Annotated in this window: 54 protein-coding genes (2 of these 54 only partly in view); 28 read left to right on the forward strand and 26 right to left on the reverse strand. The window is 62.9% G+C overall.

Features of this window, described 5'->3' with window-relative positions:
- Window positions 1-1,116, reverse strand: partial view of an NAD(P) transhydrogenase subunit alpha gene (locus GOX01_RS01445; RefSeq protein ID WP_062269819.1) — the 5' portion only. Its footprint begins 111 nt before the window's first position; 1,116 of the gene's 1,227 nt are visible here — the first part of the coding sequence; its start codon is at window positions 1,114-1,116; its stop codon lies beyond the left edge, outside the window.
- Between the two features lie 343 nt (window positions 1,117-1,459).
- Between GOX01_RS01445 and dnaG the strand changes: the two genes are divergently transcribed.
- The 7 genes from dnaG (at window position 1,460) to GOX01_RS01480 (ending at window position 8,928) form a co-directional block, all read left to right on the forward strand.
- Window positions 1,460-3,307 carry a DNA primase gene (dnaG, locus tag GOX01_RS01450; protein WP_011251895.1) on the forward strand — a complete coding sequence of 616 codons (1,848 nt, stop codon included), beginning with the start codon at window positions 1,460-1,462 and terminating at the stop codon, window positions 3,305-3,307.
- 165 nt (window positions 3,308-3,472) lie between these two features.
- Entirely contained in the window at window positions 3,473-5,431 is a 1,959-nt protein-coding gene (rpoD, locus tag GOX01_RS01455) for an RNA polymerase sigma factor RpoD (protein ID WP_011251894.1), read from the forward strand.
- 23 nt (window positions 5,432-5,454) lie between these two features.
- On the forward strand, window positions 5,455-6,030 hold the full coding sequence (locus GOX01_RS01460; RefSeq protein WP_011251893.1) for a GNAT family N-acetyltransferase: 576 nt from the start codon (window positions 5,455-5,457) through the stop codon (window positions 6,028-6,030).
- A gap of 159 nt (window positions 6,031-6,189) precedes the next feature.
- Window positions 6,190-6,672, forward strand: a complete 483-nt coding sequence (gene rpsF, locus GOX01_RS01465; RefSeq protein WP_011251892.1) for a 30S ribosomal protein S6 — start codon at window positions 6,190-6,192, stop codon at window positions 6,670-6,672.
- A gap of 5 nt (window positions 6,673-6,677) precedes the next feature.
- On the forward strand, window positions 6,678-6,968 hold the full coding sequence (rpsR, locus tag GOX01_RS01470) for a 30S ribosomal protein S18 (protein ID WP_011251891.1): 291 nt from the start codon (window positions 6,678-6,680) through the stop codon (window positions 6,966-6,968).
- 10 nt (window positions 6,969-6,978) lie between these two features.
- On the forward strand, window positions 6,979-7,569 hold the full coding sequence (rplI, locus tag GOX01_RS01475; protein ID WP_062269821.1) for a 50S ribosomal protein L9: 591 nt from the start codon (window positions 6,979-6,981) through the stop codon (window positions 7,567-7,569).
- 138 nt (window positions 7,570-7,707) lie between these two features.
- Window positions 7,708-8,928 carry an SAM-dependent methyltransferase gene (locus tag GOX01_RS01480; protein WP_011251889.1) on the forward strand — a complete coding sequence of 407 codons (1,221 nt, stop codon included), beginning with the start codon at window positions 7,708-7,710 and terminating at the stop codon, window positions 8,926-8,928.
- A gap of 6 nt (window positions 8,929-8,934) precedes the next feature.
- Here the strand turns inward: GOX01_RS01480 and rsmA are convergent, their stop codons facing one another.
- The 9 genes from rsmA to GOX01_RS01525 are packed head-to-tail and all read right to left on the reverse strand — an operon-like array spanning window position 8,935 to window position 18,844.
- On the reverse strand, window positions 8,935-9,753 hold the full coding sequence (gene rsmA, locus GOX01_RS01485; RefSeq protein WP_024717225.1) for a 16S rRNA (adenine(1518)-N(6)/adenine(1519)-N(6))-dimethyltransferase RsmA: 819 nt from the start codon (window positions 9,751-9,753) through the stop codon (window positions 8,935-8,937).
- 1 nt (window position 9,754) lies between these two features.
- Window positions 9,755-11,128 carry a peptidylprolyl isomerase gene (locus GOX01_RS01490; RefSeq protein WP_024717224.1) on the reverse strand — a complete coding sequence of 458 codons (1,374 nt, stop codon included), beginning with the start codon at window positions 11,126-11,128 and terminating at the stop codon, window positions 9,755-9,757.
- A gap of 2 nt (window positions 11,129-11,130) precedes the next feature.
- Window positions 11,131-13,455, reverse strand: a complete 2,325-nt coding sequence (locus tag GOX01_RS01495; protein ID WP_024717223.1) for an LPS-assembly protein LptD — start codon at window positions 13,453-13,455, stop codon at window positions 11,131-11,133.
- Window positions 13,455-14,645: an LPS export ABC transporter permease LptG gene (gene lptG / locus GOX01_RS01500; protein WP_011251885.1), complete on the reverse strand. Its 1,191-nt coding sequence runs from the start codon at window positions 14,643-14,645 to the stop codon at window positions 13,455-13,457. Before lptG ends, GOX01_RS01495 begins: the two co-directional genes overlap by 1 nt.
- A complete protein-coding gene (gene lptF / locus GOX01_RS01505; protein WP_011251884.1) occupies window positions 14,642-15,814 on the reverse strand; it encodes an LPS export ABC transporter permease LptF in 1,173 nt (390 codons plus the stop codon). The genes lptG and lptF overlap by 4 nt, the downstream gene beginning before the upstream one ends.
- A 57-nt stretch (window positions 15,815-15,871) precedes the next feature.
- On the reverse strand, window positions 15,872-16,354 hold the full coding sequence (locus tag GOX01_RS01510) for a hypothetical protein (RefSeq protein ID WP_011251883.1): 483 nt from the start codon (window positions 16,352-16,354) through the stop codon (window positions 15,872-15,874).
- A 2-nt stretch (window positions 16,355-16,356) separates the two neighbouring features.
- A complete protein-coding gene (locus tag GOX01_RS01515) occupies window positions 16,357-17,370 on the reverse strand; it encodes an L-threonylcarbamoyladenylate synthase (protein WP_011251882.1) in 1,014 nt (337 codons plus the stop codon).
- The gene (locus tag GOX01_RS01520; protein WP_011251881.1) at window positions 17,367-18,164 is read right to left on the reverse strand and encodes a 3'(2'),5'-bisphosphate nucleotidase CysQ family protein; all 798 of its coding nucleotides are present in this window, start codon (window positions 18,162-18,164) and stop codon (window positions 17,367-17,369) included. The genes GOX01_RS01515 and GOX01_RS01520 overlap by 4 nt, the downstream gene beginning before the upstream one ends.
- 50 nt (window positions 18,165-18,214) lie before the next feature.
- Entirely contained in the window at window positions 18,215-18,844 is a 630-nt protein-coding gene (locus GOX01_RS01525) for a hypothetical protein (protein ID WP_024717222.1), read from the reverse strand.
- A 103-nt stretch (window positions 18,845-18,947) separates the two neighbouring features.
- Here GOX01_RS01525 and GOX01_RS01530 point away from each other — a divergent pair, with 103 nt between their 5' ends.
- The 11 genes from GOX01_RS01530 (at window position 18,948) to GOX01_RS01580 (ending at window position 29,815) form a co-directional block, all read left to right on the forward strand.
- Complete coding sequence (locus GOX01_RS01530) at window positions 18,948-20,420, forward strand: leucyl aminopeptidase (protein ID WP_011251879.1); 1,473 nt, start codon at window positions 18,948-18,950, stop codon at window positions 20,418-20,420.
- Between the two features lie 16 nt (window positions 20,421-20,436).
- Complete coding sequence (locus GOX01_RS01535; RefSeq protein WP_011251878.1) at window positions 20,437-20,880, forward strand: DNA polymerase III subunit chi; 444 nt, start codon at window positions 20,437-20,439, stop codon at window positions 20,878-20,880.
- 84 nt (window positions 20,881-20,964) lie between these two features.
- Window positions 20,965-22,089 (forward strand): aromatic ring-hydroxylating oxygenase subunit alpha, encoded by a 1,125-nt coding sequence (locus tag GOX01_RS01540; RefSeq protein WP_011251877.1) that lies wholly within the window; start codon window positions 20,965-20,967, stop codon window positions 22,087-22,089.
- Window positions 22,090-22,110: 21 nt separating this feature from the next.
- A complete protein-coding gene (locus GOX01_RS01545) occupies window positions 22,111-22,956 on the forward strand; it encodes an aldo/keto reductase (protein WP_011251876.1) in 846 nt (281 codons plus the stop codon).
- 159 nt (window positions 22,957-23,115) lie between these two features.
- Window positions 23,116-24,321 (forward strand): hypothetical protein, encoded by a 1,206-nt coding sequence (locus tag GOX01_RS01550; RefSeq protein ID WP_231139141.1) that lies wholly within the window; start codon window positions 23,116-23,118, stop codon window positions 24,319-24,321.
- Window positions 24,321-25,190 carry a hypothetical protein gene (locus GOX01_RS01555; protein WP_011251874.1) on the forward strand — a complete coding sequence of 290 codons (870 nt, stop codon included), beginning with the start codon at window positions 24,321-24,323 and terminating at the stop codon, window positions 25,188-25,190. The genes GOX01_RS01550 and GOX01_RS01555 overlap by 1 nt, the downstream gene beginning before the upstream one ends.
- Window positions 25,187-25,708, forward strand: a complete 522-nt coding sequence (locus tag GOX01_RS01560; RefSeq protein WP_024717219.1) for a hypothetical protein — start codon at window positions 25,187-25,189, stop codon at window positions 25,706-25,708. Before GOX01_RS01555 ends, GOX01_RS01560 begins: the two co-directional genes overlap by 4 nt.
- The gene (locus GOX01_RS01565) at window positions 25,708-26,796 is read left to right on the forward strand and encodes a hypothetical protein (protein WP_024717218.1); all 1,089 of its coding nucleotides are present in this window, start codon (window positions 25,708-25,710) and stop codon (window positions 26,794-26,796) included. Before GOX01_RS01560 ends, GOX01_RS01565 begins: the two co-directional genes overlap by 1 nt.
- Window positions 26,793-28,232 (forward strand): NADH-quinone oxidoreductase subunit D-related protein, encoded by a 1,440-nt coding sequence (locus tag GOX01_RS01570; protein WP_011251872.1) that lies wholly within the window; start codon window positions 26,793-26,795, stop codon window positions 28,230-28,232. The genes GOX01_RS01565 and GOX01_RS01570 overlap by 4 nt, the downstream gene beginning before the upstream one ends.
- On the forward strand, window positions 28,229-28,714 hold the full coding sequence (locus tag GOX01_RS01575; RefSeq protein WP_011251871.1) for an NADH-quinone oxidoreductase subunit B family protein: 486 nt from the start codon (window positions 28,229-28,231) through the stop codon (window positions 28,712-28,714). The genes GOX01_RS01570 and GOX01_RS01575 overlap by 4 nt, the downstream gene beginning before the upstream one ends.
- A gap of 165 nt (window positions 28,715-28,879) precedes the next feature.
- Window positions 28,880-29,815, forward strand: a complete 936-nt coding sequence (locus GOX01_RS01580) for an ROK family protein (protein ID WP_011251870.1) — start codon at window positions 28,880-28,882, stop codon at window positions 29,813-29,815.
- A 72-nt stretch (window positions 29,816-29,887) separates the two neighbouring features.
- On the opposite strand, the gene GOX01_RS01585 is transcribed toward GOX01_RS01580, so the two are convergent.
- From GOX01_RS01585 to GOX01_RS01595, 3 genes are all read right to left on the reverse strand, one after another.
- On the reverse strand, window positions 29,888-30,769 hold the full coding sequence (locus tag GOX01_RS01585; RefSeq protein ID WP_011251869.1) for a CDP-alcohol phosphatidyltransferase family protein: 882 nt from the start codon (window positions 30,767-30,769) through the stop codon (window positions 29,888-29,890).
- A 14-nt stretch (window positions 30,770-30,783) separates the two neighbouring features.
- A complete protein-coding gene (locus GOX01_RS01590) occupies window positions 30,784-31,461 on the reverse strand; it encodes a phosphatidylserine decarboxylase (RefSeq protein ID WP_011251868.1) in 678 nt (225 codons plus the stop codon).
- An 89-nt stretch (window positions 31,462-31,550) separates the two neighbouring features.
- Window positions 31,551-32,282, reverse strand: coding sequence for a methyltransferase (locus GOX01_RS01595; RefSeq protein WP_011251867.1), 732 nt, complete (start codon window positions 32,280-32,282; stop codon window positions 31,551-31,553).
- 40 nt (window positions 32,283-32,322) lie between these two features.
- Here GOX01_RS01595 and gloB point away from each other — a divergent pair, with 40 nt between their 5' ends.
- Window positions 32,323-33,039: a hydroxyacylglutathione hydrolase gene (gene gloB / locus GOX01_RS01600; RefSeq protein ID WP_062269823.1), complete on the forward strand. Its 717-nt coding sequence runs from the start codon at window positions 32,323-32,325 to the stop codon at window positions 33,037-33,039.
- Between the two features lie 60 nt (window positions 33,040-33,099).
- Here gloB and GOX01_RS01605 read toward each other — a convergent pair whose 3' ends face one another.
- The 8 genes from GOX01_RS01605 to GOX01_RS01640 form a co-directional block, all read right to left on the reverse strand.
- Entirely contained in the window at window positions 33,100-33,249 is a 150-nt protein-coding gene (locus GOX01_RS01605) for a DUF2474 domain-containing protein (protein ID WP_098049509.1), read from the reverse strand.
- Window positions 33,250-33,267: 18 nt separating this feature from the next.
- On the reverse strand, window positions 33,268-34,293 hold the full coding sequence (gene cydB / locus GOX01_RS01610) for a cytochrome d ubiquinol oxidase subunit II (protein WP_011251865.1): 1,026 nt from the start codon (window positions 34,291-34,293) through the stop codon (window positions 33,268-33,270).
- 5 nt (window positions 34,294-34,298) lie between these two features.
- Complete coding sequence (locus GOX01_RS01615) at window positions 34,299-35,726, reverse strand: cytochrome ubiquinol oxidase subunit I (protein ID WP_011251864.1); 1,428 nt, start codon at window positions 35,724-35,726, stop codon at window positions 34,299-34,301.
- A gap of 219 nt (window positions 35,727-35,945) precedes the next feature.
- Window positions 35,946-37,010: a DUF2125 domain-containing protein gene (locus GOX01_RS01620; protein ID WP_011251863.1), complete on the reverse strand. Its 1,065-nt coding sequence runs from the start codon at window positions 37,008-37,010 to the stop codon at window positions 35,946-35,948.
- A 249-nt stretch (window positions 37,011-37,259) separates the two neighbouring features.
- On the reverse strand, window positions 37,260-38,009 hold the full coding sequence (locus GOX01_RS01625) for a lysophospholipid acyltransferase family protein (RefSeq protein WP_024717215.1): 750 nt from the start codon (window positions 38,007-38,009) through the stop codon (window positions 37,260-37,262).
- Between the two features lie 45 nt (window positions 38,010-38,054).
- Window positions 38,055-38,648: a YdcF family protein gene (locus tag GOX01_RS01630; RefSeq protein WP_024717214.1), complete on the reverse strand. Its 594-nt coding sequence runs from the start codon at window positions 38,646-38,648 to the stop codon at window positions 38,055-38,057.
- The gene (locus GOX01_RS01635) at window positions 38,645-39,553 is read right to left on the reverse strand and encodes a cell division protein FtsX (protein ID WP_024717213.1); all 909 of its coding nucleotides are present in this window, start codon (window positions 39,551-39,553) and stop codon (window positions 38,645-38,647) included. Before GOX01_RS01635 ends, GOX01_RS01630 begins: the two co-directional genes overlap by 4 nt.
- Window positions 39,550-40,251: a cell division ATP-binding protein FtsE gene (locus GOX01_RS01640; protein ID WP_011251859.1), complete on the reverse strand. Its 702-nt coding sequence runs from the start codon at window positions 40,249-40,251 to the stop codon at window positions 39,550-39,552. The genes GOX01_RS01635 and GOX01_RS01640 overlap by 4 nt, the downstream gene beginning before the upstream one ends.
- 123 nt (window positions 40,252-40,374) lie before the next feature.
- Between GOX01_RS01640 and GOX01_RS01645 the strand changes: the two genes are divergently transcribed.
- Window positions 40,375-40,863 carry a zinc-ribbon domain-containing protein gene (locus tag GOX01_RS01645; RefSeq protein WP_011251858.1) on the forward strand — a complete coding sequence of 163 codons (489 nt, stop codon included), beginning with the start codon at window positions 40,375-40,377 and terminating at the stop codon, window positions 40,861-40,863.
- Between the two features lie 12 nt (window positions 40,864-40,875).
- Here GOX01_RS01645 and GOX01_RS01650 read toward each other — a convergent pair whose 3' ends face one another.
- Window positions 40,876-41,286, reverse strand: a complete 411-nt coding sequence (locus GOX01_RS01650; protein WP_011251857.1) for a hypothetical protein — start codon at window positions 41,284-41,286, stop codon at window positions 40,876-40,878.
- Between the two features lie 158 nt (window positions 41,287-41,444).
- On the opposite strand from GOX01_RS01650, the gene GOX01_RS01655 reads away from it, so the two are divergent.
- Genes GOX01_RS01655 through GOX01_RS01665 form a run of 3 tightly spaced genes read left to right on the forward strand, consistent with a single transcriptional unit; the run spans window position 41,445 to window position 45,649 of the window.
- Entirely contained in the window at window positions 41,445-43,223 is a 1,779-nt protein-coding gene (locus tag GOX01_RS01655; RefSeq protein WP_011251856.1) for an ATP-binding protein, read from the forward strand.
- Window positions 43,220-45,157 (forward strand): response regulator, encoded by a 1,938-nt coding sequence (locus GOX01_RS01660; protein WP_062269825.1) that lies wholly within the window; start codon window positions 43,220-43,222, stop codon window positions 45,155-45,157. The genes GOX01_RS01655 and GOX01_RS01660 overlap by 4 nt, the downstream gene beginning before the upstream one ends.
- A 57-nt stretch (window positions 45,158-45,214) precedes the next feature.
- Window positions 45,215-45,649: a SufE family protein gene (locus GOX01_RS01665; RefSeq protein ID WP_011251854.1), complete on the forward strand. Its 435-nt coding sequence runs from the start codon at window positions 45,215-45,217 to the stop codon at window positions 45,647-45,649.
- Window positions 45,650-45,710: 61 nt separating this feature from the next.
- Here the strand turns inward: GOX01_RS01665 and GOX01_RS01670 are convergent, their stop codons facing one another.
- The 3 genes from GOX01_RS01670 to GOX01_RS01680 all read right to left on the reverse strand — a co-directional run bounded on the left by GOX01_RS01670 (window position 45,711) and on the right by GOX01_RS01680 (window position 49,263).
- Window positions 45,711-45,941, reverse strand: coding sequence for a hypothetical protein (locus GOX01_RS01670; protein ID WP_011251853.1), 231 nt, complete (start codon window positions 45,939-45,941; stop codon window positions 45,711-45,713).
- Window positions 45,942-46,048: 107 nt separating this feature from the next.
- Window positions 46,049-46,702: an energy transducer TonB gene (locus GOX01_RS01675; RefSeq protein ID WP_034954556.1), complete on the reverse strand. Its 654-nt coding sequence runs from the start codon at window positions 46,700-46,702 to the stop codon at window positions 46,049-46,051.
- A 134-nt stretch (window positions 46,703-46,836) separates the two neighbouring features.
- Window positions 46,837-49,263: a glucose/quinate/shikimate family membrane-bound PQQ-dependent dehydrogenase gene (locus GOX01_RS01680; protein WP_011251851.1), complete on the reverse strand. Its 2,427-nt coding sequence runs from the start codon at window positions 49,261-49,263 to the stop codon at window positions 46,837-46,839.
- Window positions 49,264-49,573: 310 nt separating this feature from the next.
- Here GOX01_RS01680 and rpmI point away from each other — a divergent pair, with 310 nt between their 5' ends.
- The 5 genes from rpmI (at window position 49,574) to lpxB (ending at window position 55,029) form a co-directional block, all read left to right on the forward strand.
- Window positions 49,574-49,777: a 50S ribosomal protein L35 gene (gene rpmI, locus GOX01_RS01685; protein ID WP_011251850.1), complete on the forward strand. Its 204-nt coding sequence runs from the start codon at window positions 49,574-49,576 to the stop codon at window positions 49,775-49,777.
- A 13-nt stretch (window positions 49,778-49,790) separates the two neighbouring features.
- Window positions 49,791-50,147 carry a 50S ribosomal protein L20 gene (rplT, locus tag GOX01_RS01690; RefSeq protein ID WP_011251849.1) on the forward strand — a complete coding sequence of 119 codons (357 nt, stop codon included), beginning with the start codon at window positions 49,791-49,793 and terminating at the stop codon, window positions 50,145-50,147.
- Window positions 50,148-50,244: 97 nt separating this feature from the next.
- The gene (gene pheS / locus GOX01_RS01695) at window positions 50,245-51,315 is read left to right on the forward strand and encodes a phenylalanine--tRNA ligase subunit alpha (protein ID WP_011251848.1); all 1,071 of its coding nucleotides are present in this window, start codon (window positions 50,245-50,247) and stop codon (window positions 51,313-51,315) included.
- A 1-nt stretch (window position 51,316) separates the two neighbouring features.
- The gene (pheT, locus tag GOX01_RS01700; RefSeq protein ID WP_011251847.1) at window positions 51,317-53,785 is read left to right on the forward strand and encodes a phenylalanine--tRNA ligase subunit beta; all 2,469 of its coding nucleotides are present in this window, start codon (window positions 51,317-51,319) and stop codon (window positions 53,783-53,785) included.
- On the forward strand, window positions 53,782-55,029 hold the full coding sequence (gene lpxB, locus GOX01_RS01705; protein ID WP_011251846.1) for a lipid-A-disaccharide synthase: 1,248 nt from the start codon (window positions 53,782-53,784) through the stop codon (window positions 55,027-55,029). Before pheT ends, lpxB begins: the two co-directional genes overlap by 4 nt.
- Before the next feature lie 4 nt (window positions 55,030-55,033).
- On the opposite strand, the gene trpS is transcribed toward lpxB, so the two are convergent.
- On the reverse strand, window positions 55,034-55,817 hold the 3' portion of the coding sequence (trpS, locus tag GOX01_RS01710) for a tryptophan--tRNA ligase (RefSeq protein ID WP_024717209.1). Its footprint extends 206 nt past the window's final position; only the last 784 of its 990 coding nucleotides appear in the window; its start codon lies beyond the right edge, outside the window; it ends in the stop codon at window positions 55,034-55,036.

The raw sequence follows: 55,817 nt of genomic DNA on the forward strand, positions 1-55,817 counted from the left end.
GGTGCTGATGCCGTCATTCGTGATGTAGCCGTCATGCGTGAGCGCGGTGCCGGAGATGACTTCGTCCGTGAAGTCCGGCGCCAGACCCTTGTCCTTGGTGATGATCTGCTGGAGCAGATGCATGATGTTCTTGGAGTAGAGTTCGCTGGCCTGTTCGGCGAGCATGGACGGGACGTTGACGGGGCCGACGATGGTCGTGGGGCCGACCTGAACGGTCTGTCCGGCCTGTGTGCCTTCGCAGTTGCCGCCGCCTTCGGCGCCAAGGTCGATGATGACGGCGCCGGGCTTCATGGCCTTGATCTGCTCGGCGTCGATCAGGCGGGGTGCGCGCTTGCCGGGGACGGCGGCCGTTGTGACGATCAGATCGGAGCGGGCAATATGGTCGCTCAGCGCCTTGCGGACCTTCTGTTTTTCGTCATCCGTCAGTTCGCGGGCATAGCCGCCCTGACCGGTGGCATCGACGCCGGTATCGACGAATTTCGCACCCAGCGATTGCGCCTCTTCCTTGGTCTCGGGGCGGACGTCATAGCCTTCGGTGATGGCACCGAGGCGCTTGGCGGTGGCCAGGGACTGAAGACCGGCCACGCCGAGGCCCATGACCAGAACCTGTGCGGCGCGCAGGGAGCCGACGGCGGTGGTCATCATGGGCAGGATCTTGGGCATGTGCACCGCGCCCATCAGGACGGCGTAATATCCTGCCAGCGTGGCCTGACTGGACAGGGCGTCCATGGCCTGTGCACGGGAAATGCGGGGCACCAGTTCCATGGCGAAACAGGTGATCTTCCCGTCCCGCAGGGCCTTCACCAGATCCGGATTGTTGCGGCCGTAGATGAAGGCAATGAGGATGGCACCGGGCTTCATGGCCTTCACCGTTTCCAGCGTCGGCGGCTGGACGGCGAGGACGATGTCGGCATCGGCGACAAGGGCGTTGCGGTCCGGCGAGAAGGTGACGTCCTTGTAGGCGCTGTCGGGGTAGGACGATGCAACGCCTGCGCCCGTTTCCATGGCGAAGGTGATCCCCAGCGGGGTCAGTTTCTCGGCGACCTGAGGAATGAGGGCGACGCGGCGTTCCCCGCCTTCGTCGCGTTCTTTCAGGACTGAAATCTTGACAGTCATTGGCTGCGATCCTGTGTCTGTCGTCGGGCGCGGGCTGTCGCCGAAGCGCAGGCTGAGCAAAGAGAACCCGCGCCCCGTTCAGCGCCACCATGACGCTTCTTCGGGGTGGAAACCATTGATGGATATCAAAAGGGAGAAATTATATCTGCATGGAAATTATTCGAAATGACCGATCGGTCATTATGATTCTGTGACAGCACTGACCGATCGGTCAGTTTTCTGCGCTCTGTCGGGAAGGGGCGCATGGTGGATTTCGGGAAAAAGTTTCCTTTAAACAGAAGGGCTGGCGCTGTATGCGCTCGTGGACCTTCTTTCCAACCCGCATGAAAGGCTCTTCCTGCCCATGGCAATTGATGCTGCTTTTCTCGACGAACTGCGGAACCGGACGCCGCTGCCGTCGCTGATCGGGCGGCGTAACAAGCTGGTGAGGTCCGGTCGGAACTGGAAAACCTGCTGTCCGTTCCATGGCGAGAAAACGCCGTCCTTCTACATTTACGACGACCATTTCCATTGCTTCGGCTGCGGCGTGCATGGCGATGCCATCAGCTATGTGATGCAGAGCGAGGGGCGCAGCTTCCCTGAAGCCGTCGAACAGCTTGCGTCTGAGGCGGGACTCGAGGTTCCGAAAGCCGACCCGCGGACGCAAGCCCGTGCCCGGGAAGCACAGTCGCTCGGTGACGTGCTTAATCTCGTGCAGGAGAGCTATCGCCGCCGGTTGTACCGCCCGGAGGGACGCGAGGGGCTGGCCTATCTGCGGGGACGGGGGCTGACGGAAGAGACGATCGAGCGGTTCGGTCTGGGTTGGTCCGGCGACGGGCGGCAACTGCTGGACGAATTGCGGCCGCATGGAGTGACGGTCGAGATGCTGATCCGGGCCGGCGTCATGCGCGTGGATGAGCAGGGCGCTCCGAAAGGGGAGCTGTTCTTCAATCGCGTGACGTTCCCTATCCGGGACCGGCGGGGGCGCATGATGTCCTTCGGTGCCCGGACGCTCGGGGACGGGCAGCCCAAATATCTCAATGGCCCGGAGACGGCCCTGTTCTCCAAGCGGCGGACGCTCTTCAATCTCGACCTGGCGCGGGAGGCCGTGCATCGCGGGGCGGATCTCGTGGTGGTCGAGGGGTATATGGACGTCATCGCCATGGATCAGGCGGGGTTCGGCGGGGCCGTGGCGCCTCTGGGCACGGCGATGGGCGAGGAGCAGCTTGAACTGCTGTGGCGCATGTCGCCGTCACCGATCCTGTGTCTCGATGGTGATGCGGCGGGTGCGCGGGCGGCGCTGCGGGTGTGTGAGGTTTCGCTGCCGCTTCTGTCGCCCGAGAGGACGATCCGGTTCTGCCGGCTGGACCCGAAAGATGATCCGGACAGCCTGATCCGCAGCCGGGGACCGCGGGCCATGCAGGAGGCACTCTCCGGCGCGACGTCGATGGCGGAGGAACTGTTCGGGCTGCTGACGGCGGGGCTGGTGGATCCGGGGCCGGACCAGCGGGCGGCTTTGCGCGAAAAGCTGGTGGCGCTGTCGCGGCTTATTCCGGACAAGGCTCTGGCATCGGAATATCGCAGCACGCTGCTGGATATGTTCTTTGCGCGCTTCCGGCGGAAGAAAACCTTCCAGCGCAAGGGGGGCGAGAGTCTGCCGCTCTCCACGCAGGCGCCCGGGGCAATGCGCGATGTGGAGTCGGGAAATCTGGAGCGGCTGAACATCATGACGGCGATGCTGCTTCACCATCCCGATATCCTTCCGGAGGTGGAACAGGCGTATAGTGGTCTGCATCTGCCGTCTGAACTGGATCGTCTGCGCTCGGCGCTGCTGGACTGGTCCTGTCAGGAAGAGGAGCGGGATGGCCTGACGGAAGAGAGCTGCATGTCCTGGCTTGAGGAGCATGGGCTGGCGGATCTGGCGGGAAGGGTGAAAGGTGGCCCGTTGCCGCGCAGTGTGGGCGACGGGAAGGTCAAGGATGAGATCCTGAAAGTGGATGTCATTGAAAGCTGGTGGCATTTTTATGCCCTGGTCAATTTCCAGACCTTCGAGCGCACCTTGGAAGAGGACGTGACCCGGGCCGTGATTGAAGGGGATATGGAGCCTTTCGTGGATGAGAACGGGCAGAGCGGGCTTCGCTTTCCCAATGCACTCATGACCCGGCTGCGGGTTCGCGATGCCCTGAAAAGCGGAGAGAGGGTCGGCGAGTAAGGGGCGGCGGAGATTGCTCCGCCACAGCGGAAGAAATGCTTCCGGAACGAATTTTATTCCCGAAAGGTTGCATTCTTTGGGGTGCCAATCTTGACTTCGGGCGCAGGATCGACCACCTGCACGCTGCCGGATTGCTAACTCGCGGCGGAGTTGACGGAGAGACGAATGGCGACGAAAACAGCCTCTGGAACGGATCGGAACGCGCAGGAACAGGAGGGGGATACCACTCTCCTCGATACGCAGTCCGCTGCCGTCAAGCGGCTGATCGCCAAAGGGCGTGAACGCGGACACATCACCTTTGACGAGCTGAACGCTGTCCTGCCGCAGGACCAGATGTCTTCGGAGCAGATCGAGGACGTCATGGCGGCGCTGTCCGAAATGGGCATCCAGGTCATCGAGAACGAAGACCAGGACGAAGCCGAGGCTCCGGCGGAAAAGGAAGCCGAGGGCGACGGCGAGGAAGCTGAGGGCCCGCAGGGCGGTAACGTCGATGCCGAGGCCGCCAGCCGTACGGATGATCCGGTCCGCATGTATCTTCGCGAGATGGGCTCGGTCGAGCTGCTGTCGCGTGAGGGCGAGATTGCGATCGCCAAGCGGATCGAGGCCGGCCGCGACGAGATGATCGGCGGCCTGTGCGAGAGCCCGCTGACGATTCGCGCCATCATCTCCTGGCATGAGCGCCTCAAGGACGGCGAGATGCTCCTGCGTGACATCGTGGATCTCGAGGCCAGCCAGGGCGGTGGCCCCGATCCCGAGGCAGTCGAGGGTGAGGAAGGCGACGAGGCGTCCGAAGAGGACGATACGGCCGAAGACGAGAACGAAGAGGGCGAAGGCGACCAGCAGGAAGGCAGTGGCCTGTCCCTGTCCGCTCTGGAAGAGAAGCTGAAGCCGGAAATCCTGGCGCGCTTCGAAGCCATCGAGCCGCTGTATCACAAGCTGCGCAAGCTCCAGATCAAGCGCATCGAGGCCCTGACGGGTGGTGAGGACCATTCGGACAAGTCCGAACAGACCTACGAGAAGCTGCGCCATGAACTGGTCAGCCTCGTCGAGCAGGTGCATCTGCACAACAACCGGATCGAAGAGCTGGTTGCGCAGATCAAGATGCAGGTTCAGAAGCTGAACAATGTCGAAGGCCGGATGATGCGTCTGGCTGAGAGCTGCAAGATCTCGCGTGATGACTTCCTCATCAAGTATCGCAGCCGCGAACTTGACCCGACCTGGCTGGACAGCATTTCCGCGCTGCCGGGCAAGGGCTGGAAGAACCTGACGACCAAGCACATGGACCAGCTGCGCAACCTGCGTGGCGAGATTGCGGCCCTGTCGCATGAGACGGGTCTGCCGGTCGGTGAATTCCGCCGGGTCTATGCCACCATTTCCCGCGGCGAGCGTGATTCCACGCGCGCCAAGAAGGAAATGATCGAGGCGAACCTGCGCCTGGTGATTTCGATCGCCAAGAAGTACACGAACCGTGGTCTGCAGTTCCTGGATTTGATTCAGGAAGGCAATATCGGTCTGATGAAGGCCGTGGACAAGTTCGAGTACCGTCGCGGTTACAAGTTCTCGACCTATGCGACCTGGTGGATCCGTCAGGCGATCACACGTTCCATCGCGGATCAGGCCAAGACGATCCGTATTCCGGTCCACATGATCGAGACGATCAACAAGCTCGTCCGGACGTCGCGCCAGATGCTGCATGAGATCGGGCGTGAGCCGGCTCCGGAAGAGCTGGCTGAGAAGCTCGGCATGCCGCTGGAGAAGGTCCGCAAGGTCCTGAAGATCGCCAAGGAGCCGATCTCTCTCGAAACGCCGATCGGTGACGAGGAAGACAGCCATCTCGGTGACTTCATCGAGGACAAGACGGCCGTCATTCCGCTGGATGCCGCGATCCAGACGAACCTGCGTGAAGCCACGACGCGCGTTCTGGCGTCTCTGACGCCGCGTGAAGAGCGCGTGCTGCGGATGCGCTTTGGCATCGGCATGAACACGGACCACACCCTTGAGGAAGTGGGCCAGCAGTTCAACGTCACGCGTGAGCGTATCCGTCAGATCGAGGCGAAGGCGCTGCGCAAGCTCAAGCACCCGAGCCGCTCGCGCAAGCTGCGCTCCTTCCTCGACGACAACTGATCGTCGGGCGCGGGACCGGGGCGATGCTGCCGGACTGGCTTAAGCCGAAAGGGGCATCCACCCGTCTTGCGGTGGATGTCATCTTTCTGGAGACACGCTCTCCCCGTCCGTTTCCTGTTCTGCCGGAAGGATATTCCCTGTCCCGTGTGACGGGGGACGAGGCCGTGCCGCTTTATCGCGTCCTGTATGCGGGGGTGGGGCAGGACTACTGCTGGTGGATGCGCCGGTCGATGCCGGATGCGGAACTGGCGGGGATTCTTCATGATCCTGCCGTTCATTTCATGGTCCTGCGTGATGGCTCCGGTGAGCCGCTCGGGTTCTACGAACTGGATCTGAGGCAGGGCGGGGATGCCAATCTGGCCTATTTCGGCCTTCTGTCGCGGGGGATGGGGCGCGGTCTGGGGCGTGCGCTTCTGGATCATGCGGTGGCCCGGGCCTTCGGGGCCGGAAGCTGGCGTCTGCGGGTCAATACCTGCACGCTGGATCATCCCCATGCGCTGCCGAATTACCGGCGGGCAGGCTTTGAACTCCGGTACGTCGTGCCGGAAAGCTGGGATGTTCCCGACGAATATGTGCCGCAAAGGCTGAAGCGACTCTGAGGCAGGACTTGCCTTGAGGCGCATGGTGTGATTAATGCCGCCTTTCCCTGCCGGGCGATGTGGCATCGCACCGGCTATACCCGTGCCCTGAAACATGGGCCCTGTTTCCGGCATGGGCCGGAGCCAGTCGCGGGTTGACCTCATCCGAAGGGAGTATTCATGCCATTGTATGAAAGCGTGCTCATTGCACGTAATGATGTGTCGCAGGCTCAGGTGGAAACCCTGGTCGAGACCATCGAAACCCTGCTCAAGGACAACGGCGGTTCCATCCAGAAGCGCGAGTTCTGGGGCCTGCGTTCGCTCGCATACCGCATCAAGAAGAACCGCAAGGGCCATTACGTCCTGCTGGGCCTTGACTGCACCCCCGACACGCTGCGCGAGCTGGAGCGTCAGCTGGGCCTGAACGAAGACGTGCTGCGCGTTCTGACGCTGCGCGTTGACGAGATCGACGAGAACCCGTCTTCGGTTCTGGCTCGCAAGAGCGACGACCGTGGCGATCGCGGCAACTTCCGTGGCGGCTCCAAGCCGGCCGGTCGTTTCGAGAGCGGCCGTGGCGGTCCCCGTCGCAGCAGCGAAGACCGTGAGGAATATCGTGCACGTGGCGAGCAGGACGATGCTCGTGAGACGGCCGGAGCGGAGTAAGAAACATGTCCGAGACCATCACTCCCGACGTCCACGAAGTGAACCCGGCTGCCCGTCGCACGGCAGTTGGCGCACGTCGTCCGTTCTACCGTCGTCGCAAGTCCTGCCCGTTCTCCGGCCCCAACGCGCCGAAGATCGACTACAAGGACGTGCGTCTGCTGAGCCGCTTCCTTTCGGAGCGCGGCAAGATCGTGCCGAGCCGCATCACGGCCGTTTCGGCCAAGAAGCAGCGTGAGCTGGCACAGGCGATCAAGCGCGCCCGTTTCCTCGCCCTGCTCCCCTACGTCGTGAACTGAGGAGAGCATCATGTCCCAGACCGCACTGATCCTGCTGCAGCGGGTCGAGCATCTCGGCCAGATGGGCGACCTGGTGCACGTGAAGCCGGGTTATGCCCGTAACTTCCTGCTGCCCCAGGCCAAGGCCATGCGCGCCACGGCTGCCAACAAGAAGCGTTTCGAGACCGAGCGCGCACAGCTTGAGGCCCAGAACCTCAAGAAGCGTGAAGAGGCCGAGCGTCTTGCCGAGCGCATGCACGAGCTGTCCGTCGTCATCATCCGTCAGGCTGGTGACAGCGGAAGCCTGTACGGCTCCGTCAGCACCCGCGACATCGCGGCTGCCGCTACGGAAGCCGGTCTGACGATTTCGCGTCAGCAGGTTATCCTGGCACACCCGATCAAGCAGCTTGGCCTGACGGAAGCACGCATCGTGCTGCATCCGGAAGTGTCCATCCCGCTGACGGTCAACGTTGCCCGTTCCGCTGAAGAAGCAGAGCGTCAGGCTCGTGGCGAAGCCATCGGCGTGCAGGACGAGGATGAGAACATCCTTGGCGAACTGCAGGCTGAGAATGCCGCCGAAGAGGCTGCTGCCGAAGCTGCCGAGGCATCGGAAGAAGCCTGAGGCTTTTACCGAGGACCTTGTCCTGAAAAACCCGGCCGGGATTATCCCCGGCCGGGTTTTTTTGTGTCTGTTCTTCCGGAGGAGTACAACTCCAGACCTGTTCGGGCTTTTTCCCGGTATTGGAAACAGGAGATCGGAATGAAACGGATTCTGGATTTTGTCTTGAGGAAGTTCATCCAGACAGGAAGCCTGAGGGTCACGTTCAGTGATGGGACTGTCCGCACCTATCGGGGCCGCAAGCCGGGACTGGAAGCCGGACTTCAACTGCTCAACAAACAGGCGGAGCGGGCCCTGATCATCAATTCCGGTCTGGCGTTCGGCGAGGAATACATGGCGGGCAGCATCGTGCCCGACGGCTGTACGCTCGAGACGCTGCTGACGGTTCTGATGGAGAACATCAACGGGCATGGGCATGTCTTCGAAGAGATCGAGGATCGTCTGCGCTATGTGACGCGGGCGTGGAAGACACTCAATTCCCTCAAGAAATCCCGCAGCAATGTCGCCCATCACTATGATCTGAACGGCACGCTGTACGATCTGTTCCTGGACAAGGACCGGCAGTATTCCTGCGCTTATTTCGCGCGCGAGGACATGACGCTGGAAGAGGCGCAGATCGCCAAGAAGCGGCATATTGCGTCCAAGCTCAATCTGGATCGTCCGGGGTTTGAGGTACTCGATATTGGCTGTGGATGGGGTGGCATGGCCCTGACGCTGGCGAAGGATTATGGCGCGAAGGTCCTTGGTATCACGCTGTCACGCGAGCAGCTCGAAGTGGCGCGGAAGCGGGCGAAGGAGGAGGGGCTTGAAGGCCAGGTGCGCTTCGAACTGATCGACTACCGCAACCTCCATCAGCAGTTCGACCGGATCGTCTCGGTGGGCATGTTCGAGCATGTGGGCCCGCCACAGTTCGAGGCATTTTTCAAGCAGCTGAAAGCCTGCCTCAAGCCTGATGGCGTGGCGCTGATTCATTCCATCGGACGGATGGACGGGCCGGGGACGACCAATCCCTGGATCCAGAAATATATTTTCCCGGGTGGATACTCGCCTGCGCTGAGCGAGACGCTGGCAGCAATTGAGCGGTCTGGGCTGTGGATGACGGACTGCGAAGTGCTGCGCCTTCATTATGCACGCACGCTGGCGGAATGGCGCAAGCGTTTCGATGCCAATCGCGACAAGATCCGGGCGCTTTATGACGAGCGGTTTGTCCGGATGTTCGAGTTCTATCTTGTGGGGGCCGAGCTGGCGTTCCGCGTGCAGGGGCACATGAACTTCCAGCTTCAGCTGACCCGGTCGATTGATGCTGTGCCGTTCACGCGGGACTACATGTTCGAGCGTGAACGGGAAAGCGCGACGTCGTAAGAGGTCTCAGCGGCTGGCGAGATTCAGTTCCGCCAGCCGCGCGAATTCGGCGACTGACAGCGTTTCAGCCCGGCGGGTTGGTTCGATTTCGGCCTGTTCCAGCAGACGCTCGCCGCCGATGGATTTCAGCGAGGAGCGCAGCATCTTGCGGCGTTGGCCGAAGGCGGCCGCCGTGACCTGCTCCATGGCGCGGAACAGCTGCGGAGAAGGCTGTTCGGCATGGGGGATGATGACGGCCACTGCGGAATGGACCTTGGGTGGCGGTGAGAACGCGGCCGGCGGGATGCGCAGGGCAACCGAGCACGAGGCGCACCATTGCGAGAGCACCGCAAGGCGTCCGTAAGCCGAGCTTCCCGGTGCCGCGCAGATGCGTTCCGCGACTTCAAGCTGGAACATCAGCGACAGCCGTTCCCACTGCGATGCCTGACGCAGCCAGCCCACGAGCAGGGGGGTGGCGACGTTATAGGGCAGGTTCGCAATGATCTGGCGTGGGGCAGGAGCCAGAGTGGCCGCGTCCAGTTTCAGGGCGTCCTGACGGACGACGTGCAGGCGGTCCGGGTAGTAAGTGGCTAGTTCGTCCAGCAGGGGCCAGGCACGTTCGTCGATTTCCACGACATCGACGCGGCTGGCAGGGGTGTCCAGCAGGGCGCGCGTCAGGCCGCCAGGGCCGGGACCGATTTCGACGACGCTGCGTCCTGTCAGATCGCCGCCAAGGGCTGCGATCCGGGCGCAGATGCCCGGATCGAGAAGGAAGTGCTGGCCGAGAGATTTCTTCGCATCCAGACCATGGGCCTGGATGGTGTCACGCAGTGAGGGAAGGGACACGTCAGTTGAAGGCCGTCTTGGCGGCGGGACGCATTTCGATGATCGCGCGGCGCTGAAGGTCGCGCTGAAGCTGGCGGGAGGCCTGCTCGACACGCTCGTTCATAAGCTGATCGGCGATTTCGCTCGGGCTCTGCTGGGCCAGGTTTTTCTGCTGGCGGTTGCAGACCATGAGCAGGGCAATACCGTCCATCGAGACCAGCGGACGGCTGACCTTGTTGGGGGGTAGTGCTTCGAGAACTGCCTTCATCTGGGGCATCAGGCGCTCGAGGATCTGCGAGCCCGGATTGCTGGGACGCTTTTCCCCAAGGGATTTGTTGAGCGCTTCCATGGCGTCACAGCTATGGACCGTCTGCACGGCCGTCGTTGCCTTCTGCAGGGCGGCACGCTGCTGTTCGGTCGGGTTCTGCGGGTTCAGGGGCGCATCGAACGGGAAGAAGGCCTGTCGCAGGTCAAGCAGAGTGCCCATCTGCTTGCCGACCACGCGCTTTGACTGAACGGTGGCGATCACGAAGCCGCCTGCAACCTGGATCGGGTTGGAAATGGCGCCGATCGGCATCTGGCGGACGATGTTGACGACCTGCGGATCGAGGTTGTCTTCCTGCACCCAGCCCATGGAACCGCCATCGAGGGCCGACTGGGCCTGCGAGAACTGGGCGGCCACGATCGGGAAGGGCGCGCCTTCGCGGAGCTGGGAAATGATCGTCTTGGTGAAGGCAAGTTCGTTTTCGTCATGACGCGGGTCGGCCACGGGGACGAAGATCTCGCTCATGAAATACTGGGGGCGACCCTGCTCGGCCTGAAGGGCCTGCTCGCGCTGGCTGATCTGGGTGGCGGTGACCCGGCCTTCTTCACCCAGCTTCTCACGCAGGACCTGCATCCAGCCGATCTGCACGCGGATCTGGTCGATCAGCGTCGTCAGTGACACGCCATCCGAGGCCAGACGGTCCCGCAGGGCGTTCTTGGGCATGCCGTTGCGCTGTTCGATATTCGAGATGGCGCCGGCGATCTGGTCCGGCTCCACGTTGATGTGGAGCTTCAGGATTTCCTGCGTTTTCAGGCGCTCGTCGATCAGCTGGTGGATGATCTGGCCGCGCATGCGGTTCATGATTTCCGGGCTGATGGGCAGGCCGGTCGAGAGCACGAAGAGCTTTGCGCGGTTGTCCACGTCACGCTGCGTGAGGACCTGTCCGTTGATGACAGCCAGGATCTGGTCCTCGGGCGGCTTGGCCGGAGGAGCGTCCTGCTTGGTCGCCGCAGTTTTCGAAGCCGCTTTCGGGTCCGCCTTGTGATGCGGGGCGGCCGTGGCGGGGAGGGCTGCCGAGAAGGCGAGAAGGGCAGCCAGGGCCGTAGAGGCGATGCAGTGGGTCTTGGACATGCTCAACCGTTGATTCCGAAGGTGCCGATCGTCTTGAACGTGAAGTTGAACAGGACGGTCTCGTTACGCTGTTCGCCGCCGATACGGGTGTATTGCTTGATATACATGATATCCAGCCCGAAACAGTCATTGGAATAGCCGATCGTGCCACCGTTTGCGACGAACTGTTTCCTGGACAGGCTGCGACGGAAGAAGCCGGACGCATGGTAATTGCGCCAGTGGGCTGAAAATCCGCCTGTCACTTCGCTGGTCTTGACCAGATACGGCGCGTTGGGGCCGGATTCGCGGAAGTTCGTCGCATAGTAATAATACGGTGTCACGGGCGCGTAGATGTAGCCACCGGTCAGGCGGAACATGGGGACGCCGGTGCTGATGAGGCCTTCGCCGTAATCGAACTGATGGGTCCACGGGTTGAAGCGGCCGCGCGCCGTGACATCCACATACTGGTTCGGGCTGACGCGCAGACGGCCCACCGGGTCCGACAGGTGATGGTCGAGGCCGGAATAGGGCAGGCGGTTGTGGTCGATATGTTCCTGGAAGCTTTCGCCGACGAGCATGTCGATGGCGTGGCCGTTCCAGGACCAGTTCTGATGGATGCCTACATTCGCACGAAGGCCGCCATCGAGACGGTCCGTGCCGAGATAGCGGTTGAGGGAAAACAGCGTGGTGTCAGTGAACTCGTAGGACAGGCTGTCTTCGTTGGGGATGTTGCGGTTCTGCGAGTTACCGGTGTTGGGAGCAGCAATGATCTGGGCGATCGGCTCCAGGATCTGCGAGCCATGTCCTTTGGCGAAGCTGCGCAGGAACGGCCAGTTCATCTTCAGGGCGATGGTGGGCTGGACCTGCCCGACGAGATGGTTGCCGCCGGCGTTCGTGTAGTAGGTCGGCTGCTGGTAGGCCTGGGTGGCGTGATAGACCATGGAATCAAGCCGGGCCGTCAGCAGGAACTGCTGGCCAAGCTTGTTGTGGAACGGGCGGTCCCACTGGATGGCCGCTTCGCCGCGCTGATCGTTGATGCCGTTCTTGCGGTACAGGTTGAAGTCCGTTGTCTGGACGCTGAGACGGCCGCCGAACATGTCGGGCTGTCCCTGGAAGGCATAGGTCAGCCGCGGAAGCGCCCAGGGCAGGTCCGAGTTGCGGATGGTGCCCTGGTTCAGGCCCTGATAGGCCTGTCCGTCGAGACGCATATAGGAGCCAATGCCGTATCCTTCGAGGAACAGGTTGGAATTCAGCATTTCCTGACCGTAGCCGGGGACGCGGTAGTCACGCATGTAGTTGGCGGAACTGGCGACGTTGATGTTGGCGCCAAGCTGCCAGTTGCGGTCCAGGGCGAAATTGGCGCGGCCGAACACATAGCCCTGCACACCATATTCGCTGGACGAGCCGACATTGTTGCCGAAGGTGTTGGTGTACTCGCTTTCGTTATGGGTGTCGTAGGCCACGCCGCCCGTGACATCGACGGCGCCGAAGTTCATGCGGTTGCGGTACTGCGCCGTCAGTTCGGGGCCGGTCTTGGTGGAGACGAGGCCGCGGACCGTCAGATCCTGCTGCTCGTCAATGGCCCAGAAATAGGGAAGCGTGAAATAGGTGCCGAGATAGCGGTCATGCGGGCTGATGCCCGGCATCAGGAAGCCGCTCTGCCGTTTGACGGACGGGTCGGTCATGGAGAAAAACGGGAAATAGAAGACGGGCAGGCCGAGCATTTTCAGCCAGGCATGATCGAATTCGAGGCGCTTGTGCTGCACGTCCTGCGTCGCATCGAAGGCCTGGAACTGCCAGAAGGGGGGCAGGTCCGGGTTTTTCTCGCAGATCTTGCAGGCCGTATAGACGGCGTGCGTCAGGTCGTTGAGCATTCCGTTCGTGCGGCGCATGCCGTTGCCGGCGAGCTTGGCGTTGTCTTCCATGCGGATGTAGATGCCGCTGCCGATGCCGTCATGCATGCCATGGCTGAACTCGACGTAATCGGCATAGGTCGTGCTGCCATCGGGTTCCACGACCGCGACATGGCCCTTGGCGGACAGGATGCCAGTGCTGCGGTCATAGGTTACGCGGTCGGCGCGCATGGCGTGATCGCCCTGCCAGACGCGGACATTGCCTTCCCATGTGATCAGGCCGTTCTTGGCATAGCTTTCGCTATCCGCAAGATAGGTCAGGGGATCGGTCTGGGATGTTGGCTTTCCGATGACGATGACGTGGGAATTGTCGCGCTGCATCGTGTTGGCAGACATCTTCTGCGGCGCCACGAGCGCGGTTCCAGCCATCAGCGTGGCACCGACGAACGAAGCGCGTCTGCGGGCGCGTGTTGGGAGCCACAGGGGCACCGTCATCAACCATCCTCCATGTGCAGCAAAAGGGCCACCGCGAGGCAGAGCCCCGCACCTGTCGGCGCCCATGCGGCAAGAACCGGCGGCAGGGCGCCGGATTCACCAAACTGTTCGGCCACTTTCGAGATGGTGAACAGCGCAAAGCCTGCGGCGATTCCCGATCCCAGCATCCGGGCTACGCCGCCGCGCCGTGTCGGGCGCATCGAGAAGCCTGCGGATACCAATGCCATGGTCCCGGCCAGAATGGGAAGGGCCAGTAGCGACTGGAAATGAAGTCTGTGCCGGATCGAGGGGAATCCCGAGCGCTCCAGAAGGCTGATGAAGCCCGGAAGAGCGAAGACGGACAGCGTATCCGGCGATGCGAAACTTTCCTGCACACGGCCGACCGTCAGATCGGACGGCAGGGTCATGTCCCCGATCTGCTGCGGCAGGTGGTCGGGGTGGAGCACCGAGGTTCCGTGCAGGATCCACTGGTGATCGCCCAGCGCGCCCTGGGGGGCTTCGACGCGGACGATCAGGCGGTCCCGGTCATCGAGGCGGAAGATCGAGACGCCCGAAACTTTCAGCGCGCCGTCAATGAGATGCACGTCCTGGGCATGCAGGATCGCAACACCGTGCGGAACCAGACCGTCATCGGACTGTCTGAGCCACAGGGCGCCTCCATTGAGCGTCAGGGGGCCGCCGCCGGTGCGCAGATAGGTCTGGTCGAGCATTTCGGCGCTGCGGAACATGGTCGAGGACAGGGCCGAGATGCCGGTTGTCGTCAGAAGTCCGGTCAGCAGGGCGCAGGCCAGCGGGCTGGCGAGGAACTGCCAGGCGGAAATGCCGGCAGCGCGCGCCACGATGAGTTCGGAGGAGCGTGTCAGGCGGGAGAAGCATACGATCCCGCCCAGCAGGATGCCGAAGGGCAGGACGTAGATGATGTAATAGGGAACATGCAGGGCCGCGATCTTGACGATGAGGCTGGCTGGGACGTTAGGCCGTGTTGCCGCACGGCGCAGCAGATCGATGAAGTCGAACAGGGAGACCAGCCCGGTCAGGGCCAGCACCATGGACAGGGTACTGAGCATGAACTGCCGCGCGATGTAGATCGCCAGGGTCGTGGAGAACCCGGCATGTTCGTCGCGGGTGCTGATCGCCTGAAAAAGGGATGTCAGCCAGGGGCCCAGGCGGGGGGACGGGATGGCTCTCATCGGGCCCCCCCCGGGGACGGCAGGGACGCCGGGGCGGTCTGACGTACGGTGCCGGTCCATTGTTCGAGGAACAGCATGGCCGCGCAGACGACGGCCGGGAGAATGGCCTCAAGCCAGATGAGGGGCACCAGGGCGAGGTGCCGTCCGGCGAGGTTCTGGAGCATGAGGGAGATGGCCAGCAGTCCGACGACCGTAAGGATGGCGATCAGGGGGCGTGTGATGTTGCCGTGACGGGAGAAGGCCCCCCGGAGCACGGTGACCAGACCGATCATCGCAAAGGACAGGGCCGTCAGCGGCGAGGTGAGCCGGCGCCATCCCACCACGATGTTCTTGCCGCGGTCGCGCTCTGAGACTTCGTGGGGATCGGGATGGAACAGCTCGCGCAGGGACATTTCGTCCGGGTCCCGGTCTTCGTGGTTGTGCTGGCGCGAGGAGGTGAGATCGATCGTGTTGCGTCCGAATGTCAGGACATTCAACCGTCCTGTATGGCGGTCGATTTCCTCGCGTGAACCATCATACAGCACGACGCGTGGCTGGTCGTTGACCACGACCATGGTGCCGCGTTCCGCCAGGATGGTGGTGTGGGAATCGGGGTCGCGGTCGTCTTCGACCAGCACGCCGTGCAACTGGCCGTCACTGGTGCGGCCGCGCACATAGACCGTCATGTCATTGGACAGGCTGGTGAACACGCCGTCCTGAAGCAGGAAGGCCGCCATGCGGTTGCGGATCTGGAACTCGTAGCGATGGAACGCATGATACGAAACGGGCGCGAGCCACAGGGTCAGGACGTAGCACAGGACCACCGAGAAGAACGCGCAGAGCAGCCCTGGCCTCGCCAGTTCCAGCGGGGAGCGGCCGGCTGCGCGCATGACCGTGAGTTCCCGGTCGCCGACCATCCGCTGATAGGTGAAAAGTACCACAAGAAACGTCGTGATCGGCAGGATCACGGCGATGAAGGATGGCAGCATCAGCGAGGTGAGCTGGATGAAAACCCGCAGGGACAGGCCGTGCTGGACCACCATCGAGACGAAGTGCAGCGACTGGGTCAGCCAGATCAGTGCCGTCGCCCCTCCCGTCAGCGCCAGCAGGGCGATGAGAAGCTGGCGGAGAATGTAGCGGTCGAGCAGAGGCAGGATCTGCCGCCCGGAGGTTCCGGAGGATGAGGCCATGGCCCTTCATCTATCCCTAGCACGTGGCGGGAGGAAGGCGAAAAAACGAAACAGTTTCTATCGCAGATAGGAGGCCCGGTCGATGGGCGCCCTTGTGACGGACAGGCTGTGATAGAATTGTGTTCCGGCAATGCCGACCAGAAGACCCGCGCCGGCGGCGAAGACGATGGCGATGTAGCGCCAGGGTCTCTGCATGCGCAGGGTTGCCAGTTCCAGCTGGATCAGCCCCAGATCTGTCTGGCAACGTCCCAGCCGCGTCTGTGCCGTGCGGGTGTCGGACTCGCTTTGACCCAAGCGGCGCTCCAGGCCGGAGATCTGCTCCCGGAGACGTTTTTCGCGCTCGGTTTCGTCTTTGCCGGATATAGTTCCGATGCGGGTGGTGAACAGGTTTTTCAGCGCGCCACCCGTAACGCCGTCGCGCCGGGCCATCTGGCGGATCCGTTCCAGAGCGGTCGCCGCATGCCCCGGCTGTTCATCCAGCACCAGCGCCAGAATGTCCGACAGGATCTTGATTTCCCTGGGGTCCGGGGCGCGGGCCATGCTCAGGTCAGGGTCGCGGCATGGGTGCGCGGTTCGGCGGCGCGGCGAAGACGGTCCCGGATGGCGAGGCCGAGCCCGTGGCGGGGGATCGGCTGGGCGGCGATGGTTTTCAGTCCGCGACGGGTGCCTTCCGCATCCAGAAAGCGCAGTCCGGCGAAGAGACGGGCTGCCGCTTCTTCAAGATTACCGCTTTCGCTCAGGTTCCATGTCAGGCCGGCGCCGGGCAGGGGCGTGCCGAAGGCAAGCTGGGCTTCGTCGGGCGCGATGGAGGTCGCGTCCAGCCTGACAGGTAGGCTCGGGGCGTAATGCGAGGCCAGTCGACCGGGAGAGGCCGGGGCAATTTCGGAAAAATCGTCCGGATGGCGGATCGGGCCGCAAAGCGCGGTCAATTCTTCGAGTGTCACGCCGCCTGGGCGCAGGAGGACGGGCACCTCGCGGGTCAGGTCAAGCACGGTGCTTTCCACGCCGATCGAGCAGGGGCCGGAATCCAGAACCGCGTCGATCCGTCCATCCAGCGAGCGCAGGACGTGGAACGCATCTGACGGGCTGACCGTGCCGGAAACATTCGCAGACGGCGCGGCGACGGGAGCGCCGACTTCGCGGAGCAGGGCCAGGGCCGTTTTGCCGCGCGGAACACGCAGCGCCAGCGTGGACAGGCCGGCCGCCGCGAGGTCGGAGACGGTTGAATTCGGGGAGCGGGGCAGCACCATTGTCAGCGGGCCGGGCCAGAAACGCTCGGCCAGTGCGTGCGCGATCTCTTCCATCCTGCCGCTCAGCGAGGCCTGTGCGAAGGCGCTTTCAGCGTCGGGGAGATGGCTGATGAGCGGGTTGAAGCGCGGGCGCCCCTTGGCGGCGAAGATCTTTGCAACAGCCGTATCGGACGAGGCGATGGCCCCAAGGCCGTAGACAGTCTCGGTTCCGAATGCCACCAGCTTTCCGGCCTTGAGGAGTTCGGCGGCGCGGCGGATGCCTTCGGGGGTGGCTGTCAGACGCTCGGTGTGAAGCGTGTCGCTCAAGATGCGCCTCCGGTGCAGTAGAATGAGCCGTTCAGCCGGTCCGGCTTGCCATAGCGCAGGGGCGCGCCGGTCTCGTCGAGCAGGGCTCCACCTGCGGCTTCCAGAATGGCCTGGGGAGCGGCCGTGTCCCATTCCATCGTGGGTCCGAAACGGGGATAGAAATCCGCAGCACCTTCGGCCACACGCATGAACTTGACCGAGGATGACAGCTTCTCGACGGAGGCGACCTGTCGTCCGGCGAGCCAGCGTTCCAGAAGTTCGGGATTGCCGTGATGGCTCGAAGCCAGAACGCGCAGGCCTTCTGCAGGCGGTGTGGCGGTATGGATCGGCGTGCTGTTTGTGCCGTCCGAGCGGTGGGCGCCGAGGCCCTGTCCGCCGCTGTAGATCAGGCCGTAACCCGGCAGGGCAACCACGCCCAGAACCGGACGGTCATGGCGGACCAGGCCGATATTGACGGTGAAGTCTTTTCCGCCCGAGGCAAAGCCACGTGTCCCGTCGAGGGGATCGACCAGCCAGTAGGCGTCTTCCGCGTTCACCCGGATCCCGGCCGACATTTCTTCCTCGCCGATGGCGGGAATGGACGGGCAGGCCGCGCGCAGGCCCGACAGGATGTGATGTTCGGAGGCGTGGTCCGCTTCCGTGACGGGGGAGGCATCGTCCTTGATGTCCGTCCGGAAGCCGCGTTCGCGGATGGCGTTGATGATGTCCGAGGCTTCGGACGCGAGCCGGAACGCCAGGGCCAGAAGGGCGCGGTCATCGTCCGCAGGGACGGTGATGGGTGAGGCAGAAGTCATTCGCCCAGACTACTCCAAGATGGCTTTTGCGTCATGTGCTGATGCGCCCGTTATTGCGGGGAGGTCGGGACAGGCTCCTGATCTGCGTTCCACCGGGCAAACGGGATCTTTGTCGCAGCGCTCAGGGCGATGTCCGCGTGGCAGGTCGTGACCGGAGATGTAAGCGTGGTGCGAAGCGCGAAATAAAACGGTGTGCTGCCCGGTTCTCCGTCCCCTTGGGTTAACTGGTACACGCGGATATGTGCCGGGCCCGGCTGCGGAACGGGATTGGTGCCGGTGTCGCGTGTGGTCACGAACAGCAGAAGAGCCGGGGTTCCATTCATACGGGCGGATGCGAAATGGATGGTCTGGACCGCGTCTTCGCCAGTGTGGGGACTGTCCTGCAGCATATCGAGAAGCTGGCCGGCATGGTCCGGGTTTTCCGTATCGACGAGGCTTGTGCGGTCGGGTTGCTCTGTGTCGCGGGTGGTGACGGCATAAAGATGATGGCTCCATGCGTTTCCGTTTTCGCGCCACAGAGGGGTGATGGTTACGTCCGGGAAGCCCGATGGATGAAGCGTGACGGGGCTGTTGCCGAGCGGGATGGGCTTGATGTCGGTGAGCCGTGAGGTGGTCTGTGCGTGCAGGGCAGTGCAGGCGAGGCCTGAGCACAGCAGAAGCGTCAGGAGAGGACGGCGCATCGGGCGGTCTTTCTTCATGCCGGATGAGGGGAGGACTTGCCGGGGCGGTCGGTGTTCCCGATAACGGAGGCAACGACTTCATGTTCCAGACGGCAGGACCATCATGCTTTCAGTGATTTTCGATTCCTTTCCAGCCTTTTCTGCGGATGCGCCCAGGGCTGTTGTCCTGCTGTGCGATGCGGCGTCCGGCGAGACATTTGCCGCGCTGGACAAGGCTTCCGCCGGGGCCGTTTCGCGCGCCGTTGCACTGAAAGGCTTCAAGGGTGAGGCCGGGCAGAGCGTGGTACTCCCGGCACCGGCCGAAGGGCTGTCGCAGGTCGTGCTTGCCGGTGTGAAACCCAAGGGTGGGGCTGCTGTTGATGCCGTGGCCATCGAGAACGCGGCAGGTCGTGCCGTTCGTCTGCTGGAGGGTGTTGAGAGCGCGGTTCTGGCGCTTTCCGAAGGGCTGGAGCAGTTTGCTCCGGACGCGGCTCTGGGTGCGCGTCTGGCGTCTTATGATTTCGATGTGTACCGCACGAAGAAATCCGAGAGCCGTCCGGTTCTGAAAACGCTGCATGTTGCGGTTTCCGATGTTGCGGCAGCGCAGACGCGGTGGGCGGCTCTGGATGCGGTCTCGCAGGGTGTGATCCTGACGCGGAACCTCGTGAGTGAGCCGCCGAATGTGCTTTATCCTCAGACCTTTACGCAGCGCATTGAAGAGCTGCGTGAGCTTGGCCTGACGGTTGAGGTTCTTGATGAAAAGGCCATGACAGAGCTGGGCTTTGGCGCGCTTCTGGGCGTGGCCCAAGGCAGTGTGCACAAGCCGCGCACGGTGATCGTCCGTCATAACGGTGGTGGCAGCGAGGCTCCTCTGGCTTTCATCGGCAAGGGCGTGACCTTCGACAGCGGTGGCATTTCCATCAAGCCTGCGGCTGGCATGGACGAGATGAAGACCGATATGGGTGGTGCTGCGACCGTGATCGGCCTGATGAGCGCGCTGGCCCGTCGCAAGGCACTGGTCAATGCGATCGGTGTGGTCGGTCTTGTCGAGAACATGGTGTCCGGCGGGGCGCAGCGTCCGGGTGATATCGTGCGGGCCTATGACGGTCAGACGATCGAGGTGCTGAACACCGACGCAGAGGGACGCCTCGTTCTGGCAGATGTGCTGTCCTATACGCGCAAGCGCTTCAGTCCGAAGCTGATGGTCAATCTGGCGACGCTGACGGGTGCGATCGTGGTCAGCCTTGGTTATGAGAACGCGGGTCTGTTCAGCAACAGCGATGCGCTGGCCAAGGGACTGTCGGAGGCTGGGGCGCAGGTTGGCGAAGGTCTGTGGCGGATGCCGATGGGCGAGGCCTATAACCGTGAACTCAATTCCGATATTGCCGACATGAAGAACATCGGTGGTCGTCCGGGCAGTGCGATCCTGGCGGCGGAGTTCCTCAAGCGCTTCGTGGGCGACACGGACTGGGCGCATCTGGATATTGCAGGAACGGCCTGGAAGACCAAGGCATCCGCTATCGCGCCGAAGGGTGCGACGGGCTTTGGTGTGCGTCTGCTGGATTGCTTCGTGAAGGCGCACGAAGCCAGCGCCTGAGGAGCGGAATTACGCCGTGGATATCGGGTTCTATCATCTGACGCGCACGCCGCTTGAGGAAGCGCTTCCCGCCCTGCTGGGTCGGACGCTGGATGCGGGGGAGCGTGCTGTTGTGCGCTGCCCGGATGCGGCTGCGGTCATGGCGCTGGATGCGGCGCTGTGGGCGTGCCGGGACCCGGTCTGGCTGCCGCATGGCACTGCAAAGAGTGGCCATGCAGTCCGGCAGCCGATCTGGCTGACTGAGGGCGAGGACGTGCCGAACGAGGCGCGGTTCCTGTTCCGCGTGGATGGCGCGGGAAGCGATGAGTTCGCGCCCTTTACGCGGATTTTCGATCTGTTCGATGGCGGAAATCCGCAATCCGTTCAGCGGGCAAGACAACGCTGGGTGGCCATGAAATCTTTCGGTCACAATCTCGTGTACTGGAAACAGGAAGAGCGGGGCTGGAAAAAGGCGGGGTAAGGTTTCAAATTGTGTCTGAGACCCTTGATGGAAGACGCTCCGTAACCGGGGTGCCGTTCATTCCACTGGAGAGGACGCCTGACTGTGCCAGAGCCCACGAATTCTTCCCCCGCGCCTTTGAAAACTGATCTTCGTCGCGTCGATATCAATCCCGACTTCTGGTATCCGCTGGCCTGGTCGAAGGATCTCAAGCGCGGCAAGACGATCGGGCGACGGTTCGGACGCTTTCCCATTGCTCTGGTGCGGCCTGAAGAAGGAAGTGTCTTTGCGCTTGAAGATCGCTGTGCGCACCGTCAGGTTCCGCTCAGTCTGGGGAAGGTCAGCGGTGAGGCGGTCCAGTGCTGCTATCACGGCTGGGCCTATGGCCGGTCCGGGCGGTGCATTGATGTGCCGTATCTGGGCAAGCGCAAGCTACCGAATGGTGTGAAGACGTATCCCTGTCGTGAGGCTGGCGGGATGATCTTCATTTTCCCCGGTGATGCGGAAAAAGCGGAGAGCGTTCCGCTGCCGTCTCTGGCCCAGGTGGACAATCCGGCGTTCAAGACGCGGCGCTTCAGCCCGGTCGTGAAGTGCCACTACACGTTCATGCATGAGAACCTGATGGATATGAACCATCAGTTCCTGCACCGCCGCCAGATGGGGCAGATCAGGGCGCGTTTTCTGGGGCAGGACGCGGGTGAGAATTTCATCGAGGCGCGCTACAGCTTTGCGCGAACGGGAAACCAGCAGCCGCTGGCGGAACGTCTGATTTTCGGCAAGCATCACGATGATCCGAACCGGGAGCAGCCGGTCGAGGAAATCGTCAGCATCCGCACGACCTATCCGTATCAGAGCCTGAAAATCCATGACAAGGACGGCGATCTGATCATGGAACTGTTCAGCGTCTATGTTCCGAACACGGCGGACGGGATGAGCACGCAGTGTTTCGGGTTGCTGTCGGTGCTGCGGCCCAAGACGCCGTTCCTGATTGATATGATCTGGCCTGCGCTGGGTATCTTTACGCACCGGATATTTGAAGAAGACCGCGAAATCATGGAACTGGAGCAGAACGCCTGGCGCGAACTGGGCGGTGATCATAACGTCGAGGTCTTCCCGATCGTGCGGAAACTGCGGGATCTTCTGGCGCAGAACGGTGTCGCGCCGGGGACGGATACGGTGGCGCAGCCTGAAGTTTCGAGGGAACAGCCGGCTGATCCTGTCGTTGTCTGAAGACACAGACAGGAAACGGTCATGAAAACAGTCACACTCAGGAATGGTGTCACGGTTCCCGCGCTGGGCATGGGAACCTGGAATATCGGCGACAGTGCCGCGCGGCGTTCTGACGAGATCGAGAGCCTGCGTCAGGGACTGGAGGCCGGACTGCGGGTGGTTGATACCGCCGAGATGTATGGCAACGGCCGGTCGGAAGAACTGGTGGGGGAAGCCATCGCGGATGTGCGCGATGACGTTTATCTTGTCAGCAAGGTCGTGCCGTCCAATGCGCCGTATGACGGGGTGCGCAAGGCGTGCCGGCGTTCACTGAAGCATCTCGATACGGACTGGCTTGATCTGTACCTGCTGCACTGGCGCGGGGGAACGCCGCTTGAAGAGACGATCCGCGCGTTCGAGGATCTGAAGGATGACGGGCTGATCCGGGGCTGGGGTGTTTCGAACTTCGATGTCGATGACATGGAAGAAATTGAAAGCCTGTCCGGAAACTGTCTGGTCAATCAGGTTCTGTACAATCTTGAGCATCGCGGGACGGAATTCGATCTTCTGGATCATGATCTGAGCACCGATACGGTCACGATGGCGTATTCGCCGCTCGGGCAGGGCGGGGAGCTTCTGGAGCACCCAGCCCTGAAAGACGTAGCGTCGCGGCATGAGACGTCGCAGGGGCCTGCCGATCCGGCGCAGATCGCGTTGGCCTGGGTGCTGCGCCGGCCGAATGTGATGGCCATTCCGAAGGCCGGGTCTCCGAAGCATGTGGCCGGAAATCTGGCCAGTCTGGAGATCAGTCTGACGGATGCGGATCTCAAAACGCTGGACAGTGCTTTCCCTCCGCCGAAACGCAAGGTATCTCTCGCCATGATCTGACGGTCGTGATGATTGCGGTCCGTTTCCACCTCTTGTCCGGACCGCGCCCTGCATATTTTCGCCTCCCTTTTCCACGTTGATCCGGTTTCTCTCTGCCTGGCGTTTCTGGCCGTTCCTGCCTGTGTGCAGGCGATGCAGCCGGGGCGGGCTGGGAGAGCCGTGGTTCTCTGTGTGGCGGCGCTGGCTGCGGTTCTGGGTCTGTCGCCAGCCGTTCAGGCTGTCGCGCTGGGCGTGATTGCGGCGCAGGACCGGGAGGCCTGTCCGGCAGTCTGGAGCGTTCCGGCTCTGCTGTTGTCCGTGCTGTTCCCTGCCCAGACAGTCGTGGTGCTGGCAGTGCTGCCGGTCCTGTTCTGGTCCGCGCTGGTGCGCCGGCCTGACGGGGGGCAGGAGGGCGGGGCATTTCCCGCCGTGATGGGTGTTCTCGGCGTATCGCTGGTCTGGCATGCGCCGGCGGCGGTTTCGGCAGAACTCGTTGCGGGGCTTGGGGCCGCTGTCATCGGGTTGCTGGGCCGGTCTGTGCTTGGGGCCTGCCGTCCGGGAGATCTGGGGCTTTTGCGGCCTGTTCTTCTGATGGTTCTGGTCGTGGCGGCGCAGGCGGAAGGCCTTGCGGTCTGTGCCCGCATTGCACTGGAAGCCACACTTCTCGATCTGTCACTGCTGGTTCTGACGGCCGCACTGGGACGCGTGTTTCCGGTGCTGTCGGTGTTGCGGCTGCCGTTTCCGCCTTTGCCGGGACTGGTTGTCCTGTGGCTCGGGATTCATGCCGCGCTTGGTATGGCGGCGGGCGTCGAGGGGTGGAGCGTGCTTGGGGTGGGGGTTGCCCTGCTGCTCGGCCTGCTGGGTCTGTCGGATATTCTTGTCGTGGGGCGCGTGTTCCGTGCGTGGCAGGGACGTGTTTCGGGCGTTTCCGTTCTGCTGGTGGGGGCTGGAAGTCTGCTGCTGCCCGCTCTGGTGTTCGGAATGCTCAGTCCGGTCCTGCATTTCGTGGGTGGAGAGTGGGTCTGGCCTGTCTGGCGTATGGGCGGCGGCGATGGCGCCTCTCTGCGCTTGCCGGCTTTCGTGCTGACGGGGGCGGTTCTGTGGTGTGTGCTGGTGCGTCCATGGCAGATTGTCGGAGGGATCGTGCAGACGGCCTCCATGCTTCTTCCTGCACTGGGGAATCTGCTTTCGGTCGGAGACGGTCTGTTTGAGGAAGCGCCCTCCCTGGGCTGGAAAATGCGCTGCGTTATTGTGGAGGGGCGTCGTCGTCTCAGAGTGCTCCAAGGCATGAAGGCTCCTGTCCTTCCCGATCTGCGTCAGGGTGCGGTGGGGCTCTGGCTTATGCTTCTTGGTCTCGTTCTGGCGGTGCTGGGAGTGATGGCGTGATGGAGCATGAGATCGGGTTGATCCTGCTGTCCGTGCTGGAAGCGCTGTTTCAGCTGGGGCTGCTTCTCGTTCTGGCGCCCGTGATGGGCTGGTGTCTGGACACTCTGCCGTTCTGGCTGGCGGGACGGTCGGTCGGGACAGTGCGGTTCCGTCTGTTGCAGACGGCTCGTTTCTGGAGATCGCTGGTTCAGGTTCCGCTGGGCGGGCGTCCGGCGCTGGCGCTGACGGCGGGTGTGCTGACGCTTGTGTGTCTGCCCGCGGTCACGACGGGATCGGTGCTGTCGTCGCTGGCTGATCCGCTTGTTATCGGACTGGTCGTGCTGCTGGGGCGCGGATTTCTGGGGCCGGGCCTGGTGCAGGGTGAGGCGGCGCGTCTGGTGCCTGCTGTTCTGCTCCTGTGTCTGACCGAGGCCCTGATTGCTCTGGCCGCGCCGGGAACGGACGGTCTGTCTGGTCTGTGCGCGATGCTGCATATCGAGCCTGAGCCCGGCCTGGAGGGTGCGCTTGCGGCCTGTGCGCTGGCGCTGGGAATTGCCTGTCCGCCTTTGCGTTCGGATGATGTGACGCAGATGCTGTCCGGACTGCGGGACCGGCATGAACGTGAGGCCGCGCGCAGCATTGCCGATGTGCTGAACTGCGGCTGGCTGCTGCTGCTGGGGGATCTGGCGCTGCCGGTGAGTGTGGGGCTGGCGCAGGGTGGTGTGCAGGGCTGGTGGCTCGGGCTGCTGGCGCTGGGTGGACGGCTGGCACTGACCGTGGCTGTGGCGGTCGGGCTGCGTCTGATGGCGCAGGAGCGGAGTGCCCGGCTGACGGCGCTGTTTGCGGGTGTGGCGCTTCTTCTGGCTCTGGCGGGGAGGTTCGGCACATGATCGTCGGATTTGGATTACTGCTGCTTCTGGCGCTGGCGGGACTGGGCAAGGACGGGCGGGGGCTGCCGCTTTATGGGGCGGTCTGTGCCTTTGCGGGGGCGACGGTCTGTTCGGGGCTGATGGCGCTTCTGACGTCTACGGCTCTGGTGGGGCTGAATGTACTGGCTTGGGCGTGGCTGCGGCGGTTTGCGCCTGAAGCGCCGGACCGGGCGGCTGTTCTGCCGGTTGTCGGGACGCTTGTGCTGCTGCTCGCGCTCGGACTGTCCGGTGCGGGGCTGGATCTCGCGCCGGTGCTGGGCGCGGGGGCGGTTCTGGCCGGTCTTTGCGGTGCTGCGTGGGGGACGCCGCTGGTTCAGTTCACGGGGCTTCTACGGGCTGCGGACGGGCTGGTTGTCGTGGCCTGTGTGCTGCATTCATGGCCGCTTTTTGCTGCGGCGCTGAGCCTGTGGGGCGTTCTGGCGGCGCTCGGTGTGACGCTTCTGCCGCGTCTGGCGTGGCGCAGGGTGGAGGACGTCTGATGCATCCGCTTGCTCCTGTCGGAACGCTGTTTGCGGTGACGGTCTGGCCGTTTCTGGCGGCATTCCTGCTTCTTCTGACGCCGGAAAACCGCCAGTCTGCCAGCAGTCTGACCTTTGCTGTGGCGGGGCTCGTCATTACGCCGCTGGCTGTCTGGCTCATGCCGGGAACGGATGCGCTGGCGGCGGCGTGCTCGTGTATCGTGACGGCCATTCCGCTGCTTCTGCCGCAGGCTCAGGACCGGACCGGGCGGATCCTGCCGTTTCTGGTCACGGGCTGTGCGCTTCTGGCGCTGAACATTCACTCGGCTTTTGCCGTGACGGTCCTGTGTGGTGCGGGAACGGTTCTTCTGGCCTGGCGCGAAGGGCGGGGGCCGCGCAAGGCGCTTGTTGTCTGGGATATGGCGCGCAGCCGGCTTGGCGGTGTGGTGCTGGGGCTTCTGGGGGCCTCGCTTCTGCCGATGCAGCAGTCGTCGCTTGGTGCGGTGCTGCTGACGGTGGGGCTGTGCATGGTGGCGGGGCTTGGGCCTTCGCCGGCTCCGGCGCCTGAGGCAGCACTTCTGGATACGGGGCTGCGGTTTTCGGCGCTCATGCTGATGTTCCGGCTGAGTGCGTATCCGCTGGTTCATCTGCTGATGCTGATCGCGGGGTTCGGGACGATCATCATGCTCGTTTCATCGCGCTCGTCAGGCCGGAGCATGTCCCTGCCGATGCTGTCTGCCTTCGGGGCCCTGGCAGCTGCGACCGGTGAAGGCACGGCGCTGGTCCTGCTGCTGCTTGCGGCGCTCGGGCTTGCGGTTCTGGATCTGCGCGGGGCAGAGGGCGAGGACGGGATCGCGGCCGGAGCCGCGCCCTGGCCGGTGTTCTGTGCGCTTGTCGGGATCGGGCGTTCGCTTGAAACCGGGCAGCTTGTTCTACTGGTGGTGTGTCTGCTGCCTGCTCTGTGGTCGGTACGGCACAGGACGCTTCTGCCGGCGTTTGCGCGGGGAGAGCGGGGCATGGTGGCCGTGATGCAGGCGGTTCTGCTGCTTGTGGGGCTGTGTGGTCCGCTGTTTCTGGCCTGGCATCCGGTGACGGGGTGGCGGCCATGATGGGGATGGGGCGGATCATCCGTAGCGGCGAGCGGGTTGCGCTGTCGCATTATCATCTCGATGCCGAACAGTGGTGCGCGATGCTGTCGGCGCCGGGTGCGACGCTGCCGCTGATATCCTGCTGGGCGGATGATGCTCGTGCCTATGTGCTCCTGCTGGAGGGGGATCGTCCGCTTCTGGCGAGTAGGGCGGTGGAAGAGCGGCGTTATCTTGCGCCGTCCTCGCGTTTTGCGGGGGCGGAATGGGGTGAGCGCGTGGCCTATGACCTCTATGGCGTGGAAGCGATGGATGCCCGCGGGAACGGAGCACCGGCGCTGGATGAGGGCGGCTGGACGTCCACCTGGCCGCTGTCGTCCCGTCCGGGGCCGGCGGCGGGAGGATTGCGGCCGCTGGCGGGAAGCCATCTGCTGCGTCCCGAGCAGACGGGGCTGAGCGGACCGCTCGAACTGTCCTTCGAGGTTCTGAAGGGCAAGGTCCGGAGTGTGGAGGTCTGTGCGGGCGGCGCGCATCGCGGGGTCGTGTCGCGTCTGCTGGGACGGACGCCGGAAGAGGCCATGCCGCTGGTGTCGCGGATGACGGCGGGTGGGTTCGTGGCGCATCCGCTGGCTTTTGCGCGTGCTGTGGCGCAGGCGCGCGGACTGGTTCCGGGGCCCGGAATCCGGGATGTCTGGATGGTGCTGCTGGAGATCGAACGGATGTCGCTCCATCTGTTCGATATGGCCCGGACGGCGCGGGGTGTGGATGCGGAGCTGCTCGCGACGCATTGCGATCATGCGCGGGAAGCCATCGCGCGGGCCTGTGCGGAGCAGGGCGTTTCGCGCCGTCTGATGGATATGGTGGCCTGTGACGGGTTTCGGGATGGGCTCGAGATCGTGCCGCTGGCTCAGGCCGTTCATGCGGCGATGCAGCCGCGTCTTGCGGCGCTGGAAGAGCTTCACCGGGTTTTTGCGCCGCGTCTGGATGGGTTTGCGGTTCTGGATGTGCGGTTGGCCGAGCGCTTTGCCGTGGGCGGCGTGACCGGGCGCGCGAGCGGTCGCAGCATGGACATGCGGCGGCGGGAGGCCGGGATGCGGCTGGAGGCGTTGCGGGCGACAGGATCGAGTCAGGGCGATGCCCGGGCGCGTGAAGGGCTGAGGCTGGCGGAAATCCGCGACTCCCTGAAGCTGCTGGAGCGGATCCTGGGAAGTATCGGTCTGGAAGACGACGAGCCTGCGCCGGACCGGACGGATGAGGGCATTGGCGTGGCCGAGGGCGCGCGCGGAGACGTGTGGTACTGGGTGCGCTTGAAAGAAGGGCGGATCGAGAGCCTGCATGTGCGGGACCCGGGCGTGTCGCTGCTGCCGGTTCTGGGCGCGATGCTGCGGGGCTATCCCGTCAGCCGGGTGCCGGCTGCTCTGGGCTCGATCGGGATTTCACCGGCGGGGATTGCGCTGTGAAGACTGTGCAACGGACGGGGCCTCTGAGCCTGCTTTACGCTTTCATGGATGCAGCGCGCGGGCGGGCGTCCGTGGAAGGAGAAGTTCCGCGGCGGGAGCGGCCGATCGGGCTGTATGTCCTTGAGGCCGGTGGTTGTGAGGGATGCTTCATGGAGATCGAGTCCCTCAATGGCAGTGCGTTCGCGCTGGAGCAGGCGGGTTTTGTCTGTGTGAGCGATCCGGCGGATGCGGACTGGTTGCTGCTGACGGGGGCGGTGACGCGGGTCTGCGCCGAAATGGTGGACCGGGTGTGGCGGGCCATGCCGCCGGGCCGGAGCCTGATTGCTGTGGGCGCCTGCGCGGTGGATGGCGGGCCTTTTCCGGCCGGTTATGCGACGCTGGGCGGCCTGGAGGCCCTGACGCCGGTGCGGCGTTCGATTGCGGGATGTCCGCCGTCGCCGGACGATATTCTGCGGGCTTTGCAGGAACTGGCGCAGGTCTGAACGGTTTGCCCGGGCGTGGGAATTTTCCTGAAACAACGAAGTTTTGTCCCCCGACGGCTTGCCGTGACACGGTTTCGCGTTAAAGCAGATGGACGCACTGGATGCGTTTTCCATGAGGTGCGGTCGCCTGTCTTTCAGGTCACCGTATAGAGCACAGGGCTAGAGATGGCTGATTATCGCCTTGGAATTGATCTTGGTGGCACGAAGATCGAAATTGCCGTTCTGAACCGTTCGGGCGATCTCGTCCTGCGTGAACGCATTCCCAATCCCGGTATCTATAATGAAGCCGTTCTGGCCATTCGCGATCTGGTGACGGATGTGGACCGCCGTCTGGGTGCGGTGCCGAGCCACCGTGTATCGGCGGGGCAGCATACGTCCACGCTGGGCATCGGCATTCCGGGATCGATCTCCCCTGAGACCGGGCTGATCAAGAACGCCAATGCGACCTGGCTGAACAACCAGCCTTTCGGGCATGATCTGGAATCCGCGCTGGCGCGTCCTGTCCGGACGGAAAATGACGCGAACTGCTTTGCCTTGTCCGAGGCGGCCGATGGTGCGGCCAAGGGCATGCTGACGGTCTTCGGTGTCATCATCGGCACGGGCATGGGTGCGGGCATCGTCAATAACGGCCGCGTTCTTGAAGGCCGTCATCATATTGCGGGCGAGTGGGGGCATCTGCCTCTGCCCTGGCCGACGGAAGAAGACATGCCGGCGCGTGACTGCTTCTGCGGAAACAAGGGCTGCATGGAGCGCTATCTGTGCGGTCCTGCTCTGGCAGCGGACTGGAAGGGGCCGGGCCATCGCAATACGGCCGGGATCGAGGATGCGGCCGCTAATGGCGATCAGGCTGCCATCGCAGCTCTGGGCCGTTATACCGAGCGTTTTGCCCGGGCCTGCGCGATGGTCATCAACTTCCTTGACCCGGATGTGATCGTTCTCGGTGGTGGGGTGTCCAACCTGCATACGCTGTATGAGCGCGTGCCGCCGCTGCTGGCCAAGCATGTGATTACCCCGGTCTGCACGACGCCGATCGTGCGCAACAAGCATGGTGACAGCTCGGGCGTGCGTGGTGCGGCATGGCTTTGGGACGTGACGGAATAAGTCCGTCGCGCACTGGATATGAAAAAGGCCGCCCGGCTGACCGGGCGGCCTTTTTTGTTGGTTCGTTCTGGTTCAGGCGGGCTCTTCTTCCACCGTTTCCGACATCTCTTCCGCCGCCTGTTTCAGGCGGTGATAGGAGCGGCGGGAGAAGGGCAGGATCGCAATATAGAGCAGTCCGGCTCCCGCAAGTGCACCCCAGGGGTCCGCGACCATAAGGGCGGCGTAGAGGCCGGTTCCGAGCATCAGGGGCAGGACGTAACGTGCTGGGACCTTGAAGTTCTTGAAGGACCAGACCGGCAGGGTCGAGACCAAAAGCAGGCCTGTAAAGATCAGGCAGACGGCCGAGACGATGGGCAGACGGGCGAAGGCGGCCAGTCCCCCGGCATGAAGACGGTCGGCTTCAAGGCCAAGGAAGACCGGAAACAGCACCAGGCCCGCTCCGGCAGGGGCAGGAACACCCGTGAAGAAGCTGTAGGAATATTCCGGCTTGTCGTCGTCATCGAGGCTCGCATTGAAGCGGGCGAGACGCAGCGCCATGCAGACCGTGAACAGGATGCAGGGGACGAACGCGTAGCGGCCGGCATGTTCGAGCGACCACATCAGCAGCACGAAGGACGGTGCCACACCGAAGCACACGAAGTCCGACAGGCTGTCGAACTCCGCGCCAAAGCGGGTGGCGCCCTTGAGCAGGCGGGCGATCCGCCCGTCCAGACCGTCGATACAGGCGGCGATCAGCAGGGCCACGGCCGCGGGTTCGAACTGATGTTCGAGCGCAAACCGCATGCCGCTGAGCCCGGCGCAGAGGCCGAGCATCGTCATGATGTTGGGGATGAGGCGGTTGAACGACGGCCCCCTCACGCGGGTGCGGGGATTGCGCCCCATGCGTCGGAGCCTGCGTCGGATGCGGCGTCTTTTGGCGGGGCGGATGGGTTCAACCGTTGACGGTGTGGTCATGAAAGGCGTCTGGCTCAGAGCTTCGCCAGGACAGTTTCGCCACCAACCATGGTCTGCCCTTCCACAACCAGGGGTTCAACGCCGGGCGGCAGGTAGACATCGGTGCGGGAGCCGAAGCGGATCAGACCGAAACGCTCGCCGGCTTCCACGCGGTCACCTTCTTCGACGAAGCACAGGATGCGGCGTGCGATCAGCCCGGCGATCTGGACAACGCCGATGTTGCGACCGTCCGGCAGCGTCAGGCGCAGTTCGTTGCGCTCGTTATGCTCGGAGGCCTTGTCGAAGCTGGCATTGAGGAACTTGCCGGCGTGATAGGCGATCTTCGTCACTTCACCGGCCGCTGGCATGCGGTTGATATGGACGTTCAGCACGGACAGGAACGTCGAGACGCGCCAGACCGGGGTGTGGCCCATTTCCAGAGCGGCAGGTGGGGTGACGAGCGCGACCGAGGTCACGCGGCCATCAGCGGAGGCCAGAACCAGATCGGCGCGCGGCGGCGGGACGCGCTTGGGGTCGCGGAAGAAGTAGAGGCAGAACGCCGTAAAGGCGATGCCGGCATTGCCCAGCAGGCGCGTGGGACGCCAGGGCGTGGCCCGTCCGAGCAGCCCGACGAGCGAACCCGCGAGGAGGAAGGGAGTCGCGGCGCGATGCGGCGGCGACAGGACAAGCTTGAAGGACTGGATCAGCGACATGGAACGCACTCTTACGGCACACGGCGGGAGGGTCAAGAATTCGCCACAAAGAAGGCGTTTTTCGGGCAGGTTTTCTGCTTCCGCCACCTTCAGGCGGGCTCGGCCACCTGCCGGGGGAGCGGGACGCACAATTTTTCGTCGATCAGGGGCGTTCCTGCATAGACGTTCTTGCGGGCCGTGACGACATGCACTCCGCCACAGGGCAGGCGAAGTGTGCGGCCTGCCCGTTCCATCAGGCGACCCTGCGTGACTGACAGCGCGGCGGGTGGGGTCATCAGCGCGCTGGAATGATGTTCGATCCGGAACAGGGCCTGATCGAGCAGGCGCGTCAGCTGGCCGCTGCTGTAGGGGATGCCGTGACCGAAGGGTGTGGCATCCGTGTGGGCCCAGTAGCCGGAGCGGTTGGGAACGACCAGCGTCAGGACGCCGTCATCGCTGAGAGTGCGCCAGATGGCGCGGAGGAAATCCGGAGCGAAGCGGGTGAATTCGAGGCCGTGGACCACCAGGACGGCGTTCATCGAGAGATCGTCGAAGGGCAGGCGTCCGCTGCTGACGATGCAGTCCGCCCAGGGGATGTTCCGGGTCTGGCTTCGGGTGGTTCGCTGCGTCTGTGGGTGCTGGAGGCGACCCGAAACGGCGAATTCCGCACTTTCCGGAAGATAGGGGGCTGTATAGCCTATCCCGAGGATCCTTCGGCCGCGCATGGGGGGCATGATGCTCTGCAGGCGGTCGTTGAGAAGCAGCGCCGTACGCTGGCCCTGTCGGCTTTCATAGAAAGTGGCGGCATCATCGGAACGGATGCGGGCCAGGGACGTCAGCATGCAGCTACCTCATCATCAGGACACTCCAAGGGGAACAGTCATGCCACTCGATATCAAGCCGATTCGGGTTCTCTCCGACAATTATGCCTGGCTGCTGACCGCGACGGAGGGTCAGCGCGCCGTCGTGGACCCCGGTGAAGCGGGGCCGATCATGGACGAAATCGGGGACGGGCGGCTCGACATGATCCTGCTGACCCATCATCACGCCGATCATACAGCAGGGACGGATGCGCTGCGGGAGCGCTATGGCGCGAAGGTGTATGGACCGCGGCAGAAAAGGGAATGGCTGCCCCGGCTGGATCACGACGTCGAGGACGGGGACAGCCTCTCGCTGGGTAGTGCGCAGATCCGTGTCCTGTCCACGCCGGGGCATGCGGTGGGGCATGTGTCGTATGTCGTGCCCGAGGTGCCGGCGCTGTTCTGCGGGGATGTGCTGTTCAGCCTGGGATGCGGGCGGCTGCTGGAAGGGACGGCGCAGGAGCTGTTCGACAGTCTGCATCGCTATGACAGCCTGCCGGACCAGACGCTTGTCTGTGCGGGGCATGAATATACCCGCTCCAATCTGGCTTTCGCGCTGCATGTCGATCCGGACAACGCGGCTTTGAAGGCGCGGGCCGGAGAAATCGAGCAACTGCTGGAAGCGGGGCGGCCGACGCTCCCGGTCAGCTTGGGTGTGGAGCGCAGGACCAATCCTTTCCTGCTGGCGCCGGATGTCGCGACGTTTGCGCGGCTGCGCAGGGAAAAGGATACGTTCTGAAGGCACAAAAAAGCCCCGCTCGAAAGAGGCGGGGCTTTTTTGTGAAGGATCGTTGGGCCGTTACCAGCCGAAGATGATCTTCTTGAGCAGTTCGGCACCGAGGCCGACGACGACAACGCCGCCAGCCCAGATCGCCACGAACCAGCCCACACGTTTCATCCAGTTCAGGAAACCCGGTTTCTGTTCAGGCTGTCCGTATTCGATCCGCATGGGCCGGCCTCCCTGTTCTCAGTGGTAGTGATGTCCGGCGGACATCTTTCCGCGGAACACGTAGTACGAATAGGCCGTGTAGGAGAGGATCAGCGGCAGGAGGAACATCGTGCCGACCAGCAGGAAGGTCTGGCTCTCCGGCGGAGAGGAAGCCTGCCAGATGGTGATGGTCGGGGGCACGATGTAGGGCCACACATTGATGCCAAGGCCGCTGAAGCACAGGAAGAACAGGCCCAGCGTTGCGACGAACGGCAGCAGGTGCGAGCGCGGGTTGCGCAGTCCCATGAACAGGACGCCCGTCAGCACGATGACGGCGACTGGCACCGGAGCGACCAGTGCAAACTGCGGCATGGCGAGCCAGTGCTGCATATAGGTAGTGTGCAGCATGGGCGTCCAGATGGAGACCAGGGCGATCGTGATCAGCATCAGCGCGCCGAGACCGAAGGAAACCCGGCGCATCGTGTCGTGCAGTTCGCCCTCACAGCGCCACAGGAGCCAGGTTGCGCCGAGAAGCGCATAGCCGATGACCACGGCAAGGCCACAGAACAGGGCGAACGGAGAGAACCAGTCAAAGCTGGACCCGACGAACACGTTGTTCTCGACCTTGATGCCCTGGACGAGCGTTCCGAGGATGACGCCCTGCATGAAGGCCGCCACGAAGGAGCCGCCGCAGAAGGCCGTGTCCCAGAAGAACTGGCTCATGGGCGATTCCGACTTGAAGCGGAACTCGAAAGACACGCCGCGCAGGATCAGGGCCAGCAGCATGAACAGGACCGGCAGGTAGAGCGCCGGAAGGATCGTGCCGTAAGCCACGGGGAAGACGCCGTAGAGCGCGGCGCCACCGAAGATCATCCAGGTCTCGTTGCCGTCCCAGACGGGGGCGACGGTGTTGACCATAAGGTTGCGGTGATCGTGGTCCTTTTCCTTGAGGAAGAGGATGCCGATCCCGAGGTCGAAGCCATCGAGGCAGATATAGAGGAAGATGGCTGTTGCTGCGAGCAGCGCCCAGACCACCGGGAGCCAGAAGCCGGCTGTTTCTGTCATGGTTCTTACTCCGCCATGCCAGCGTCGGGCTGGGGCTGATGGGAAACCTGTGTTGTACCCGCAGCGCGCTGGGGCTGATCTTCGGCCGGACCATGCTGATCCGGATGGGGCTCTTCGGCGAAGGTCCGCAGCAGGATGGTGATGCCGCCTGTGAACACGATGAAATAGACGATGACAAAAGCGATCATCGACGTCGCGATGTTCGGCAGGGCGATCGGGGAGACGCTGTCGGACGTCCGCAGCAGGCCATAGACCGTGAAGGGCTGACGACCGACTTCAGTCGTGATCCAGCCGCAGAGCAGTGCCAGGAAGCCCGCAGGCGACATGAACAGCGCGATACGGTGCAGAAGCGGTGTATCGTACAGCTTGCCCTTCCAGCGCAGGTACAGCGACCACAGTCCGACCAGCACCATCAGCATGCCAAGTGCGATCATGATGCGGAAGGAGAAGAACAGCAGCGGGGAGTAGGGACGGTCTTCCTTCGGATAGTCCTTCAGGCCCGGCACCTTGCCATCGAGGCTGTGCGTCAGGATCAGCGAACCCAGATAGGGGATGGCGATCTTGAAATGCGTCGTCTCGTTCTTCATGTCCGGAATGCCGAACAGAAGCTCCGGAGCGTGGCTTTCGGACTCCCAGTCGCCTTCGAGGGCTGCGATCTTGGCCGGCTGGTATTCCAGCGTGTTCAGGCCCTGCGTATCGCCAGCCAGAACCTGGATCGGGGAGACGATGGCAGCCATCCACATGGCCATGGAGAACATCAGGCGGACCTGTTCGGACGCCTGACGGCCTTCACGACGGGCCTTGAGCAGATGCCATCCGGCAACGCCAGCCACGATGAACGCCACGCACAGAAAGGCCGCGAGGCCCATGTGCACGATGCGGTACGGGAAGGAGGGGTTGAAGACGATCTGCCACCAGTCAACCGGCAGGAACCGGCCCGTGGCTTCGTCGATGCGGTAGCCGCGCGGGGTCTGCATCCAGGAATTGGACGACAGGATCCAGCTCATGGAGATCAGCGTGCCGATCGAGACCATGCAGGTGGCGGCAAAGTGCAGGCCTTTGCCGACGCGGTTGAGGCCGAACATCATGACGCCGAGGAAGCCGGCTTCAAGGAAGAAGGCCGTCATGACCTCGTAGGCCAGCATCGGACCAAGGATCGGACCGGCTTTCTGTGAGAAAGACGACCAGTTGGTTCCGAACTCGTAGGACATGACGAGGCCGGAGACCACGCCCATGCCGAAGACGACGGAGAAAACTTTCAGCCAGTATTTGAAAAGGTCGAGATAGGCGCTGCGACCCGTTTTGAGCCACAGGCCTTCGAGGACTGCGAGATAGGCTGCGAGACCGATCGAGAATGCCGGGAACACGATGTGGAACCCGACCGTAAACGCGAACTGGAAACGCGCCAAGAATAGAGCCGACAAGCCAAACATGTCGATTGCCTTCTGGGTAGATGGCGAAACGCAGAGACCGGCAGGAAGGATGTCGGCTCCCCGGGGGCCTCACGCACGCACAACAGGGTAACGAAGCTGTGATCTCTTCGCGTGTTGCCGTCTTTTGAACCCTCTAAACGTATTTTGCCAGAAAAAGTTTGATACTCCGGACATGATTTTGACAAAAATCAATGCGGCATCCGGGGTTTTCCCGGGCGTTCAGGGGGCTCTGAAACCCTGGCTGAGAAGTGCTGAAACCACCTGCGCATCCGGGAGGATCTGGCCATTGACGACGGGCATGGAGAGCGAAAAGGGGCGCTCTTTCATGGTCGGGATGCCGGATGCTTTCTGCAGCAGTTTTTGCAGCGCTGCCTGAAGGTCGGGAGCGAGATGCGACTCTATTTCCGGACGATCGAGGAGACGGGAAGCCAGTTCCTGCCAGTGGGTCATGGTGAGGGTGAGCGTGCCGTTCTGTTCCGGCAGGGCGAGGGCGCCTGTCAGGGTGATCCGGTTGTCCGGAGAAGCCGGGACAGGAGTGGCGGAGGCATCCTGAAGGATGAGGCGTCCGTAGGACGTGGGGTCGAGCAGCGAAAGTCCCGGCGCTGACTTCGATGCTGTGAGAGCGATTGCCAGACGTGCGTTGCGCAGGTCGCTGGAGAGGCCGTAGGGCAGGGGAAAGCCGTTGACTGTGGCGGCATGCGCGATGAGGCCGAGGCGTGTGGCGTCCGGGCGGCCAGCGGGAAACCGGATGAGGCGTCCGGACAGGGTCTGTGCGGAGAACTGTCTGTCCGGCCATCTGCCCGAGAAGGCCAGTTGAAGCCGGGGCGCCGAAAAGACCAGGTTTTCCGGATTGTTGAAGCGGATCTGAAGGCCCGAAGTCAGCACGGTCAGAACATTCTCATTCACGACAAGGCGGCCGGCCTGATGCCCTGTCAGGGAGAGTGGAAGCCCCGCATGGAGCAGGGAAAGCCATGATCCGCCCAGACGGATTTTCTCGCCAGCCCATCCCGCATCATAAGGCGACGCGGCCGAGGCAGAGTGTGTGCCGTTCAGGCGGTCGAGTTCCACCCAGGCTCCTAAGGGCCAGCCGCCCCTGTGCAGCGGAGTCGTCTCAACCCTCCAGCCATTTTCGCGAACCGTGGTCAGGGCGGTTCGGGCCGTGGCGTCCAGCCTGTGGACTGTCCGGAGCCAGAAGATTGTATCCAACGCTGCGGATATTGCGAGGACGGCAATCAATACCAGAGCAGATCGGCCGTAACGCACAGTAAAGAATGGACGAGCCATTGAGCATGTCTTTTCAGGTGTGGCTGCGGGATTGGTCAAGTCCCATCTGTTTTATCCCCAGCCATTGAAAGAAGCTCCAAAATGTTGGAAAGCGCTCACGAACGTGTGGTCTTAAGGGGAGCTTCTGGAAGTGTGAAACGCTGAAAACGGCAGAAAACCAAGAGATGCGAAGATTCTGTCAGAGGTGGGACGTCAGGAACGCGCCGGGTCTGGAATAGTCCTGAAAGATTTCAGTTTTTTGCAGCCCGGTCATGCGTTTTCCGGGTCCACAGAGTTATCCACAGGATCGCGGGGAAGGGTATGGGTTGTGCACAGTTCATCCCACGCGCTCTCCAGAGCCTGTGTGAAGGCCTTGCGTTCCTGCTGCGGCGGCAGAGGCTGGCCGATGACGACGTGCAGGGTTCCCGGACGTTTGAGCCACGCATTGCGGTCCCAGAACAGCCCTGAATCGGTGGCGACGGGCACGATGGGAACGTCTGTCTGTCGTGCCAGGGCGACGATGCCGGGCTGGATCGGATGGCGCTCTCCGGGAAGGGTACGGGTGCCTTCGGGGAAAATAATGATCTGGCGATCGTCGGCATGGGCTGCCTTGGTGTCCCGCATCATGTTGCGCAGGGCTTTCGATCCGGCCTTCCTGTCGATGGCGATCATGCCGGTCAGGAGCAGCATCGGGCCGACGACGGGAATACGGGTCAGTTCGGACTTGATGATGTAGTCGGGCCGGTCAACGAGGGTCATCCAGATGAAGCCGTCGAAGAAGGACTGGTGCTGCGAGGCGATCAGCAGCGGACCGGGGGGCAGGTTCTCGCGCCCCGTAACTTCGATGCGGACCGAGCAGATCCGGGTGAAGCCGGCCAGAACGGCCCGTGCCCAGAGTTTCGCGTAGGACAGGGCCAGATCCTGGTTTTTCATCAGGCGGATCGGAATGGTTCCGAGGCCCATGAACAGGGTGATCCAGAAAAGATAGAGATTGAAAAGGACGCCGCGCAGAATGCTCATCATGCTGTTCTGCACACCAGAAAAGCGGTCCGGACACAAGGGCTGTCAGGCGCCGTCCAGTCCTTCCCGGCCATCCGGAAGGCCGGTGAGGACGCAGATTTCCGCGCCGAGGAACTTGTTGTACTCGCGGAACATCAGGAACAGGGTCCGGCGGGAAAGGGGCGCCTGAAGGGCGAGGGGAACGACCGGATAGGGGACGAGAGCCAGATCCGGAGCCACGCGATGGATTTCGAGAACCGCCCGGCGGATATGGTAGCCGGCTGTGACGACCAGAAGGCGGTGGAGGTGATTGTCACGGGCCCACTGGGCGGTTTCGTGGGCGTTGCCGATCGTGCTGGTAGCCCGGCGGCCGAGCGTGATGCGCTCTGCCAGAGGGGAGGACAGGGATTCCTGCTGGAGATGCAGGATGTGCTGCAGCGTGACATGCGGGCCGACCCCCGAGATCAGGAGCAGGTGCCCGTATCCGCCCCGCAGAAGCGTGATGCCCGTATCGACGCGCTGTTCTCCGCCGGTCAGGGCGACGATGCCGTCGCAGACGGGGGCCGTGACGGAAGCCTTGCTCGCGTCCTGAATGAACCATGCGAATCCCGCCAGCCAGAGCCCGCCCAGAGCCAGACATGTCAGGAGCAGCCGCTTCATGGCAGCCGCCGGAGCCAGACGAGCACGACGGTCTGTGCGGTGAGCCAGCCCAGGCAGGCGGCAATCAGAGGCAGGGCGCCGAGTTCTTCGAGAAGGAAGCGGGGCAGGACGTGCAGGGTGTTCCACCAGCTGGCCAGCATGGTCTGCCAGGTTGTCGCAGGCAGTGCGGCCGGGCCTGCATCATGTGAGAAGGGGGCCAGTTTTCGCGCGAGCATGGTGATGACCGGGCTCAGGAAGAACAGTCCGGCGAGGCCGCCGGCGAGGCTCAGAAGGGCAGCCCTGCCAGCAATGCGACTGGAGATCGTCACATCTCCGGCACCGAGGAAATGGACGATCTCGACGGCCTTGCGCTGGGCCATTACGGAGCGGCGGACGGTCATGCCGACTGAAAGGATCGCGATGGCGGCGATAAGGCTGACCGCAAGCCAGGCGCAGGCGACGAGGCTGCTCCCCAGGCCGTTGAGCCGTTCTCCCCAACGACGGTCTTCTTCCACGACGGCTTCCGGCAAGGCCGCATGGACGACCTTGCCCAGATCAGGGGTTCCGGTATGGGCGACGATCAGAACGACGGGCAGGGAAAGGCCGGGGAGATGCCCGCTGTCCGAGACCTGTCCGAGCCAGGGGGCGAGAAGGGTCTGTACCTGCTGCGGGGAAAGTTCCCGAACAGTGGTGACATCGGGCGTTTTATGGAGCGTCTGGATGAGCGTGCGGGTGCGGTCTTCAAGCTGAAGCGTGTCGGACGGGATCTCGATCGTGGTGGCGTTGCGTGCGGCGCCGGCCCAGCCTTCGGCCAGGGTTTGAACGCCTGTCAGCCCGGCGAGCGAGAGGCCGGCCAGCAGGGTCATGAGTGCGACCAGAAGCGGCAGGCTGCCGGAGCGCAGGCCGGGGGAAACAGGCGCGCTCATGCTCTGTCGCTCCGGCGTGCGGCAATTCCGTCCTGAGGATCGGCCCCCGCGAGTGTGCCGTCCTGAAGGACGATGGACGCGGCCGGAGCTTCGCGGACCAGCGCTTCATTATGGGTGGCGACGATGACGGTCGTGCCCATTTCCACCAGTTCCTGAAACGTGGCCAGCAGGCGACGGGCCTGCGCGTCCTCGAGGGCGTTGGTGGGTTCGTCGGCCAGCAGGACTTCCGGACGGCCGATCAGGGCGCGCGCGATGGCGGCGCGCTGCTGTTCGCCGCCGGAAAGGGTTCCGGGGCGCTTGTCAGCAAGATGCGCGACGTCCAGCCATTCCAGAACGGCGAAGGCCTCACGTCTGGTGTCGCGTTCGGAGGCGCCGCGCAGTCTCAGCGGGAGAGCCACGTTGTCGAACACAGTCCATTCCCCGATCAGGCGATAGTCCTGGGGAACAAACCCGATCCTTCGCCGCAGGTTCCGTAGCGTGGCCCGGCTGGCCTGACTGACGGACACGCCGAGCAGGTCCATCTGACCGGCCGAGGGACGTGTTTCGAGCGTCAGGAGGCGCAGCAGACTCGATTTGCCGGCTCCGGACGGGCCGAGCAGCCAGCGGAACTCTCCCTGCGGGACGGTGAGCGTCAGATTCCGCAGAACGGGCTGTCCCACGCCGGGGGGCATCATCGAGACATTCAGGAGGCGGATCATGATGCTTTCATTGAAAAGGCGGGCAATCTATTAACCATTTAATAACGATCATTTCGTCATAACAGGCAAGCACACGGATCAGGCTAGGCCGGATCGGAGCCGGCTGTCGAAGGGATTGATTGAATGCGCATTGAATGCCCCCACTGTCATGCAGTCTTTGAGGTTCCGGAGGCGCTGGCAAAAGGGGTCAAGCGTCTGCGCTGCGCCAACTGTGGAGACAGCTGGGAGCTAGGGGCGCCCGCAGCTTTGAAGCCGGAAGAGGCGCCCGAGGGATCTGTCGCCGCGTCTGAAGTTTTCGAGGTCCCGGAAGAGGAGGCTGCACCTGTCGTTGCGGAGTCGCCGGTTTCCGGAACAGAAGGGGCGTTCCGGGCGACCGGGGCAATGGCCAGCCGCAGCAATGCCCGCCGTTCCGCGGTTCTGCATTCGCGCTCGGCCGGAGAGGTACAGACGCCCGCGAATACGGCTGGTCCGTCAATGATCGGGTCTACCGGAGCCTGGATTGCAGCCTGGGGCGCCAGTCTTGTTCTGGCGGGGGGCGGGGTTGCAGCGCTGTGGTATTGCAAGGGCGCTGGCGTTTTCGGGTTTCTGCCTGGGGCCGGGCATTTCTCCTGACCCCTGCGCATCTCACATGTTGCGGGCGGCGAGGGCCGAGACCGTGGCCCCGATCGCGGCGATGGCCATGAGCAGGATACCGTCGAAAATCAGGGAGCCCGGCGTGATGAGGTGAGAGCCGATCTGCAGATGGTTCGGGAGAGTCCCGGCGACATGGTTCATGATGTCACGGGCCTGCGGATCGGCCGTGGCGGCGCTCGTCGTGATCGCGTTGACGATATGTGGCAGGATGTACCAGCCCACTCCCAGAATCAGCAGGAGAGGTGCCAGAAGCTCGGCGATCTGCTGGGCCAGATAGAAGGCGAAATAGCAGACCGACCAGATGCCCGTCCGGATCATGGAGGACGTGGTGAGCGATGAATCGCTGCGGCTGCTGCGGCCCAGAAGGCGGTCCGTGATATGGGATGGGGGCTGCATGTCCATAGATATGGCTTCCAGTGGTCCGGCAACGGGAGTTAGTCTTCGCCCCTGAAAACGGACGAATGGTTCACCTCGGACTAGCTGCAAGAGAACGCCAATGCAAACTTTCCCGTGCTGTCATGCCTTTTCCTGAGTTCGAGATGCCTATGGTGACGTCCAACATGCCCCGGGTGGTTCTTGTGGAGCCCGATTGTGACCATGCCCGGCAGATTGCCCAGGTTCTGGTGAAGGAGGGGTTTGCCCTCACCTGCGCCACGAGTGGCGAAGAGGCGCTGGGCACGATCGAGGAGACCATGCCGGATCTGGTGGTCGCCTGTACCGAACTGCCGGGCATGAGTGGTGGCCAGCTGGCGCGGCGGCTGCGGCTGGATGCGCTGACCCGGAACATCCCGATCCTGATGCTGACGGAGGATGCGTCGCCGGGGGTGGAGCGTGAGGGGCTGGAGAGCGGCGCGGACGCCTATATTTCCAAGTCGGCCCATCCGGATCTCATGGTGCTGCGGATGCGGGCTCTGCTGCGGGAAGGGCCGGAACTCCTTCAGGTCGATGAGGCATCCCGCCTGCGCCGGGCGCGGATCGTGATCGTCAATTCTCCGCGTGAGGATGAAGACGAGGAAGAAGTCGTCGAGGACGTGCCGGAAACCACTCTGGGAGAACTGCTCTGGCGTGATGGGCATACCGTCACCTCCATCGAGCGGTCCGACGATCTGATTGAGGGTGGCTGGCTTCGGGGGGCGGACAGTCCGGACTGTCTGGTGCTGGAACTGGGCAGCGGGGACGAGGATCTGAAGTTCTGCCGTCTTCTGGATGCGCGTCGGCAGGCGGTGCTGGAAGCGGGCGGGATTCCGTTCCGGACGCTGGGCATTGTGGAGGCGTCGCGTTTCCGAAGGCAATCTTCCGGTGAGTTCTTCGAGGCCGGGATTGATGATCTCGTGCCAAGCGATATTGCGCTTGAGGCGCTGGCCATGCGGATCCGGACGCTGGCGCAGCGGAGGATGGCGCAGGACGAGTTCCGTCAGCAGGAAATCGAGCGTCAGCAGAACGCCCTGACGCTTGAAGCCGCGCGCGCCAAGGCGGAAATGGCTGAGGCGCTGGCGCAGGCCAACATGGAGCTGGCGCGGACGAACGAACGGCTTCTCCAGGCGCAGTCCAAGCTCGTGCAAACGGCGAAAATGGCGTCGCTGGGTGAGCTGGTGGCGGGCATTGCGCATGAAATCAACAATCCGCTGGCCTTTACGATCGCACATGCGGATACGGTGACGCGGACCCTCAAGCGGTTGCAGGGGGTGAATGCCTCCGACGAGGCGATGTCCCTGACAAAAAAGGGAATGTCACGGCTGGAGTCCATGAAACTCGGTTTGCAGCGCATCCAGAACCTTGTTCTGAGCCTGCGGCGGTTTTCACGACTGGATGAGAGCTCGTTCCAGAAGGTTGATGTTCCGGCAGCGCTGGAAACCGCGCTCGCTCTTCTGGCGCACAAGCTGGGGCCGGGGATCATCGTGCAGAAGGATCTGCAGGCGCCGGCCGAACTGGTCTGCCAGCCGGCGTTTCTCAATCAGGTTGTCATGAACATCATTTCCAATGCGGCCGATGCGCTGGCGGACATGTCCACGGACGGAGATATCGTGCGCGGCAGGATCGTCATTGCCTCGCGTCTGGAAAACGGGCGCTACGAAATGAGTGTGAGTGACGACGGACCGGGGCTGCCGCCTGACCTGCGGACGCGGATATTCGATCCGTTCTTCACGACCAAGCCCGTGGGAACCGGGACAGGTCTGGGGCTGGCCATTGCCTATAGCGTCATGGAGGCGCATGACGGGGTGATTGAGGTAACGGACGCCAATCTGCTGGACGGGCGCGGGATCGGAGCGTGTTTCCGGATGAGTCTGCCCGTTCGCATGACCGAGGAGGGGCCGGTGGCGACTGGTCGTGCAGCATGACTTTCTGGAGTGCCAAAGGGCCGTCGCGCCCGCTGATCCTGCTGGTTGACGATGAGGAGGAGATCCTCGTCGCCCTGACGGATCTGCTGGAAGACCAGTATGAAATCCTGTCCACCACGGACCCGTTGAAGGCGCTGGATCTGCTGCGGGCGCACAGGGATGTCGCGACCATCATTTCTGATCAGCGGATGCCAGGTCTGACCGGCGACCAGTTGCTGATGCAGGCCCGCGCGTTTTCGGATGCCCGCAGTATTCTGCTGACAGGATATGCCGATCTGGAGGCTGTCGTCTCCGCGCTGAACCAGGGGCAGGTGCAGGCCTATGTTCACAAACCCTGGGATTCGGATGCCCTGCGTTCGCTGGTCGGCGAAGTCACGCAGCACTGTCTGGCGCAGCGTGCCCTGAGGACGGAGCAGGCGCTTTTGCGGGGGCTGATGGAAGCGCTACCGATCGGGCTCGTCTTTTCGGACCGGGACGGGCGGTGCATCCGCAGCAATGTCCGCGATGAATCCGAAAGCGGGGCCGAGAACGAGCAGGCCCATTTTCCCGAAAATCTCTGGTCCGAAATCACGGCCATGCGCGAGGATGTGCGCGTTTCAGGGCAGGAAGAACGTCTGGTCGGCGAGGTTCTTACGGAAGGAGAGGGCCGCTCTGTCACGCGCTGGCATGAGCTGACGCGGCTGGCTCTTGCCTGGCCGGAAGGCGCTTCCAGGGCAGATGCCTGGCAGGTCAGCATGGACCGGGATGTGACGTCCCGTGTCGTGATGGAATCACGGCTGCGTCAGGCCGAAAAGCTGCAGTCGCTCGGGACGCTGGCTGGCGGTATCGCGCATGATTTCAATAATCTGCTGGCGGCGATTTCAGGGTCTCTCGAGCTTCTGGAGGATATCGCTGAGTTTGATGAAGCCTCTCTGGCACTGCTTCGCAATGCCGCGGATTCTGCCCAGCGCGGAGCCGTTCTGACGCGGCGGCTGCTTCAGTTCGGACGTCCGCGTGAGGCGCGTCTGTCGGCTGTGTCGCTGGGGCAGTTGCTGCCGGGGCTGACGGATCTTCTGCGTCAGAGCCTCAAAAAGCGGGGTGTCCCGGCATCGGCGGCCCCATGCGCGCTGTGTGTGGAAGACGTGCCGCCGGATCTGCCGCTGGTCTGGTCGGATGCGGACCAGCTTGAAATGGCGCTCCTGAACCTGTGTGTGAATGCGCGGGATGCCATGGCGGATGGCGGGACGGTGCGGATCAGTGCGCATGTCGTCGAGCAGAAGCGGACGGGTCTTCCCGTGGAATGCTGTCCGGACCGGGCCGTGGCGCTGGAGGTTGTTGATGAAGGCGAAGGCATGCCGCCGGAGGTGGCGGCAAGGATTTTTGATCCCTTCTTTACGACCAAGGATGTCGGGCGTGGGACCGGGCTGGGTCTGTCCAGCGTGTATGGTTTTCTGAGCCGGAGTTATGGCGAAATCGTTGTTGACAGTGTCGTGGGCAGGGGGACGCGCATGACGCTGCTGCTTCCCGTGGCGCGGGGCAGTCAGGAACGGGTTGCTGTGCCGCAGCTTCAGGGCGCGAAGCTCGAACGGCGCCTGAAGGTTCTGGTGCTGGATGATGAAGCGCCGGTTCGGATGGTGACGGCCGGATTTCTGGCCCAGGATGGCCATGAGGTGACGGCTGTGGCCTCGCTGGCGGATGCGCTGAAGCGTGTTGATCCGGCGTCTCCTTTCGAGCTTGCGATCATTGATATGAGGATGCCGGATCATGATGGTCTGGCCTGTGCGGAAGCATTGCTGAAGGCCGTGCCCGGATTGAGGGTGCTGTTTATCAGTGGGCACACAGATGATATGCCCGCCCCTGAAAACGGACTTCTGCTGCCGAAGCCTTTTACGCAGGAAAGCCTGCAGCGGGCTGTTGCTGAAACCATGCGTTCTGTTGACGGTGGTGCCTCATAAGAGGCCGGTTCTGCGCCGGCTGGCGGCATTGGGCCTGTGAATTGGAGATTGTGACACGTGAGTGATGCCTATCTTGTTCCCCAGGAGGACACGGCTGCTGCGGCTATCGAGGAGATCGAGGCCGAGCTGGGTCTGTTTGATGACTGGATGGAGCGGTATCAGTACATCATCGAGATGGGACGCAAGCTGCCGCCATTTCCGGAAGAGTGGCAGGATGATGCCCATCGGGTTCCGGGCTGTCAGAGCCAGGTCTGGCTTGAAGCGGTCGAACGGGATGGAAAGCTGTTTTTCGCCGGGGCGTCGGATGCCGCGATCGTTCAGGGGCTCGTGGCGCTTCTGCTGAGGGTTTATTCCGGCCGTCCGAAATCGGAAATTCTGGGAACAAGCCCTGTGTTTCTGCATGACATGGGACTGGTCAAGGCGCTTTCGACGAACCGTGGCAACGGGGTCGAGGCTATGGCGCAGGCCATTCAGAAGCGCGCGTCACACTAGAAATGAAAACCCCCCGCAGGCTCAAAGCCTGCGGGGGGTTTTGATTGCAGAGATTATAATCTTACTGCGGGTGACTTGCCGACGGAGTGGCGCTGGTCGCAGCTGTCGTGCCGCTGGCGGTTGTCGGGCACTTCGTGAATTTTCCTTTTGCGTCCCGGCAGGGCTTCGGCTTCTGGGGAGCTTCGCATTTCGTGAACTTGCCCTTGTCGTCGCGACAGGGCTTGGCGTGGGCCATCTGGGTACCGAGCGCCAGAACGGCGAGGGCGGCAACGGAGAGGCGACGGAACGGCATGGGGTATGATCTCCAGAGCGGTGCCGGGTTACGGGGAACGCGTCCCGGCTTTCAGAAAAGAATGCAATACGTTGCGAGCGGCGTGCAAGCGGTCTTGTAGCGGGAGACTAGCGGAAACCCTGCTGGTCCACGGGATGGGGCGTGTCCCAGGTGATGTTTCCCCGGTACTGTGCCGCGACGGGCTGTCCCTCCTTAAGAGCCGGGTAGTATCTGGCAAGGCTGAAATAGGCGAGCGAAGCGCGTTGCAGGATGGGCGGGCCGTCACTGACGGTGCAGTCATGCGCGGCGCCCATTGGGTCGATCTGACAGAGGACGGTAATGTGACCGCCAATTCCGGCAGCGTCGGCGGCTTCGGGATAATGGGGTGGGGGCGTATGGGTCTTGTCGAGCATCGGCGTCGTCAGGTCGGGCGAGGCATGGAAGGTGTAGGTCTTCTCCCAGGTGCCAGGCACGGCCACGCTGTTCTGGTAGGCGGGCAGGAATGTCGAGCTGTAGGCCATCTGCTCGGCTGCGAGGCCGAAATCCGGTTGTGAGGCGGAAGACTGGCAGTCAGTGGCTATTCCGGCAGCGCTGATGGTGCAGCGGACATGGGCCGTTCCGCTTTTGTGAAACTCAAGTTCAGCGGGCGGGTAGATGAGAGGGCTGTGATGATGGGGGTCCAGCATCGCGCCGAGAGGATGGTCTTCGGCCTGTGCGGGCAGGCTGCTGCCCGCAAGAAGGAGGGGCAGGGCCATAAGCGGGCGGATGACGGACAGTCTCATGATGTGTCTCTCATCGGGGAATGACTTTGTTACCCTATGTAACGATTGTATCTTCCGCCAGTCTGCCGGAACGAAAAAAGGGGAGATGCCTGATGGCATCTCCCCTTTTTCATGGCCCCGAGGGTCCTGTCAGATCATTTCTGATCGGGCAGGGCGTAGGCGATGATGTCGTCGCCCATGCGGGTCGGGAACGAGTTGTGTCCGCCTGCATAGGTCACGATGTACTGCTTGCCGTTGATGGCATAGGTGATCGGCGTTGCCTGGGCGCCAGCCGGCAGACGGTCCTGCCACAGCACCTTGCCCGTCGTCAGGTTGTACGCACGGATGTAGTAATCCATGGACGCCGTCAGGAAGCCGAGGTTGCCAGCCGTGGAGAGCGGGCCACCGAGGCTCGGGACACCGATCTTGATCGGCGGCAGCGGGATCGGCAGGGAGCTGCCATACATCGAGTCACGCAGGGTGCCGTTGCGGTGCTGCCAGACGACCTTGTTGGTCTTCAGGTCAATACCGGCGACATAGCCCCAGGGCGGCGTACGGCAGGGCATCTTGATGCCGAACGGCAGCAGCACCGGATCCAGGAACGGATGCAGGTTGACGGCATACGGAATGCCATAGTTGTGCTGCAGGCCGGTTTCACCACCCGTACCCTTGGCGTCCTTTTCAGGCCAGAGCGGGTTGCCCGGTCCACGGGGAACAAGCTGGGAGACGAACGGCAGGGAGATCGGGTTGGCGAAAGCCACCTGACGCTGCGGATCGACGGCCAGACCACCCCACTCGAACATTCCCAGATCGCCCGGGAAGATGAGCGAGCCCTTGAGCGACGGCGGCGTGAAGGGGCCTTCGTAGCGCAGGGTGTGGAAATAGATGCTGCAGAACATCTGGTCGAAGATCGTGCCGCCCCAGATATCGGAGTCGTTCAGCGGGTTCTTCGGACGCAGGGTCAGCTGCGACATCGGCTGGGTCGGGCTGGTGTGATCGCCCGGAGCGGCGCCCTGGGGAACCGGGGTTTCCGGAGCCGGGACGATTTCCTTGCCGGTACGACGGTCGAGGACGAAGATGTCGCCGGTCTTGGTCGGAGCGTAGATGGCCGGAACAAGCGTGCCGTCCTTCTGCGTTACGTCCACGAGGCTCGGCTGTGACGGAACGTCCATGTCCCACAGATCGTGATGAACGGTCTGGTAGAACCAGGCGAGCTTGCCCGTGTCTGCGTTCAGAGCAACGATACCCGGAGCGAAACGCTCGGAATCCTTCGTGCGGTCACCGCCCCACTGATCGGGAGTACCCACGCCCATCGGGATGTACACGAGGTTCAGGTTCCTGTCGTAAGACGACACGATCCAGGAGTTCGGGGAGTTCGGGTGGAAGACAGGGTGGCTGTCATCCGGAAGCTGGTTCGGGTCCGGGTTGGACGCATCGAACACCCAGACACGCTTGCCGGTGTAGACGTCGAATGCCTGCGTGGCGCCCGAAGCCTGCTTGACCGAACCGTTATCGGTGATGGCGCTGTTGGCGATGATCAGCTTGTCCGTGATGACCGGCGGGGACGTCGGCTCGTACTGGCCGGGCGTCGTGTAAGGCTGGTTCGGAACGCGCAGATCGATCTCGCCATTGTTGCCGAAGCCGGAGCAGGTCTTGCCCGTGTCGGCATCGACTTCAACCAGACGGCCATCATTGACCGGCAGGATGATGCGCTTGGCGCAGTCCGTCGGAGCAGGATTGCCATCGGAATCCGTGGCATTGGCCGGCGTTTCGTGGAAGCTGACGCCACGGCAGGTCAGATGCTGGAAGCCAGGGTTGATCTGGAGCTTCGGATCGTAGACCCACTTGACGTTACCGGTGGCACCATCAACCGCAAACAGCTTCTGGTGCAGCGAGCACATATAAAGCGTGTTGTTGAACTCGATCGGGGTCGCTTCGTTCGTCGCTTCGCCCGGGTCGTTGGAGTTCATCATATCCTTGGTGTGGATATGCCATGCGACCTTGAGGTTGCTGACGTTGGACGCGTTGATCTGGTTCAGCGGGGACCAGCGGTCACCGGCCTGCGTACGACCATAGGCGTGCCACTCGCTGGCCGGGACGTTGTCCGGGTCGGCGGGGGAGGCGTTTGCGATCTGCGTCGGCAGGTCGCCACTGATGTCATGCGGGTCGGTGAAGAGGCTGGCGAACAGCGCCAGAACCGCAACGCCAACGGCACCGGCGAGCGGCAGGACGGTCGTCCGCGTGCCGCCGATCTGGCGGGAGACGAACGGCAACAGCAGCCAGATGCCGAGGATGATGACGATGTCCGAGCGCGGGATCAGGGCCCAGATGTCGAGACCGACAACGGTGAGTTCCCAGATGACCGTTCCGAAGACGACGACTGCGAACAGGTAGAGGGCAGCCGGGTTGCGCCTGAATGAGAGGAAAGCCGTGGCGAGAAGTGCCAGGCCAAGGATGACATAATAGAGAGGGCCGCCGATGGCAGCGACCCATGCGCCGCCAACGGTAAGGATCGCGCCGCAAAGCGCGAATACCGCGGCCGTAATCAGGGCCCAGAGCCCTGGCCGGGATGTTGTGCTCATGATGTTCCTGGATCTGTTGTTCTGATGCATCACGGTGACTTCCGGACAAAGCACATGGATGGGCGTCAAGGGTCAAGATGTCAGAAGGTTCATCTTGCTCACGTCACTGTGAGGACTTTCACGTCGTCGTGACTTGAGGAAAGGAAGGACTTATGATTGAGCGTTCAAGAAAATAATGCGCTTGCAGGCCACTTGGGCTTACGATAAGGACACCGCTTCCGCGCACGCGTCCGGGCCACGAGTGGCATGCCCGGCCGTGCAGAGTCTCTGCAGGATGCAGGACCAATCGTTTACGGCGAGGGAGACCGAAATGCCCAAGATGAAGACCAAGTCGTCGGTCAAGAAGCGGTTCAAGATCACCGCGACCGGCAAAGTGATGTGCGGCCCGGGCAACAAGCGCCATGGCCTTATCAACCGTCCGCAGAAGATGAAGCGCACCAACCGTGGTCCCCAGACCATGACGGACATGGATGCGAAGACAATCAAGCAGTGGGCGCCCTACGGGCTTTCGTAAGGAGATAAGGTAAATGGCACGTGTCAAGCGGGGCGTAACGTCGCACGCCCGTCACAAGAAGGTTCTCGAGCTCGCCAAGGGCTATCGCGGCCGTTCGTCCACGAACTATCGCATTGCCCTGGAGCGCGTCGAGAAGGCGCTGCGTTATGCGTATCGTGACCGTCGCAACAAGAAGCGTGATTTCCGCGCCCTGTGGATCCAGCGTATCAACGCTGCCGTCCGCGAGCATGGTCTGACGTACAGCCGCTTCATCAATGGTCTGGACAAGGCTGGCATCGAGATCGACCGTAAGGTCCTCGCCGCCATCGCTTTTGACGATAGCGCCGCTTTCGGTGAAATCGTGAAGAAAGCCCAGGCCGCTCTCGGCTGAGCTTTTCCGGCTTGATCCCTCCGGGGGTCTGGTGACTGGCGGGCCGTCCTGTTATCAGGACGGCCCGTTTTGTTTTGTGCTGCAGGGGATGGGCGGTATGGCTGACGATCTCGATATACTCAGGAATGACACGCTGGCTGCGCTGGCCGGAGCGCAGGACCGCGCCCAGTGGGATGCGATCCGCGTCGGAACGCTGGGCAAGTCCGGTGCGCTGACCGGTCTGCTCAAACAGCTGGGCAGGCTGGAGCCGCAGGAGCGCAAGGAGCGCGGTCAGGCGCTGAATCGTCTGCGCGACGAGCTGACGGCTGCTATCGAGGCCCGTGGCCGCGATATCGAGGAAGAGGCGCTTCAGGCCCGTCTGCGCTCCGAGCGTGTGGACGTGACGATGCCGGCGCCTGCGGTCGTGACGGGCACCATCCATCCCATCAGCCGAACTATTGAGGAAATGACGGCCATTTTCGGTGCGATGGGCTTCTCCGTCGCCGAAGGGCCGGATATCGAGAGCCAGTGGCACAATTTCTCGGCCCTCAATACGCCTGAGCATCATCCCGCCCGGACCGAACACGACACGTTCTATCTGCCGCCGAAGAATGAGGACGGGGAGCCGCGGGTTCTGCGCACGCAGACTTCTGGTGTGCAGATCCGCACCATGCTCGGCTCAAAGCCACCGATCCGGATCATCGCCCCCGGTCGCACCTATCGTGCCGATCATGATGCCACCCATTCGCCGATGTTCCATCAGTGCGAAGGCCTCGTGGTCGATCGCAACATCACGCTTGGGCATCTCAAGGGCTGCCTGATCGAGTTCCTGCGCGTCTATTTCGACAAGCCGAACCTGCCGGTCCGTTTCCGGGCGTCCTATTTCCCGTTCACCGAGCCTTCCATGGAAGTTGATATCGGCTGGTCGAAGGCGACTGGCGAGATCGGTGGCGGGTCCGACTGGCTGGAAGTTCTGGGATCGGGGATGATCCATCCGCGGGTTCTGGCGAACTGTGGCCTGGATCCGGCCGAATGGCAGGGATTTGCGTTCGGGATGGGGATCGAGCGTCTGGCGATGCTGAAGAATGGCATTCCCGATCTGCGGTCTTTCTACGAAAGCGATCTGCGCTGGCTGCGTCATTACGGATTTTCGGCGTTTTTGCCTGCCACGCTGACGGAGGGCGTGTGACATGAAGTTCTCTCTTTCCTGGCTGCGCGAACATCTTGATTTTACAGCTTCTGTTGAAGAGATCTGTGCCCGGCTGAATATCATCGGGCTTGAGGTTGAGGGTGTTGAAAACCCCGCTGATCGTCTGGTGGGTTTCCGGACCGCCAAGATCGTGGAAGCGCATCGCCATCCGGATGCGGACCGGCTTCAGGTCTGCCGTGTTGCTGCGGGCGCCGGTTTTGAAGACGTGCAGGTCGTTTGCGGTGCGCCGAATGCACGGGCCGGTCTGCATGTGATCTTTGCGACGCCGGGCACGTATGTTCCGGGGCTCGACATCACCATCAAGAAGGGCAAGATCCGCGGGCAGGACAGCGGCGGCATGCTGTGTTCGCTCCGTGAGCTTGGGATCGGTGAGGAAAGCAATGGCATTGCCGAACTTTCCGAAACAGCTCCGATCGGAGAGTCCTACGCCGCTTATGCCGAGCTGGATGATCCGGTCATCGAAATCGCTATCACGCCCAATCGTGGCGATGCGCTCAGCATCCGGGGCATTGCGCGGGATCTGGCAGCCGGCGGGATCGGGCATCTGAAGCCCTGGCTGACGGAAGCGGTGGAAGGGGATTTCCCCTCGCCGCTGACGTGGAAGACCGAGCATCCGGCCTGCCCCTATATCGTCGGGCGTGTAATCCGGGGTGTGAAGAACGGGCCGAGCCCGGACTGGCTGCAGCGTCGTCTGGAATCGGTCGGGGTCAAGCCGATCTCGGCGCTTGTCGATGTAACGAACTACCTCACTTATGATCTCGGCCGTCCGCTGCATGTCTTTGATGTTGCAAAACTTAAAGGCGATACGCTGACGGTGACGCATGCGGCTCGCGAGACCTTTACGGGGCTTGATGGGCGCGAATATGTGCTCGGCACCGAGGACATGATCATTGTCGATGAAGCCGGTGTGCAGTCGCTTGCCGGTCTGATTGGCGGTGAGAGCAGTGGCGTGGATGAGAACACGATCGATGTGTTCGTGGAATCCGCCCTCTTTGATCCTGTGCGGATTGCCCTGACGGGACGTCGTCTGGCCATTCACACCGATGCGCGGCAGCGTTTCGAGCGCGGGATTGATCCGGCGCAGGTTCTCAACGGACTTGAAGCCGCGACGGTCATGATCCGCGATCTGTGTGGCGGTGAAGTCAGCGAGATCACCGAGGCTGGCGCCCTGCCGGACTGGAAACGGACGGCGAGGCTGCGGTTCGAGCGCCTGAAGACGCTGGGCGGTGTGGATATCGCGGCTGACGATACCGTGCGCTCCCTTGAGCATCTGGGTTTTGAGGTGACGGAACGGACGGAAGACGCCGCGACGTTCCTGGTGCCGTCCTGGCGCAATGACATTGCCTCGGGGCAGGTTCTGGCACAGGCCCCGACGCTGGATGAAGACGTGGCCAGTCGCGCTGCCAGCCATGTTCAGGCAATGGAAGCGGAATGCGATCTGCTTGAAGAAGTGCTGCGGCTTTACGGGCTGGACAATGTTCCGGCGGTTGCGTTGCCGCAGACGACGGTTGTGCCGGCTCCGGCCGTCACGCCGCTTCAGGCGCGTGCGGCTCTGCTGCGTCGTGTCTGTGCGGCACGCGGACTGACCGAGACGGTCGGCTTCTCGTTCGTGGCGCAGGATGATGCGGCCCTGTTCGGTGATGTGCCGGAAACGCAGCATCTGCTGAATCCGATCGCAACAGATCTGGATCAGCTTCGTCCGACGCCGCTGATCAATCTGGCGCGGGCCCTGTCACGCAATCTGGCGCGTGGTCTGGGTCTGTCGGGTGAGGGCGCTCTGTTCGAGGTTGGGCCGAGCTTCGATGCGACCGGGCAGCATCTGCGTCTGGCGGGTCTGCGGGCCGGTCTGACGGCGCGTGAGCCGGGTGTTGCGGCGCATGAAGCAACGCTCTGGGAGGCGAAAGCAGATCTGACCGCCGCTCTGGTGGCACTGGGAGTGCCGGAAGCGGCGCTGTCGGTCACGGCTGATGCGCCGGGATTCTATCATCCGGGCCGCTCGGGTCAGGTACGGCAGGGGCCGAAGATGGTTCTGGGGACGTTCGGCGAACTGCATCCGCGTGTCGCGCGGGCGCTGGGACTGAGCGGAACCGTGGTGGCGTTCGAGGTCTATCTGGATCAGGTGCCGCTGCCGAAGGCCAAGCGCAAAGCCGCGCCTGTTCTGTCGCCGTTGCAGCCGGTCCGACGTGACTTCGCTTTCGTTGCGGGTCCGGATGTGGAAATCCAGGCGGTTCTGAAGGCCGCGCGGATGGCGGATCGCAATCTGGTGCAGGATGTCCGGCTGTTTGACGTGTTCGAGGGCGGCAGTCTGCCGGAAGGACATCGTTCGCTCGGCGTGGAAGTGGTCTTGCAGCCACAGAGCGAGAGTCTTACGGATACGCAGCTTGAAGCGGTTTCCAAATCGGTGGAAGCTGCGGTTCTCAAGGCAACAGGGGCTGTGCTGCGTCGATGAACTCTCTTCCAGAATCCGGATCTGACGGACAGTCCTCGGCGGACCCTTCCCAAAAGGCTACGTCCTTGCCCCGTTACGGGCGGGTGATCTGGATTCTGGCGGGTGAGGCCAGCGGGGACGTTATTGGCGCGCGTCTCATGCAGGCACTCCATGCGCAGGACCCGTCGCTGGTGTTTGCCGGTGTGGGGGGCGGGCGCATGGAAGCGCTCGGGCTGCACAGCCTGTTTCCCATGAGCGATCTGGCCGTCATGGGACTGGTTGAGGTCGTGCCCCGTCTGCGGCAGCTCTCGCAGCGTCTGCTCGAAGCCGTGCAGGATATCGAGCTGCGCAAGCCGGATCTGGTTGTAACAATCGACAGCCCGGGCTTTACCCTGCGTCTGCTTCAGAAAATCGAGCGCTCAGGTATCAAGCGCGTGCATTATGTCGCGCCGCAGGTCTGGGCCTGGCGCGAAAACCGGGTCAAGGAGTTTCCGGGGCTCTGGGACAGGCTGCTTTGCCTCCTGCCGTTCGAGCCGGACTGGTTTGCGCAGCGTGGGCTGGAAGGGCGGTTTGTCGGGCATCCCGTGCTTCAGTCCGGTGTGCGGCAGGGGAATGCCCAGCGCTTCCGGCTGCGGCACAATATTCCGGCTCATGCGCCGGTCGTGATCCTGATGCCGGGCAGCCGGCGTTCGGAAGCGCCCCGGCTTCTGCCAGTGTTCCGCAAGATGCTGGATATCCTGCGGGTGCAGTATCCGGATATCTGTCCGGTTATTCCGGTGGCGCCCGTGATTGCGCCGACGATCCGCCAGCTGATCCGCAAATGGCCGATTCAGCCGCATATCGTCACTGACATTCACGACAAGCATGATGCTTTTGCGGCGGCCCAGTGTGCGCTGACCAAGTCAGGGACGTCCACGCTTGAGCTTGCGATGGGCAATGTGCCGATGGCGGTGACGTATCGCGTCAATCCTGTGACGGCGACGATTGCGCGGCGTCTGATCAAGGTGCCGCATGTGGCGATGGTCAATCTGCTGGCCGGGCGGGAGGTGGTGCCAGAACTGCTTCAGGAAAACTGCACGCCAAAGAAACTGGCCGAGACGGTTTCGAAGCTGCTGAGTGATCCGCAGATGGTGGAAAAGCAGCGCATGGCATTTGCCGACGTGCTCGATAAGCTCTCGCCGCCTGTGGGGACGCCTGCGGATGCGGCGGCGGCCGAGATCATGGATCTTCTGAACGAACCGGTTTCCCGGTCGTCCAGAAGCTGAAATCCTAGCGCAGGAAGCCGACGAGACGTTCGGCTTCCCGGACGAGAGGTTCGGAAATGCTGTTGGCGCGTTCGGCCCCGGCGCGCAGAACCGATAGAAGATGCGCCTCGTCCTGAAGCAGGCGCTGTGTTTCGCTGGCAACCGGCGCCAGACGCTCGACCAGAAGATCGGCGAGGGCGTTCTTGAACGGACCAAAGCCCTGACCGCTGAAACGGCTGAGCACGGCAGCCGGCGTTTCATCCGACATTGCGGCATAGATCGAGACGAGATTGCGGGCTTCCGGACGCTCGCTCAGGCCTTCCATTTCGCTGGGAAGCGGTTCGGAATCGGTCTTGGCGCGGCGGATTTTCAGGGCGATGTCGTCGGCCGTGTCAGTCAGGACGATGCGGCTCTGCTCGGACGGATCGGATTTGGACATCTTCTTGCTGCCGTCACGCAGGCTCATGACGCGGGCGGCGGCGGGTGGAATGAATGCCTCGACCTGCGGGAAGAACTCCACGCCCATGTCGTGATTGAATTTCTGGGCGATGTCGTTGGTCAGCTCGATATGCTGACGCTGGTCTTCGCCCACGGGCACGCGGGTGGCATGGAAGGCCAGAATGTCGGCAGCCATAAGGTTCGGATAGACATACAGGCCAGCCGAGTGGTTCTCGCGGTTCTTGCCGGCCTTGTCCTTGAACTGCGTCATGCGGTTGAGCCAGCCGAGGCGGGAGACGCAGTTGAAGATCCAGCCAAGGCGGGCATGGGCACTGACGGCGGACTGGTTGTACAGGCGGGTGGGTTCGATG

The organism is Gluconobacter oxydans (assembly GCF_006539685.1).
GTDB classification, from domain to species: domain Bacteria; phylum Pseudomonadota; class Alphaproteobacteria; order Acetobacterales; family Acetobacteraceae; genus Gluconobacter; species Gluconobacter oxydans.

Excerpts from the sequence above, each read along its gene's own strand:
- GOX01_RS01640 (WP_011251859.1), bottom strand. The coding sequence starts at position 40,251 with ATGATCCGCCTCCTGAATGTCTCGATGATGCCCCCCGGCGTGGGACAG.
- GOX01_RS01590 (WP_011251868.1), bottom strand. The coding sequence starts at position 31,461 with ATGTCGCTGATCCAGTCCTTCAAGCTTGTCCTGTCGCCGCCGCATCGC.
- GOX01_RS01635 (WP_024717213.1), bottom strand. The coding sequence starts at position 39,553 with ATGAGCGCGCCTGTTTCCCCCGGCCTGCGCTCCGGCAGCCTGCCGCTT.
- GOX01_RS01605 (WP_098049509.1), bottom strand. The coding sequence starts at position 33,249 with ATGCGGATCGAATACGGACAGCCTGAACAGAAACCGGGTTTCCTGAAC.
- rplI (WP_062269821.1), top strand. The coding sequence starts at position 6,979 with ATGTCCCAGACCGCACTGATCCTGCTGCAGCGGGTCGAGCATCTCGGC.
- GOX01_RS01650 (WP_011251857.1), bottom strand. The coding sequence starts at position 41,286 with ATGGACATGCAGCCCCCATCCCATATCACGGACCGCCTTCTGGGCCGC.
- GOX01_RS01630 (WP_024717214.1), bottom strand. The coding sequence starts at position 38,648 with ATGAAGCGGCTGCTCCTGACATGTCTGGCTCTGGGCGGGCTCTGGCTG.
- GOX01_RS01510 (WP_011251883.1), bottom strand. The coding sequence starts at position 16,354 with ATGGCCCGCGCCCCGGACCCCAGGGAAATCAAGATCCTGTCGGACATT.
- GOX01_RS01565 (WP_024717218.1), top strand. The coding sequence starts at position 25,708 with ATGCATCCGCTTGCTCCTGTCGGAACGCTGTTTGCGGTGACGGTCTGG.
- GOX01_RS01480 (WP_011251889.1), top strand. The coding sequence starts at position 7,708 with ATGAAACGGATTCTGGATTTTGTCTTGAGGAAGTTCATCCAGACAGGA.
- rpmI (WP_011251850.1), top strand. The coding sequence starts at position 49,574 with ATGCCCAAGATGAAGACCAAGTCGTCGGTCAAGAAGCGGTTCAAGATC.
- GOX01_RS01555 (WP_011251874.1), top strand. The coding sequence starts at position 24,321 with ATGGAGCATGAGATCGGGTTGATCCTGCTGTCCGTGCTGGAAGCGCTG.
- GOX01_RS01520 (WP_011251881.1), bottom strand. The coding sequence starts at position 18,164 with ATGACTTCTGCCTCACCCATCACCGTCCCTGCGGACGATGACCGCGCC.
- GOX01_RS01525 (WP_024717222.1), bottom strand. The coding sequence starts at position 18,844 with ATGCGCCGTCCTCTCCTGACGCTTCTGCTGTGCTCAGGCCTCGCCTGC.
- GOX01_RS01560 (WP_024717219.1), top strand. The coding sequence starts at position 25,187 with ATGATCGTCGGATTTGGATTACTGCTGCTTCTGGCGCTGGCGGGACTG.
- rpsR (WP_011251891.1), top strand. The coding sequence starts at position 6,678 with ATGTCCGAGACCATCACTCCCGACGTCCACGAAGTGAACCCGGCTGCC.
- GOX01_RS01490 (WP_024717224.1), bottom strand. The coding sequence starts at position 11,128 with ATGTCCAAGACCCACTGCATCGCCTCTACGGCCCTGGCTGCCCTTCTC.
- GOX01_RS01595 (WP_011251867.1), bottom strand. The coding sequence starts at position 32,282 with ATGCTGACGTCCCTGGCCCGCATCCGTTCCGATGATGCCGCCACTTTC.
- GOX01_RS01580 (WP_011251870.1), top strand. The coding sequence starts at position 28,880 with ATGGCTGATTATCGCCTTGGAATTGATCTTGGTGGCACGAAGATCGAA.
- GOX01_RS01675 (WP_034954556.1), bottom strand. The coding sequence starts at position 46,702 with ATGAGACTGTCCGTCATCCGCCCGCTTATGGCCCTGCCCCTCCTTCTT.
- dnaG (WP_011251895.1), top strand. The coding sequence starts at position 1,460 with ATGGCAATTGATGCTGCTTTTCTCGACGAACTGCGGAACCGGACGCCG.
- rplT (WP_011251849.1), top strand. The coding sequence starts at position 49,791 with ATGGCACGTGTCAAGCGGGGCGTAACGTCGCACGCCCGTCACAAGAAG.
- gloB (WP_062269823.1), top strand. The coding sequence starts at position 32,323 with ATGCCACTCGATATCAAGCCGATTCGGGTTCTCTCCGACAATTATGCC.
- GOX01_RS01670 (WP_011251853.1), bottom strand. The coding sequence starts at position 45,941 with ATGCCGTTCCGTCGCCTCTCCGTTGCCGCCCTCGCCGTTCTGGCGCTC.
- GOX01_RS01660 (WP_062269825.1), top strand. The coding sequence starts at position 43,220 with ATGACTTTCTGGAGTGCCAAAGGGCCGTCGCGCCCGCTGATCCTGCTG.
- lpxB (WP_011251846.1), top strand. The coding sequence starts at position 53,782 with ATGAACTCTCTTCCAGAATCCGGATCTGACGGACAGTCCTCGGCGGAC.
- pheT (WP_011251847.1), top strand. The coding sequence starts at position 51,317 with ATGAAGTTCTCTCTTTCCTGGCTGCGCGAACATCTTGATTTTACAGCT.
- lptF (WP_011251884.1), bottom strand. The coding sequence starts at position 15,814 with ATGGCCTCATCCTCCGGAACCTCCGGGCGGCAGATCCTGCCTCTGCTC.
- GOX01_RS01495 (WP_024717223.1), bottom strand. The coding sequence starts at position 13,455 with ATGACGGTGCCCCTGTGGCTCCCAACACGCGCCCGCAGACGCGCTTCG.
- lptG (WP_011251885.1), bottom strand. The coding sequence starts at position 14,645 with ATGAGAGCCATCCCGTCCCCCCGCCTGGGCCCCTGGCTGACATCCCTT.
- GOX01_RS01460 (WP_011251893.1), top strand. The coding sequence starts at position 5,455 with ATGCTGCCGGACTGGCTTAAGCCGAAAGGGGCATCCACCCGTCTTGCG.
- GOX01_RS01645 (WP_011251858.1), top strand. The coding sequence starts at position 40,375 with ATGCGCATTGAATGCCCCCACTGTCATGCAGTCTTTGAGGTTCCGGAG.
- pheS (WP_011251848.1), top strand. The coding sequence starts at position 50,245 with ATGGCTGACGATCTCGATATACTCAGGAATGACACGCTGGCTGCGCTG.
- GOX01_RS01545 (WP_011251876.1), top strand. The coding sequence starts at position 22,111 with ATGAAAACAGTCACACTCAGGAATGGTGTCACGGTTCCCGCGCTGGGC.
- GOX01_RS01655 (WP_011251856.1), top strand. The coding sequence starts at position 41,445 with ATGCCCCGGGTGGTTCTTGTGGAGCCCGATTGTGACCATGCCCGGCAG.
- GOX01_RS01625 (WP_024717215.1), bottom strand. The coding sequence starts at position 38,009 with ATGAGCATTCTGCGCGGCGTCCTTTTCAATCTCTATCTTTTCTGGATC.
- rpoD (WP_011251894.1), top strand. The coding sequence starts at position 3,473 with ATGGCGACGAAAACAGCCTCTGGAACGGATCGGAACGCGCAGGAACAG.
- GOX01_RS01620 (WP_011251863.1), bottom strand. The coding sequence starts at position 37,010 with ATGGCTCGTCCATTCTTTACTGTGCGTTACGGCCGATCTGCTCTGGTA.
- GOX01_RS01585 (WP_011251869.1), bottom strand. The coding sequence starts at position 30,769 with ATGACCACACCGTCAACGGTTGAACCCATCCGCCCCGCCAAAAGACGC.
- rpsF (WP_011251892.1), top strand. The coding sequence starts at position 6,190 with ATGCCATTGTATGAAAGCGTGCTCATTGCACGTAATGATGTGTCGCAG.
- cydB (WP_011251865.1), bottom strand. The coding sequence starts at position 34,293 with ATGACAGAAACAGCCGGCTTCTGGCTCCCGGTGGTCTGGGCGCTGCTC.
- GOX01_RS01570 (WP_011251872.1), top strand. The coding sequence starts at position 26,793 with ATGATGGGGATGGGGCGGATCATCCGTAGCGGCGAGCGGGTTGCGCTG.
- GOX01_RS01680 (WP_011251851.1), bottom strand. The coding sequence starts at position 49,263 with ATGAGCACAACATCCCGGCCAGGGCTCTGGGCCCTGATTACGGCCGCG.
- GOX01_RS01615 (WP_011251864.1), bottom strand. The coding sequence starts at position 35,726 with ATGTTTGGCTTGTCGGCTCTATTCTTGGCGCGTTTCCAGTTCGCGTTT.
- GOX01_RS01530 (WP_011251879.1), top strand. The coding sequence starts at position 18,948 with ATGCTTTCAGTGATTTTCGATTCCTTTCCAGCCTTTTCTGCGGATGCG.